Raw genomic sequence first — 54,883 nt, forward strand, 5'->3', positions numbered from 1 at the left:
ATACCGACGAGCGGTCGGAGATGACCACCACCAGCCCGGAGCGGCTGTGGGCGGTGATCACCGGCATCGGCGGGGAGAACGGGTGGTACTCCACCCCGCTGCTGTGGGCGGTGCGCGGGTGGATGGACAAGGTCGCCGGCGGCGTGGGGCTCGCGCGCGGGCGTCGCAGCCGGTCACGGGTCGCCCCCGGGGATGTCATCGACTTCTGGCGGGTGGAGACGGTCGAGGAGGGACGGATGCTGCGGCTGCGCGCCGAGATGAAGGTGCCCGGCCAGGCGTGGCTGGAACTGCGTGTCACTCCTGCTGACGAGGGATCCCGCTACGACCAGCGCGCGGTCTTCTTCCCCCGTGGGCTCGCGGGGCGCCTGTACTGGCTCGCGGTGCTCCCGTTCCACGGGTTCGTCTTCCGTGGCATGGCCAACCGCATCACCGCGACCGCCGAAGCCGAGTCGAGCGCGGGTGGCCGGCGGGGGAAGGGCTCTGCCGGTACGGCGCGGAACAGCGCGGTGCGGGTGACCGCCTCCTAGGCGGGTGCCGTCGGCGCCGCAGCGGGCGTCGCGTGCGCTGCCGCGCGGTGGGCGAGGGCCGCGATGGTGGCCACGACGTCGGCGGCGTCGGTCGCCGTCGCGTGCGCGCGCCCGGCGACCAGGCCGGCGACGAAGGCGCTCACCGGCGCCGCCGACGGCGACACCCCGGCGGCGATGTCGCGGGCGAGGTCGAGGACGAGGGAGACGGGCACGTCGTCGGGCACGAGGTCGAACCTCTCACGCAGCATCCTCGCCCAGTCATCGAGGGCGTCGGGGGAGGCGGGACGAACGGTCACGGCAGGACCTCCTCGGCGGTTCGACGGCTCGTGGGCGAGCCACGGGGGAGATCCTGCCACGTGTCGCCTCCTGTGTCGCGGGGTTGCGCCGGTGGCAGGATGAAGGGGTGACCCGCATCCGTCCGTTCCGTCCCGGCGACGAGCCGGCGCTCGCCGACGTATGCCTGCTCACGGCGGATGCCGGTGCCGACGCGACCGGCGTGCTCGCCGACGACGACCTCTGGGCGGAGGTGTTCGTGCTGCCCTATGCCGCGCGGCATCCCGACCTCGCCTTCGTGGTGGAGAGCGACCACAGCCGCGTCGTGGGGTACACCGTGGCCGTGCCCGACACCCGCGCCTTCGAGGACTGGTTCGCCACCGAATGGTGGCCGCGGCATGCCGACCGCTGGCCCGAGCCGGAGGTCGAGCTCACCCGGCAGGACGGCATCCTCCGCTACGCATACGGGCGCCGCGCGGGCGCCGAGCCCTACGGCGATGCGCATCCGGCGCACCTGCACATCGACCTGCTCCCCGAGGTGCAGGGGCAGGGGTGGGGCCGCCGGCTGATCGACACCGTGAGCGATGCCCTGCGTGAGCGGGGCGTGTCGGGGCTGCACCTCGTCTCTTCCGCCGACAACGCCGGCGCCCTGGCGTTCTACGACCGTCTCGGCTTCACGCGGCTGCCCTCCCACGACGGGGTGCAGGCGTTCGCCCGCACCCTCTGACGCCGAGAGCACCGCACGCCCATGACGACGATCCGGCCGATGACCGCAGAGGACTGGCCGCGGGTCGAGGCGATCTTCGCCGCCGGAATCGCCGGCGGTGAGGCCACCTTCGAAACCCGGCCGCCGACGTGGGAGCGCTTCGACACGGGAAAGGTGCCGGACGCCCGGCTCGTCGCGGTGGATGAAGCCGGCACCGTGGTCGGCTGGGCGGCGGCCTCGCCGGTGTCGGCCCGCGAGGCGTATCGCGGTGTCATCGAGCACTCGGTCTACATCGACCCCGCCCATCGGGGCGAGGGGATCGGGCGGGCGCTGCTGGCGGCGTTCATCGAGGCCGCGGAGGATGCCGGCTACTGGACCATCCAGGCCAGCGTCTTCCCCGAGAACACCGCGAGCCTGCGCCTGCACGAACAGGCGGGGTTCCGCGTCGTCGGACGACGCGAGCGGATCGCGCGCAGCGGTGTCGGCCCGCACGCCGGCCGGTGGCGCGACACCCTGCTCATCGAACGCCGCTCCACCCGCAACGGCGGCCAGCCCGACGCCTGACCCGCGGCCCGCCGCGTGGGCGCCGCGCCGCTCGGCGGCCGCGTCTCCTGGCGCCGATCCACGGCACCGGCCAGGCCGTAGCGGACCGGGCGATGGGGAGAACTCCCCATCGCGGCATGGGTGGGGCGGTGGTCCACTGGAGGCCAGGAGGAATGCGATGACCGCCGCCACTGCGCCGAACACCGACGGGTGGGATGCGGCGACCGCATGGACCGCACTGCACCGCGCGGAGACCTCCCCGCACGACCTCGCGGCGATCGCCGCGGCGTACCCCGCGTACGCGGAGCAGATCGCCCGGCATCCGCAGGCGTACCCCGCCCTCGTCGCGTGGGCCGGCCACGTCGCCGCCGCGGGCGGGAGCGCCCGGCCCGCCGCCGGGCGGGCGCGCGCGGGCATCATCACCGACCTTCCGGTCGGCGGACGCCGTCCCTCCGGAGCGCACCCCCTGGCCGTGTCCGCCGATGCCCGGGCGTGGCGGGAGGCGGTGGCCGCGGCCGAGGCGGCGTCGCCGCCGGCTGCGACGCCGGGCGCGCGTGCGGTCGACATCGCCGCACGCGTGAAGTGGGACCCCGATCTCGACACGCCCGCGCGGGGCATCCGCGCACCCGGCGCGGCGGCGCACGCGCCGGACGAGGTTGCACCGCGGCACCCGGCCGTCGCCACCGAGACCGCGTCCGTCGCCGCCGAAGCTGTGCCGGGCGCGCCCTCCACCCCGCCCCCCGGAGTACTCACAGCGGACGTGGCGCCGCCGGCGAGTCCCGCGACCGCGGATGCCCCCGCTGAGCCCTGGTGGGCGGCCGTCGGCGAGTCCGAGCCGCCGGTGAACGACAAGGCGCTGCTGGCCCTCGTCTTCGGCTTCGTCCTCGCGCCGATCGGCATCGTCTTCGGGCACCTCGCGCGCCGCGAGCTGCGCCGCACCGACGCCCGCGGTCGCGGGTACGCCGTCGCCGGCCTCGTGGTCGGCTACACCCTCACGGCTGTGGCGATCCTCGCCGCCGCCGCGGTGCTGATCACCGGGCTGCTGCTGCGCTGAGCGCCTGCGGCCGGTCAGGCAGCGGCGTCGAGGTGCCCGGCATCGAGGCGCACGACGCGGTCGACCAGTCCGGCGGGCACGGCCACGTGCGAGATGAGCACGACGGCCTGGTCGGGGCCGACCGCCTGCAGCAGGTCGGTGAGGAGCGCGTCGGATGCCGCGGGGTCCACGCCTGCGGTCGGCTCGTCGAGCACCAGCACCGGGAACCCCCGCAGCAGCGCGCGGGCCAGGGCGATGCGCTGCGCCTGCCCGCCCGACACCAGCGCGCCTCGCTCGCCGACCCGGGCGTCAAGGCCCCCGCGCTCGGCGAGCCACGGGCCCAGGCCGACGCGGTCGAGCACGGCCACGAGCTCCTTGTCGGTGGCGGTGTCGCGGGCGAACAGCAGGTTCTGGCGGATGTCCTCGTCGAACAGCATCGGCTGCTGCTCGCAGAGGCCGACGGTGAGCCGCACGTCGTCGGGGGACGACTCCCGCACCGAGCGCCCGCCGATCTCGTACGTGCCGGTGCACTCCAGGAACCGCACCAGCACGTGTGCGAGCGTCGTCTTCCCCGCCCCGCTGGAGCCGATGACCAGCAGCCGTTCGCCCGCGTGCACGTCGAGGTCGACCCCGGCCAGCGACGCGGTGTCCGCTCCCGGCCAGGTGGCCCAGACGCCGCGCAGGCGCAGCCCCTCGCCGAGCGCGGGGGCCTCTCCGGTGGCGGGTGCGGGGTGCTGGACGAGGCCCGCCGGGATCGTGTCGGGAACCGACTCGGCGATGCGCTCCGCCGACGCGCGCACCTGGCGCCACGAGGCGGCGGCCAGCGGCACCGCGCCGAACACCTCGAACACCGCCATCGGCACGAGCACCGCGACGGCGAGGGCGGGGCCGCCCAGCGTCGCGGCGTCGGGGGCGGTGACCACCACGGCGAGGATCGACGCGGCACCGGCCAGCAGCGACACGATGGCCGTGGTCGCCGCCTGGGCGCCGGCCCGGCGGACGACCGCACGGCGCACGGCGCTGTCGGCGTCGGCGATGCGGCTCCGGCTGGCGGCTTCGGCGCCGTAGGCCAGCAGCACATCGAGGCTGCCGAGGTGGTCGGTCACCGCGTCGGCGAGCCGCGCGCGCAGCGGAGCGATGGCCCGCTCGGCACGGCCGCCCGCCACCCACCCCCAGGCGGTCGCGACGACGGCCGCGACCGCGAGGCATCCCAGCAGCGTCAGCGCCGCCGGCCCCGAGACGAAGGCCACGAAGACGACCGCCGACAGGGCCACGGTCACCGAGGCCACCAGCGGCTCCACCACCCGCAGCGGAAGGTTCTGCAGCTCGTCGACGTCATCGACGAGCGCCCCGAGCACGGACCCTCGCCGGGTGCGGGTGAGACCGTCGGGCGCGAGCGGGATGAGCCGGCGCACCAGGGCGGTGCGCGTGGAGGCGAGCTGGCGCAGCGCCGCATCGTGCGAGGTGAGCCGCTCGAGGTAGCGGAAGGTCGCGCGGGACAGCGCGAACGCGCGCACCCCGACGACGGCGGCGGTGAGGTACATCACGGCGGGCTGCTCGCTGGCGCGCACGATCAGCCACGCGCTGACGGCCAGCAATGCCACGGCCGACGCCTCGTGGGCGAAACCGGTGGCGGCAGCGCGCCAGAAGCGGCGGGCCGGCGGCATGGCGCCGCGCAGCACGTCGGCGGTCGTCGCCCCTGATCCGCGCGGCGTGCCGTGGGCGGACGCCGTGCTCGGGGTCGGCGTGGTCGTCGCAGCGCTCATGCCGCCACCTCCGCAGGCTGAAGCCGCACGATGCGGTCGGCGTACGCCTCGGCGGTCGTCCGGTGCGAGATCAGCAGCACGGTGGCGCCGCCGTCTGCCAGCGTGCGAAGGCTCTGCCACAGCAGGTCTTCGGTGACGGGGTCGAGCGCGGCGCTCGGCTCGTCGAGGGCGAGCACGGTCGCGGTGCCGCGGAGATGGCGGTAGATCGCCCGGGCAACGGCGATGCGCTGCGCCTGACCTCCGGAGAGGCCCGCGCCCTGCACGCCGAGCTCATACGACGGGTCGATGTCGCCGGCGCACGCCAGCTGCAGCGCCCGCACGATGACAGCGGCGTCCGGGGCGGCATCGCCGAGCGCGACGTTGTCGGCCACGGTGCCGGCGATGAGGCCGGGGTGCTGCCCTGCCCATCCCAGCCAGCGGTCGGGGGTCAGCTGCGCCAACGGGATGCCGCCGACGCGGGCGTCGCCATCGAAGGCGGCAGCTCGGCGCAGCGCCGCGAACACACTCGACTTGCCCGCGCCGCTCGGTCCGGCCACCAGCACGAGTTCACCGGCATCCGCCTCGAGATCCACGGGGGGCAGCGCGCGGTCGCCGTAGCGCACACGCAGCCCCCGCAGCACGAGGGGACCCGCGATCGCTCCGGCCGGAACGGCAGACGTGCCTGCCGGCGCCGCGTCGGCGTGACGCTCGGCGCGCGCGGCGCGGGCCTCGTCGAGCACCGCGAACACGTCTTCGGTGGCCGAAACGCCCTCGGCGGCGGCGTGGAACTGCACGCCCACCTGACGCAGGGGGAGGTAGGCCTCCGGTGCCAGGAGCAGCACGAACAGGCCGACCAGCAGCGTCAGGTCGCCGTCGAGCAGTCGGAAGCCGATCGAGACGGCGATGATCGCCACCGACAGGCTCGCCAGCAGCTCCAGCGCGAACCCCGACAGGAACGACACCCGCAGCACCCGCATGGTCTCATCGCGATAGCGCTCGGTGACCCGCTGGATCGACGCGACCGCGCGGTGCTGCCGGCCGAAGACCGTGAGGGTCGACAGGCCCCGCACGGTGTCGGCGAAGCGCGCGGCGAGCCGCCCGAGGGTGCGCCACTGCTTGTCCTGCACGGAGCGGGTCGCCAGTCCGATCAGCACCATGAACAGCGGGATCAGCGGAAGGGTGAGCACGACGGTGAGGCCCGAGATCCAGTCCATCCACCACATCACGAGGATGATCGTCGGCGTCGCGACCGCGGTCTGCACCAACTGGGGCAGGTAGCGCGCGAAGTACGCGTCGAGGGCGTCGAGGCCGCGGCCCGCCGTCACCGCGAGGCGTGCGGAGTTGTGCACCGCCAGCCACCCCGGCCCGAGCTCGTCGACGGCTTCGAAGAGGTGCGCGCGCAGCTGCGCCTGCACCCGCGCCGAGGCGCGCGCCGCCACCGTCTCGCGCAGCCAGACAAGAACGGCGCGCAGGGCGACGACACCGGCGAGGATGAGGAGGATGCCGGAGAGCTCGTCCCACCGCATCCCGTCGATCGCGCCGACGATGGCGCGGGTCAGCAGCCAGGCGAAGGCGATGATCACGGCCGTCTGGGCGAGGCCGATCAGTCCGATCGCGACGAAGAAGACGCGTGAAGCGCCGGCGTACCGCAGCAGCCGCGGGTCCAGGGGACGTCCGGCCGGCCGCGGTGGTGCGTCCGCTTCCTGCGAAGCCATGTCCTCGATCCTCCCATGCGGCCCGGCGCCGCGGTCGGCGCCGCCGGTGAAAAACGACCGCCCCGGCCCGGCGCGCGAATCGCGCGGCCGACGACCGGGGCGGTCGGGTTCAGTGGACGGTCGCCGCCGCCTTCTCGATCTCGACGCGGGTGACGCGCTTGCGGAACACCCAGTACGTCCAGCCCTGGTACAGCAGCACCAGCGGCAGGAAGATCACCGCGGCCCACGTCATGATGGTGAGCGTGTAGTCGGTGCTCGAGGCGTTCTCGATCGTGAGGCTGAACGCCGGGTCGATCGTCGAGGGCATGACGTTCGGGAAGAGCGCCAGCCACAGGGTCAGCACGGCGAAGACCACCGTGCCGGCGCCGAAGCCGAACGCCCAGCCCTCGCGGTCGCGCAGGTTCGCCACCGCCGAGGCGATGAGCAGCACGGCGGCGATCACGGCGCAGGCGATCGACAGCATCAGCAGGGGCGAGCCTGCAGCGGCGGCGTTGAACACCGTCCAGATCAGGAACGCCGCCGCGACGACGACCGTCAGCACGCCGGACTTGATGGCCAGGGCGCGGGCGTCGCTGCGCACGCGGCCGTCGGTCTTCAGCGCCACGAAGTACACGCCGTGGGTGAAGAACAGCAGCAGCGTGGTGAGGCCGCCCAGCAGTCCGTAGGGGTTCAGCAGCGTCAGGAGCGACCCGACGAACTCGTGATCGGCATCCAGCGGCACACCCTGCACGATGTTGGCCACCGCGACGCCCCAGAGGAACGCGGGCACGGCGGAGCCGATGACGATCATGCGGTCGAAGTTGCGCTTCCACCGCAGGCTGTCGCGCTGGTGGCGATACTCGAACGACACGCCGCGGGCGATGAGGGCCAGCAGGATCAGCAGCAGCGCCAGGTAGAACCCGCTGAACAGCGTGGCGTACCACTCCGGGAAGGCGGCGAACAGGCAGGCGCCCGCGACGATGACCCAGGTCTCGTTGAGGTCCCAGACGGGCCCGATCGTGTTGATGACCTGACGGCGCGAGACGTCGTCCTTGCCGAGGAAGGGCAGCGACATGCCCACGCCGAAGTCGAAGCCGTCGAGCACGAAGTAGCCGACGAACAGCACACCGACGATGAAGAACCAGATGTAGGCGAGATCCATGACGTGCTCCTAGTAGACCGTCGTCGGGGTGTCTTCGACGGAGGTCGGCTGGTCATCCTCGGCACCGGGCTCGGGCAGCGGGGCAGGGCCCTTCTGCGCGGCCTTGAGGATGAGTCCGAACTCGACCACCGCGAGGGCGGCGTAGATGAGCGTGAAGGCGACGAGCGAGATCAGCACCGTCCAGCCGGGCACGTTGGGCGAGACCCCGTCCTCGGTGAGCATGAGGCTGAACACGATCCAGGGCTGGCGACCCATCTCCGTGAACACCCAGCCGACGAGGCTGCCCAGCAGCGGCAGCGGAGCCGACCAGATCGCGACCTTCCACATCCAGGGCGCGACGGGGCGCGTGGCCTTCTTGCGGGTGACCCAGAGGCCGACGACCGAGATGAGCGCCGCGATGCCGCCGAGGGCGATCATCCAGCGGAACGACCAGTAGGTGACCCAGATGATGGGCATGTAGTCGATGCCGGCGCCGAACTGCTCGGTGTACAGCGCCTGCAGGTCGTTGAGGCCCTCGACGCAGCCGTCCAGCGAGTGCGTCGACAGCAGCGACAGCAGGTACGGCACGCGCAGCGACCAGATCTCCTGAGATCCGTCGGGGGTGCCGATGGAGAACAGCGAGAACGAGGCGTCCGCGCCGCAGGCGGTGTTCCAGATGGCCTCGGCGGCCGCCATCTTCATCGGCTGGGTCTCGACCATGACCAGGCTCAGCTGGTCACCGGTGAGCGCGACCGCGGCGAACGAGCCGATCATGAACCACATGCCGAAGCGCAGCGACTTGCGCATGGTGACCAGGTTCTGCCCGCGGGCGAGGTGCCAGGCGCTGACGGCGATGACGACGGCGGCGGCGAACATCCACGCGGAGAAGATCGTGTGCGGGAACGCGGCGAGCACGACCGGGTTGGTCAGCACCGCCCAGAAGTCCACGAGCTCGGCCCGCCCGCCGTCGGCGGCCATCTCGTAGCCCACGGGGTTCTGCATGAACGCGTTGGCGGCGAGGATGAAGTAGGCCGACAGGGTGGAGCCGACGACGACCATCCACATCGAGAACAGGTGCACGGCGCGCGGCAGCTTGTTCCACCCGAAGATCCACAACCCGATGAAGGTGGCTTCGAAGAAGAAGGCCATGAGGCCCTCGAAGGCCAGCGGCGCGCCGAAGATGTCGCCGACGAAGCGGGAGTAGGCGGACCAGTTCATGCCGAACTGGAACTCCTGCACGATGCCGGTGACGACGCCCATCGCGAAGTTGATGAGGAAGATCTTCCCGAACAGCTGCGTCAGGTGCAGCCACTCCACCTTGCCGGTGCGGTGCCAGACCGTCTGGAAGATGGCGACCACGAGCGCGAGTCCGAGCGTCAGAGGCACGAACAGGTAGTGGTACAGAGTCGTCAGGCCGAACTGCCATCGGGCGAGCAGCAGCGGGTCGAGCAGATCCATCGGGATCCTTCCTCGGGTGGGGGTTCCTAACGGTTGAAGGTAGTGAGCCGCGCGGGCGCATTCCGGGGCAGGCGGCCGTGAATAAGGATACCTGTGGTCAGACCACGGGCGCAATGCTACGACCTTACCCTGTGAGAAGGGCTGTGAGTTGCCCGGGACGGGCTCTGCCCAGCGCGGTGTGGGCACCGCTGGGCACCGTGACCGCTTCGGTGATCAGGGCGCCGTCGCCGGGCGCGACAGACCACCGCCGGCGGCCGCGGCCGGCGGTGTGAAGAGGGGGTTCAGCCGCGCGCGGACAGCTGCACGATGCACTCGCGCGGGTCGCACGAGGAGCGCATGCCGTCAACGGTGAGCGGGCCGCCGGCTGCGGCGACGACGCCCTGCATGAGGCCGAGGTGCACCGAGCAGAGCACCTGCCGGTGGGCGGACTGCACCTCGGCGTGTGCGCACGGGCTGAGGTCGATCGTCAGGTCGGACTCGTCGACGATCGGCTCGAAGCCCGCGTCGGCGAGGTTCTCCACGAGGGCGTCGACCTGGTGCAGGGCCTCCGTGGTGAGTTCCGGCGGCAGCTCGCTGGGGAGCACCCGCCGCATGAGATCGCCGCGCTTCGCGGCCTCGCGCACCTTGCGCTGCTGCACCGGGCTCCAGGTCTCTGCGCCGTCGGCGGCGCTGTACAGCACCCGTGGCCGGCCCCTCGTCGTGCGGTGCTCGGTCTCCGACACGACGTAGCCGTCGTCGATCAGGCGCTGCAGGTGCTCACGCACCGTGTTGGGGTGCAGCTTGGTGGCCTCGACCAGCTCCGCGATGGTGCGCTGAGGACGCTCCTGGATGAGGTGGAGGATCTCCACCCGGGAGTAGCTCGAGATCGCGCTGTAGCCGGCGGGTCGTGTGGTCACACCACTATTATTCATGGTTTTTCACGGTGGTCACACCACACCGTCGATCAGGCTTCTGCCGGGGGTGCGGCAACCCGTCGCGCTCCCACGTCCCGATCCGCGTGGCGCGCGGGCAGGGAGTCCGCCAGAGTGGGGGGATGATCGGCATCGTCTTCAATCCCACGCGCGTGGAGCGCTCCGCACTCGAAGAGGCGCTCGCCGCGCGGAAGCAGCCGGTCGAGGTGGAGTGGTACGCGACGACGGTCGAGGATGCCGGGCAGGGGATGGCCCGTCAGGCACTCGCGGATGGATGCGGGCTGGTCGTGGCGGTGGGCGGCGACGGGACGATCCGCGACGTGGCCGCGACGCTGGCCGGCACGGAGGTGCCGCTGGGGATCGTGCCGCAGGGCACCGGCAACCTGCTGGCCCGCAACCTCGGCATCCCTCTGGGCGACGTGGCTGGCGCCCTCGCGCGTGCGATCGACGGGGACGAGTCGCCGATCGACATCGGGCGCATCGAACTGCACGACCGCGGGGAGGAGTTCATCTTCCTCGTGATGGCAGGCTTCGGCATCGACGCGCAGATGCTCGCCGAGACCGACGAGTCTGCCAAGGAGCGCGCGGGCTGGCTGGCCTACGTCGGGGCTCTCGGACGGGCGATGGCCGCCACCGACGTCGTCGACGCCACGGTCGTCTTCGATGCCGACCCGCCGGTGACCGAGCCCACCCACACCGTGCTGATCGGCAACTGCGGAACCGTGCAGGGAGGACTGCGCATCCTTCCCGACGCCGAACCCGATGACGGTCTGCTGGACGTCGTGCTCATCGGTGGCGAGGGCCCGGAAGGGCTGCAGTGGCTCGACGCCCTGAAGTCCGTGGTCTGGGACAACGGCATCCGCCGCGCCGTCACCCGCGACGACACCGCCGTGGACACGGCCACGACACGCCACCGCCAGGCGGTGTCGGTGCGGGTCACCCTCCCCGAGCCGCTGCCGTTCGAGATCGACGGCGAAGAGGTGGGCGCCACGGCCGACATCCTCGCGATCATCCAGCCCGGAGCGCTGCTCGTGCGCCGCTGACCGGGCACAGGGCGATTCCCGGCACACCGGCGCGCACACCTACGCTGGAGCGCGTGACCGAATCTGTCTCCATCGCGGAGTTCTGGCGCCTCCGCCGCGCCGAGCTGCCGCACCTCCCCGAAGAGCCGACCGAGGCGTGGGCCTTCGGAGCGACCCCCGCGCACGCCGACGGCCTGCTGGCCCTCGTGCTTGCCGGGGTGAAGACCGGCACGGCCTCGTCCATGTGGGATTACGAGGCCACGGGGGACCGGATGCCCGAGGTGGGGGACGTCAGCGTCATCCTCGACGGCGCCGGGGCGCCGCGAGCGGTCATCGAGACCACCGACCTGCGGGTCGTGCCGTTCGATCAGGTGGATTCGGAGCATGCGCTCGCCGAGGGTGAGGGCGACCGCACCCTGGCGCACTGGCGCGCGGTGCACGAGCGGTTCTGGCGCGAGCACTCCGAGAACCCGCGCGGCTACGAGCCGGACATGCCGGTGCTCTGCGAGCGGTTCCGCCTGGTGTACCCGCGCTGACCGCCGCGGCCGGGTGCGAGCCGCAGGCCGCGAGACGTCACTGCTCGTCAGCGGGTTGCTGGCGCCTACGGGTACGACAGGTACCCAGTGTCAGGGTCGACCCCGGCGAGGAAGTCCTCGATGGCGGCCACGTGCCTCTCGTGGCTCACCGGCGCGACTCCGCCGAATGCGCTGAAGCCGTAACCGGCGTTGGGGCCCGAAACCCAGTCGTAGTGATGCGAGCCATCGCGGTCGCGCCTGCGCACGGCGAACGTCTCGCCCTGTACGACGATGTCGGCCACTCTCGTATAGGTGTCCTCATCGGGCAGCGCCGAGGTGGGCACGTAGATCCAGCCTTCGCCCGCCGCGCCGTCGTCGCTCGCCATGCGCCGAACCTACCGCGGGGCGACGTGGGTCTTTACGCGTGCGCCCCGGTCGTCGGCTGCCAGCCCAGCGCCGGCGCCACGTGCTTCGCGAACGACTCGACGACGCGCAGGTTGAACGCGACCCCGAGCTGGCTCGGGATGGTCAGCATGAGGGTGTCGGCGCTGGCGATGGCGGCATCCTGCTGCAGCTGCTCGACGAGCACGTCAGGGGATGCGGCGTAGGTCTTGCCGAACGTCGAGCGGATGCCGTCGATGTAGCCGACGCCCTCGCCCTCGGACGCGTGCCCGAAGTACAGCTCATCCTCGGCGGTGGTGATGGGGAAGATCGAGCGGCTGACCGAGACGCGCGGCTCACCGGGGTGACCCGCCTCGCGCCACGCGGCGCGGAACGCGTCGATCTGCTCGGCCTGCAGCACGTCGAAGGGAACGCCGCGGTCTTCGGTGAGCAGCGTCGACGACATGAGGTTCACGCCCATCGTGCCCGCCCAGGCGGCGCTGTCGCGGTTGCCGGCACCCCACCACACGCGCGAGCGCAGGCCGGGGGAGTGCGGCTCGACGCGCTGCATGCCGGTGCCGCCGCCGAACGGGCTCTCGGGGTCTCGCTGGGCGAGTCCTTCGCCGTCGATCGCGCGCAGGAACAGGTCGAAGTGCGCGCGGGCGATGTCGGCGCCGCGGGGATCCTGCGATCCCGTGTAGCCGAACGTCTCGTAGCCCCGCACGACGGTCTCCGGTGACCCGCGGCTGACGCCGAGGGCAAGCCGTCCGTCGCTGATGAGGTCGACCGCCGCGGCCTCTTCGGCCAGGTGCAGCGGGTTCTCGTACCGCATGTCGATGACACCGGTGCCGACCTCGATGCGCTTCGTGGTGGCGGCGATCGCCGACAGCAGGGGCATCGGCGACGCCTGCTGCCGGGCGAAGTGGTGCACGCGGAAGTAGGCGCCGTTGACACCCAGATCGTCCATGCCCTGCGCGAGGTCGATCGCCTGGCGCAGGGAGTCTCCGGCGGTGAGCTCGCGGCCGCCGCCGAGGGGTCCGTAGTGGCCGAACGAGAGCGTTCCGAAGCGTTGCATACCCGGTGCAACGGACGCCGCGCGGCATCCATTCCGCTCGATGCGCCGAGGCGTGCCGCGGGTGTCAGGAGCGGGCGGATGCGGCCGCTCGCCGCCGCGCCTGTACGAGCGTGGCGATCACGCGCCAGCCCACGAGGAACAGCAGCAGCGTGAGCGTGGCGACGATGATGAAGGGCAGTGCGGTGCCCTGGCCGCTGGCCGCGCGCAGCAGCATGCCGCCGGCGACGGTGATCGCCCAGACCCCCAGGCCGGTGCGCACGGGTGCGGCGGGCCGGCGCCAGGCGAGGGTCACCAGCCACCCCACGGCGAGGGCCGCCAGGAACGGCCACGCGGTCGTCGCCAGGCCGATGCCGAAGGGCGCGGAGTCGTGGCTCGCCCGACCCACCGCGGCGAACAGCGTGACGAGCACGACGTCGAGGGCGAACGCGGTGAGGGCGGAGCGGATCATGCCTCCATTCTCCGCCCGGGCCGTGGGCTCAGCCGTCGCAGACGGCGGCCTCCGCGGGCTCAGCAGGGTCCGCGGGCGCGGCCTCCGCCGCGAGGGCCAGCACGATCTGGCGCCACCGCAACAGGAACGCCGGCTCGTCGAGGCGTCGCCGGCGCATCCAGGTGGTGACTTCCTCGTTGCACTTGCTGGCGTTGCACGACCGGCACGCGGGCACCACGTTGTCGAGCGTGTAGCGGCCGCCGCGGGAGATCGGCAGCACGCAGTCGCGCTGCAGTGCGGCGCCGTCGCCGCCGCAGTAGGCGCACGCCGCCCACGCCTCGAGGATGGCGCACCACTGCAGGTCGGTCAGGTCGCTCCCCGACGCCGCGACGCGCTTCACGCGGCGACGCTGCGCCCGGGCGCGACGGGTCTGACGGACGGCCATGCCGCCCAGGCTATCGGCCCGGCGACGGCGGATGCCGCGGGCGCGCGGACCCTGCCCGCGGCGACTCCCCGGCCGCTACCGTGGAGCGATGACGAACCAGGCCCAGCGTGCTCAGACCCTGTCCGACCTGCATGCCGCCCCGGAGATCCTCCGCGTGGTGAACGTGTGGGACGTCGTCTCGGCGAAGGCGATCATCGACCTGCCCGAGACCCGCGCCCTCGCCACGGCGGGGCATTCCATCGCGGCGACGTTCGGCTACGCCGACGGGGAGAACATCCCGCGCGACCTCATGCTCGACATGGTCGGCCGCATCGTCGCGGTCGCGGGCGACCTGCCCGTGTCGGCAGACCTGGATGCCGGCTTCGGCGACCCCGGCGAGACGACCCGCCGGGCGATCGGCGTCGGCGTGGTGGGTGCGAACGTCGAAGACCGTCTGAAGCCGCTGGCGGAGTCCGTCGCCGCCGTCGAAGCGATCGTCGCGGCCGGGCAGGCAGAGGGCGTGCCGTTCGCCCTCAACGCCCGCACCGACGCGTTCGTGCGCGCCGGCGACCGCCCCGTGCAGGACTCGGTCGCCGACGCGATCGAGCGCGGCCGCGCCTACCTCGACGCCGGCGCGGATGTCGTGTTCGTGCCGGGTGTGCTCGATGCCGACATCACGCGGCAGCTGGTGGCCGGCATCGGCGAGCGCAAGGTGAGCGTGATCGGGCTTCCCGGCGCGCTGTCGGCCGCCGAGTACGAGGCGCTCGGCGTCGCCCGCATCTCGTACGGCCCGATGACCCAGCGGGTCGCATTGACGGCGCTGCAGGACGTGGCGAAGAGCCTCTACGCCGACGGCGTCCTCCCGGCATCCACCCGCGCCCTCAACTGACGCCCCGAACGGGGGACCTGCCGCCGCCCGCATAGGATCGAAGGCGACGCCCTGTGCGGCGTCGCAGGGAGGTCGCAGTGGGCGACGCGCAGGGCGCATGGGTGCTGGTCGACGGCGAGAACATCGACGCGACCCTCGGTGGATCGATCCTGGGGCGCCGACCGCAGCCCGATGAGCGGCCGCGCTGGGACCGCATCCTCTCGTTCGTGGAGCGCACCTGGCGGCAGCCGACACGCGGCCTGTTCTTCCTCAACGCCACGACCAACCTGCCGATGACCTTCGTGCAGGCGCTGAAGGCGCTGGGCTACGAGCCGGTGCCCCTGTCGGGTCCGTCCGACGCGAAGATCGTCGACATCGCCATCCAGCGCACGCTGCAGGCGCTGCGCGACCGCGATGACGACGTCATGCTCGTCAGCCACGACGGCGACTTCGTCGACGACCTCGGTGCGCTCGCCGACGGTCGGCGTCTCGGCATCCTCGGGTTCACCGAGTTCCGCAACACCGCGTTCGCGGCCATCCCGGGCCTCGAGGTGTTCGACCTTGAGTTCGACGCCCGGGCGTTCGACGCACCGCTGCCGCGCATCCGCGTGATCCCGATCGAGGAGTTCGACCCCGCGCAGTTCCTGCGCTGACCCGTCGGCGGACGATCGGGGGCAGCGCGCGCGCCCGCGATTCCATGCAGGCTCGGTGTTGTCAACCCTGCCGCATGTCCGCGCCGCCTCGCGAAGACTGGAACCACCCATCCGGGAGGAGCCAGCGTGACATGTCAGCCGATCGAGTCGTATGCACCGATCGGCGACGGCCGCACGGTGGCGCTCGTGGGGGCCGACGGCAGCATCGACTGGATGCCGCTTCCCGAGCTCACCTCGGACGCGGTCTTCGCGAAGATCCTCGATGACGCGACGGGCGGCTCGTTCCAGCTCGCCCCTGCTGCGGAATTCACGATGCGCCGCCGGTACGTCCCGCGCACGAACGTGCTGGAGACGACCTTCACCACGGCCGACGGCGTCGTGAAGATGACCGATGCGCTGGTGTCGGGCATCGCCGGCCGCCTGCCATGGGCAGAGCTCGCGCGCCGGGTCACGGGCGTCTCCGGCCGGGTCGAGATGGCGTGGAGGGTGCACCCCGGCACCTCGCTGCAGACCGCCTCGCCCTGGATCGAGCCGTCCGCGCACGGCGCCGTCGTCCGCTGCGGCAAGACCGCCATCGGCGTCGTCGGCTTCGACCACGGCCCCGCCGACCCCGAACCCGACGGGCCGACCGGTCCGATGCTCGCCGGCCGTTTCACCACGGCGCCCGACTCGCGGCACCTCGTGGTGATGGCCGCCACCCACGACGAGCCGCTGCACTTCCCCGATCCGCACAACGTCGACGTCGGCATCGACCGCACCATCGGCAACTGGCGTGCGTGGTCGCGCGCGTTCTCGTACGAGGGGCCGTGGGCCACCCACGTGCAGCGCAGCGCCCTGGCGCTGAAGCTGCTCATCTACAGCCCCACCGGCGCGATCGCCGCGGCCGCGACGACGTCGCTGCCGGAGAGCGCCCGCGGCGGCAAGAACTGGGACTACCGGTTCGCCTGGGTGCGCGACCTCGCCTACACCGCCCACGCGCTGGTGCGCTTCGGGCTGCGCGAAGAGACCCACGCCGCCCTGTCCTGGATGCTGCGCACCATCCGCGACCACGGACCCGACGTGCACGTGATGTACACCCTCGACGGCGGGCTCGCCCCTGCTCCCACCACCGCGGACGTGCCGGGGTGGCGCGGCATCGGCCCCGTGGTCACCGGCAACCCCGCCCGCGAACAGCTGCAGCTCGGGGTCTACGGTGACCTCATCGCGATCTGCCGCACCTACGTCGAAGCGGGCAACGTGCTCGACGTCGACACCTCACGCCTGCTCGCCGGAGTGGCGGATCGCACGTGCGACCTGTGGCGCAACCCCGACTCCGGCATGTGGGAGCTCCCCGAGCTGCGCCACCACACCTCGTCGAAGATGGGCTGCTGGAAGGCCCTGGAGGATGCCGTCTGGCTCGCCGAGACCGGCGTCATCCCGGGCAGCGCCGAGCGTTGGCGCACCGAGCGCGAGCGCATCCGCGAGTGGATCGACGACAACTGCTGGTCGGAGGACCTCGGCGCGTACGTCTGGTACGCCGGATCCGATGACCTCGACGCATCGGTGCTGCTGCACGCTCCGAGCGGATTCGACCGGGGGGAGCGCATGTCGCGCACGATCGACGCGCTCACCGGACAGCTGGGCGCCGGTGCCCTGATGTACCGCTACACGGGAGTGGACCAGGAGGAGAAGACCTTCGTCGCCTGCGCATTCTGGCGTGCCCACGCTCTGGCGTGCGTGGGGCGGCACGACGAGGCGCTCGAGGCGATGGACGCCCTCGTCGCAGCGGCGAACGACGTCGGGATCTACGCCGAGATGATCGACGAGCACGACGGGTCGGCGTGGGGCAACACTCCGCAGGCCCTCAGCCACCTGGCGTTCATCAGCGCGGCCCTCACGATCAGAGAAATCGTCCCGGAGCACAAGCTCCGCGGCCGTTGACCATCACCAGAGAGGAGAACACCATGTCACGCGACCAGTACACCTTCACCGACCCGGCGAAGCTCTACGCAGACATCGAGCCGCAGAACCAGGAGATGTCGGAGCCGGGCCTGGACGCCGAGCTCAAGGACAAGGCCGACCTCGGCGAGGACAGCTACCGCGGCTCCGGCCGTCTGAGCGGCCGCAAGGCGCTCATCACCGGCGGCGACTCCGGTATCGGCGCCGCCACCGCGATCGCGTTCGCGCGCGAAGGTGCCGACGTCGCCCTGTCGTACCTGCCGGAGGAGGAGCAGGACGCCCAGCGCATCGCCGGCATCCTGCGCGAAGCCGGGGTCACGGCGCTGACGCTGCCGGGCGACCTCAAGGACCCGGCGTACTGCCGTGACCTCGTCGCCCAGACGGTCGAGGGGCTCGGCGGCCTCGACATCCTCGTCAACAACGCCGGCAAGCAGATCTACAACGAGGATCTGACGACGCTGACCGACGAGCAGTTCGACCACACCTTCAAGACCAACGTCTATGCGATGTTCTGGATCACCAAGGCGGCGCTGCCGCACCTGAAGCCCGGATCGACGATCATCAACACGACGTCGATCCAGGCATATTCTCCGTCCGGCATCCTGGTGGACTACGCCTCGACGAAGGCCACCATCAATGCGTTCACCAAGGGACTCGCCGAGCAGCTGGCGCCCAAGGGCATCCGCGTCAACGCCGTGGCCCCCGGCCCGATCTGGACGCCGCTGCAGCCGACCGACGGCCAGCCGCCGGAGAAGCTCGAGGAGTTCGGCGAGCAGACGCCGCTCGGACGCATGGGACAGCCCGCCGAGCTCGCGCCGGCGTACGTCTTCCTCGCGTCGGCGGAGTCGAGCTACGTGCTGGGCGAGACGCTCAACGTCAACGGCGGGATGCCGACTCCCTGAGTCCGCCTGCAACGACGAAAGCCCGTCCGGTCACCCGGGCGGGCTTTCGCTCTCTCCTGCGCGAGAGGATCAGCGCTTCGGCGTGCGATTCTCCGCGCTCACCATCCACGAGAGCTGTTCGAGCCGCTCCAGCACTGCGTGCAGCAGGTCGGCACTCGTGGGGTCTTCCTCGTCGACGTCATCGTGCACGTCGCGGCACGTGCCGCAGACGCCGTCGAGTCGCTCGGTCATCAGGTCGATCACCTCGGTGGTGGCGATCTCGCCCTGCGGGAACTCCGGCAGGGTGGTGGTGGCGGCCACGAGATCGCTGCGCCCGTCGGGCAGGGCGTGCAGCGCGCGCATGCGCTCGGCGACGTCGTCGCTGAATCCGCGGGCGGCTTCGATGATCTCGTCGAGCTGCAGGTGGGTGTCACGGAAGTTCGTGCCGACGACGTTCCAATGGGCCTGCTTGCCCTGCAGCGACAGCTCGATGAGGTCCACCAGCACGCGCTGCAGGTTCTCGCTCAGCGCGGCCGAGGCGGTGAAGCCCTTCTCGGCGTTCTCCTCCTTGGTGAGCTTGGCGCCTTCTCCGCCGCGGGCGCTGCGGCGCCGGTTGGTCTTCGCGGTCGACGCCGCGGCATCCTTCGTCGAGGTGCTCTTCTGGGTGGCCGACTTCGCCATTGTGGGGCTCCTGTTCGATCGGGGTGTCATCGACGGTACGACCGGGCGCCGGCCGGCGGCATGCCCTTGCCCTCGCACGCGTCCAGTGCTACTCGCGGGGGCGTGCGCCCCGGGTCGGGGACGAACGCTACGCTCGCGGGATGACGCAGCAGCCGCGACTTCCGGAGGACTCGACGCTGCGTCGCACCTACCGCTACCTGCGGCTGAGCATCGCGGGCAGCGTCGTCGCGATCGCGGTCGCCGTGGTGCTGCAGACCGCGCAGGGGGGCGTGCGGGAATCGATCAGCGCCTACTACTACACCCCCGCCCGCGACGTGTTCGTCGGCGCGCTCATCGCCGCATCCCTCGGCCTGCTCGCCCTGTCGGGGCGTGGTGCGCAGCGCGCGCTGCTGGATGCGGCGGCGCTGCTGGCGCCACTGGTCGCGCTGGTGCCGACGCCGACCCTGGCGTCGGGGTGCGCATCGCCGTGTGTGCCGGCAGAGGTGCACCCCGCCGTCGACATCGGGGTGGCGACCTACCTCATCGTCGGCGCGCTGGCGGTGCTCGTCGCGGTGGTGGTCGGGACGCGCCCGGGGGCGGGGCGGGCGGCGCTCTCGCGCACGTGGCCATCGATCGTCGTCGCGGTGGGCGTGCTCGCCGGCGTGTGGGCCTGGTGGGGGCTGGCCCGTGCCGCGTTCCTCTCGTTCGGGCACGTCGTCGCCGCGACCGGGTTCTTCGCGCTGCTCGCGGTGGTCGCCCTGCTCGACGCACGGCGCACCGACTGGGCCCCGGAGCCCGCGCCGCCGAGGGGCGTGCGCATCGCGTTCGCGGTGATCGCGGTGGTGCTGATCGTCGATCTCGTGGCGGTGCTCGGCTACGTCGCCGTCGAGGGAGACGCCGCGATGCGCACCCCGGTCGTGTTCGTCGGCGAGTTCGTCGCGCTCGCCCTGTTCGGGACGTACTGGGTGCTCCAGACGGTGCGCACCTGGGCGAGTGCCGACCCGTCCCTGATCAGCGCTTCTCCGCTCCGCCGCTGAGCCGGCCGTGGAACGCCGCGGTCGCCTCGTTCATCCCGACGAACTCGACCTGCGTGTCGCGCTGGGCGTACTTGGTGACGATCGCGTCGAGGGCGGCGACGGTCGATGCATCCCACACGTGGGAGCGGCTGAGGTCGATCACGACCCGGGCGGGATCGTGGGCGTAGTCGAACTGGGTCGTGAGGTCGTTGCTCGAGGCGAAGAACAGTGCCCCGTCGACGGTGTACCGGGCGACCTCGCCGTCGGCGGTGCCCGTGAGGGAGCGGGTGACGGTGGTGAAGTGCGCGACGCGCCGGGCGAACGCGATCATGGCGGCCAGCACGCCGGCCACCACGCCCAGGGCGAGGTTCTGCGTCCACACCGTCACGACCACGGTGACGAGCATGATGATCGTCTCGCTCGGCGGCATCCGCTTGAGCGTCGCCGGGCGGATGCTGTGCCACTCGAACGTGGACACCGACACCAGGATCATCACGGCGACCAGCGCCGCCATCGGGATGATCGCCACGACATCGCCCAGGGCCACGACGAGGACCAGCAGGAAGACGCCGGCCAGGAACGTCGAGATGCGGGTGCGTGCGCCGGAGGCCTTCACGTTGATCATCGTCTGGCCGATCATGGCGCAGCCGCCCATGCCGCCGAACAGCCCCGATGCGAGGTTGGCCACCCCCAGCCCCCAGGCCTCGCGGGTCTTGCCGGAGGGGGTGTCGGTGATGTCGTCGACCAGCTTGGCCGTCATGAGCGACTCGAGCAGGCCGACCGTCGCCATCGCGAGCGCGTAGGGCGCGATGATGCGCAGCGTCTCCCACTCCAGCGGCACGTCGGGCAGGAACAGCGACGGCAGGCTGTGGGGCAGCTCGCCCTGGTCGCCCACGGTGGGCACGGCGATCCCGAACACCACGACCACGGCGGTGAGCACCACGATCGCGATGAGCGGTGCCGGCACGGCCTTGGTCACGCGGGGCCAGAGGGAGAGGATCGCCAGGCCCGCCGCGACGAGCACGTACACCGTCCAGGGAACGTCGATGAGCTGCGGCATCTGGGCCAGGAACACCAGGATCGCGAGCGCGTTGACGAAGCCGACCATGACGCTGCGCGGAATGAACCGCATGAGCTTCGCCACCCCCAGCGCGGCCATGACCACCTGGATGACGCCCGCCAGCAGCACGGTCGCCACGAGATAGTCGATGCCGTGCTCGCGGGCGACCGGGGCGACCACGAGGGCGACGGCTCCGGTGGCCGCGGTGATCATCGCGGGGCGGCCCCCGGTGAAGGCGATGACGACCGCCATCACGAAGGAGGAGAACAGCCCGACGCGGGGATCCACCCCGGCGATGAGGGAGAAGGCGATGGCTTCCGGGATGAGCGCGATGGCGACGACCATGCCCGCCAGCGCCTCCCGCGTCAGCAGGCGCGGACTGCGCAGCGCCTGCAGCACGGTCGGCTCGATACGGCGGCGCGCCGAACGATCGGGCGCGGGTGCGGCGACGGACACAGGACTCCTGAGGCGTGACGGCGTCGAGGACGCGCCGCGCTCGGGACGCGCGGCGGCGAGACGATTCTACGACCGCGGCGCTTCACGTCCGCCGAGGGTCACGCCAGTGCGGCATCCACCGCCTGGGCCAGCACTGAGGCGACGGGCCACGCGCCGTCGGCGGTGTTGCCGATGACGGTGACGGTGGTGTCCGACTCCGGCAGGTGCGCCGACCAGAACGACACACCGGTGTCGTACCCCTCGGCGATGAGCGCGTCGCCCGTGGCGTGCAGCCAGATGCCGAGGCCGGCGCGCTTGTCCTCGTCTTCGACGTCGTGGCGCGGCCGGGTCATCTCGGCGTAGGTCTGCGGCGAGACGATGCGTCCCTCGCGCAGGGCGCGCCAGAAGGTGTGCACGTCGGCGGTGGTCGTGAACGCCCCGCCGTCTCCGTTTCCGAGCACCGGCAGGTGCAGGGTGTTGGCCCGGTCGTCCTCGGCGTAGACGTAGCCGACCGCGGTGTCGGCGGGCAGCTCGTCCAGACGCAGGAAGTCGGTGCGCGTGAGGCCGGCCGGCTCGAAGACCAGGCGCCGCACGGCGTCGTGGTAGCTCTCGCCGGTGACGCGCTCGATGACGATCGCGAGCACGACGTACCCGCCGTTGCAGTAGGCGAACCGCTCACCGGGGGTGAACGTCTGCGGGAGCTCGGCGAGGATCGGGAGGAACGCCTCGGCGGTGGTGAGCGTGTGGACCGGGACGCTGAGGACGTAGTCGTCGACCTCGCCCTCGGCATCCTCGTCGAGGTAGTCGCCGATGCCGGAGGTGTGGCCGAGGAGGTGCTCGATGGTGACGGCGTCGTCGATCAGCGGAAGGTCGTCGCCCAGGATGCTGCGCACGGGCTGGTCCAGGGCCAGATCCCCGGATTCGATGAGACGCCAGATCGCGAGGGCGGTGAAGATCTTGCTGCCGCTGGCGATGGCGAACCGGGTGTCGGGTGTGGTCGGCACGCCGAATGCCCGGTGGGCGAGGCCGTAGGCGCGCTCGAAGGTGCGGGTGTCGGCGACGTCGACGGTGACGACACCGGAGAACGACTCGTCGGCGGCAGCGGCGTCGAGGGCGTCGGGGTCGATGGCGAGTGGCATGGGGTGCTCCTTTCGGGTCCATCCACGCTAGGCGATGCCGTGCGCGCGCCGCCAGCCGCGGCCTCGGCCTTGGACGGGCCCTCGGCCTTGGCCGGGCCCTCGGCCTTGGCGCTCTAGGCTCGATGCCGTGATCCTGCGCACCTTCGACGACGGCGCCGTGCTGCGCGCCGCCCGCCCCGGCGACGCGTCCGGCATCCTGGCCCGCATCCACGACCTCGCCGTCTACGAGCGCGAACCGGATGCCGTCGAGAACACGGAGTCCGCCCTGCGGGAGGCGCTGTTCGGGCCCGAGCCGCGGGTGTTCGCGCACGTGGTCGAGCGCGACGGCGAGATCGCCGGTATCGCGATCTGGTTCCTCACGTACTCCACCTGGACCGGCCGGCACGGGATCTGGCTCGAGGACCTGTATGTGGCTGAGGAGCACCGTGGCCGCGGTTACGGGCTGGGGCTCATCGCCCAGCTGGCGGCGGTGTGCACCGAGCGCGGATATTCCCGCCTGGAGTGGACCGTGCTGGATTGGAACGAGCCGTCGGTCGCGTTCTACCGCTCGCTCGGCGCCGAGCCGCTCGCGGAGTGGACGAGTCAGCGCCTCACCGGGGATGCGCTCGCCGCGCTGAGCCGCCGCGCGCGGGCCTAACAGACGCTCCACCGCCGGGCAACCCCTTCATCGCGGGTCGCGGCGCGGGACACGATGGCACCAGACAGTCATCAGACCCGTGCGAAGGAAGGTATGCCCCATGGCTCGCATCACCGAGAGCATCGACGTCGACGTGCCCGTGTCCGTCGCCTACAACCAGTGGACGCAGTTCGAGTCCTTTCCCCAGTTCCTCGACTTCGTCGACTCCATCACGCAGACGGACGACGAGACGACGCACTGGAAGGTGACGATGGCGGGCGTCGAGCGGGAGTTCACCGCGAAGATCACCGAGCAGCACCCCGACGAGCGCGTCGCATGGAACAGCATCACCGGTGACGTGAACCACGCCGGAGTCGTGACCTTCCACCGCCTCGACGACACGAAGAGCCGCGTCACCGTGCAGCTCGATTGGGAGCCCGAGGGTTTCGCCGAGAAGGTGGGCGCTGCGATCGGCTGGGATGACCACGCCGTGAAGAAGGACCTCAAGGAGTTCAAGAAGTTCATCGAGGCGCGTGGCACGGAGACGGGAGCCTGGCGCGGCGACGTCAGCTGACGCTCCTCATACGCTCCGAGACCCCGTCGCGCCGCTCTGCGGGCCAGCGGGGTTTCGTTCGTACGCCGTCCCCGAGTCGTTCGCGTTGTTCGCATCCTGCGCCGAGCGCGTCCGTTCTTCGTCATCCGCGTCCGCGTCCGCGTCCGCGTCTCACCGTCGTTGCCTTCTCTATTTCTCATGTGAGTTCCGGTTCACACGTCTTCGTGGGAGGCGTGCGGCCGCCCCGTGGCCCGCGCGCTGAAGCGCCGCGCGCGGAATCAATCGGCGGGCCGTGTGAGCGGGAACTCACATGACGAACAGGGGAGGGTGCCGGACTGTCGCGAGGCGCTGCGGCGGGCAGCCATCGGCCAGCGGCGGGCCGTGTGAGCGGGAACTCACATGACGAAGAGAGAGGATGCTGAAATTTCGAGAGTCGCCACGCCGGCGACCCCGCAGCCACGCCGCAACCACGCCGCAGCCACGCCGGCGACCCCGCTGTCGACGGCGACCCCGCTGTCGACGGCTCCGTAAGCTGGAGGACGTGCCCGCCGTCCTCAACGTCTCCGCCTATCTCTTCACGCGGCTCGAGGACCCCGCGGCGCTGCGGCCGGTCCTGCGCGAGCGGGCACTCGCCGCAGGGCTGAAGGGCACCATCCTGCTGGCAGAGGAGGGGATCAACCTCTTCCTCGCGGGCGAGGCCGACGGGGTGCGCGGCTTCGTCGACGACCTTCGTGCGGACACGAGACTCGCCGCGCTCACGACCAAGGAGAGCTGGTCGGCGGGTCAGCCCTTCGGCAAGATGCTCGTCAAGGTCAAGCGCGAGATCATCCGCATGGATCGTCCCACCATCCGTCCCGAGGCGGGGCGCGCGCCCGCCGTCGCGCCGGCGACGCTGCGGCGCTGGCTCGATCAGGGGCACGACGACGACGGCCGCGAGGTCGTGCTGCTGGACACCCGCAATGCGTTCGAGGTCGGTTACGGCACGTTCCGCGGTGCCGTGGACTGGGGCATCGAGCGGTTCACGCAGTTTCCGGATGCCGCAGCCTCGCATCGCGACGATCTGGCGGGCAAGACGGTGGTGAGCTTCTGCACCGGTGGCATCCGCTGCGAGAAGGCGGCCATCCACCTGCGCGAGGAGGGCGTCGACGCGTTCCAGCTCGAGGGCGGCATCCTCGGCTACTTCGAGCACGTCGGCGGCGACCACTGGGCGGGGGAGTGCTTCGTCTTCGACGGGCGCGAAGCCCTCTCGCCCGACCTCGCTCCCCGCGGGTAGCGTCGCGGTATGACCGCGCGCATCGTCGTCCTCACGGGCGCGGGAATCTCGGCGGAGTCGGGGCTCGCCACCTTCCGCGCAGCCGATGGGCTGTGGGAGGAGCACCGCATCGAGGACGTCGCGACCCCGGAGGGGTTCGCCCGCAATCCGGCTCTCGTCCACGCCTTCTACGACCAGCGGCGCCGCGCGGCGCGGGCGGCAGAGCCCAACGCGGCCCATCGTGCGCTCGCCGACCTGGAACGCGGCCTCGACGGTGAGGTGCTGATCGTCACGCAGAACGTCGACGACCTGCACGAGCGGGCGGGTTCGCGCAACGTCATCCACATCCACGGACAACTGGACAGCGCCCTGTGCACGACCTGCGGGCAGCGGACGCCATGGGCCGACGACCTCGCCGACGAACCACCGTGCCCCGCGTGCGGACACCGCACCCTGCGGCCCGACGTCGTCTGGTTCGGCGAGCAGGTGCACCACCTCGACGAGATCTACGACGCCGTCGGCCAGTGCGAGGAGTTCTGGGTCATCGGCACGTCGGGAAACGTCTCACCGGCATCCACCCTGCACGCCCTCGCCGGCGTCGTGGGGGCGAAGACGGCGCTGCTGAATCTCGAGACCCACGAGGACACGTCGCTGTTCGACGAGGTCGTGCTCGGCCCGGCGTCCGTCGTCGTGCCGGCGTACGTGCAGCGTCGCCTGTCTGGCGAGCGGCCCGCGTAGAACCGCCCTGACGGGTCATCACGCGCCGACGCTACTGCTCTCGCTCAGCGCGCTGCGGCGAAGGCGCAGGGTGGCGAGCTGGAACGGCTGCAGGTGCAGCGCGATCGTGCCGTCGGACACGGTGCCGAGCACCGTCGCCGCGACCGGGCGCTCGAGCAGGTCGACCTGCTCGACGCCCGCCCACGCGAACCCCGGTCGCAGCGTCGCCCGGCGCTGCGACCCCAGCGCTTCGTACAGCCGCACCACGACATCGCCGGAGCCGTCGTCGGCGAGCTTGACCGCCTCCACGACCACCCCGCGGTCATCGACCGTCAGCGCCGGCTCGATGGGGCGCGCACCGGTCAGCTGCACCGGCGGCAGGTTCAGCCGGAACCCGTCGGCGACGGCATCGGCGACGTCGGCGCCCGGCCGCAGCGACACCGTGAACTCGTGCCTGCCCTGGTCGGCTCCCGGGTCGGGGAACAGCGGGGCCCGCACGAGCGTCACGCGGGCGACCGTGTGCGCACCGCCCGCAGCGCCGTCGCCGCGCCGCACGTCGTGACCGTAGCTGGCGTCGTTGGCGATGCTCACGCCGTAGCCTCCTTCGACCACGCGGATCCAGCGGTGTGCGACGGTCTCGAACTTCGCGGCATCCCACGTCGTGTTGGCGTGCACCGGGCGCGACACGTGACCGAACTGGATCTCGGACTCGGTGCGCTCGGCGCGCAGCTGCAGCGGGAAGGCGAGCTTGAGCATCTTCTGCCGCTCGTGCCAGTCCAGGCGCACGGTGATGTCCAGCGCCCCGCTGGCGGCGTCGACGCGGAACTCCTGCTCCACCCGTGACGCCCCGAAGCGACGGATGACGACGACGCCCGCTCCATCGGCGGTGGTCGACACCGATTCCGCGTCCCGCAGGTCTGTGCCGAGGGCGGCATCCTCCGCGTCGATGTTCCAGGCATCCCAGTCTCGGGGCGTGTCCCGGAACAGCTGCAGCACGCCGGCCGGACGAGACGGGTCTACAAGGTGCCGGTCGGCGACGAGGTCGTGCCCGCCCACCACGGCGCCGCGGGCATCGAGAAGCCAGCGCGCGCGGGGATGCTCCAGCACCCAGCCGTCGTCCGTCGCCCGCACGGATGCCGGAGCCGCCTCGGCTGCGGCGGCGGCACCCAGTGCGGGGGCGTCGCTCAGCACCACCGGCGCGGCGTTGGCCGCGAGCGGGAGAGTCCCCTCCCCGGCCAGCGTCGCAAGCGCCGTGTCGATGATCTCGGCGAGCTCGGCGGCGACCGCGGCGTAGGTCTGCTCGGCTTCCTGGTGCACCCACGCGATCGACGTGCCCGGCAGGATGTCGTGGAACTGCTGCAGCAGCACGGTGCGCCAGAGGCGGCGCAGCCGCTCGGCGGGATAGGCGGCGCCGGTGCGCACGGTGGCGAGAGTCGCCCACAGCTCCGCCGCCCGCAGCAGGTGCTCGCTGCGCCGGTTGCCGCGCTTGGTGCGCGCCTGCGCGCTGTAGCTGCCGCGGTGATACTCCAGATACAGCTCGCCCGACCACACCGGCGGGTCGGGGTACTCGGCCTCGGCCTCGCGGAAGAACGTCTCCGGTGCGGCCATGCGCACGCGCGGCGAGCCCTCGAGGTCGGCGGTGCGGCGGGCCGCGGCGACCATCTCGCGCGTCGGGCCGCCGCCGCCGTCGCCCCAGCCGAACGGCACGAGGGAATGGTCGGTGTGCGCCTTCTCGGCGAACTGCCGCTCCGCGCGGGCGAGGTCCGCGGCCGACAGGTCGGAGTTGTAGGTGTCCACCGGCGGGAAATGGGTGAACACGCGCGTGCCGTCGATGCCCTCCCACAGGAAGGTGTGGTGCGGCATCCGGTTGGTCTCGTTCCACGAGATCTTCTGGGTGAGGAACCAGCGCGACCCCGCCTGCGCGATGATCTGCGGCAGGGCGGCGGAGTACCCGAAGGAGTCGGGGAGCCACACTTCGAGAGGCTCGACGCCGAACTTCTCCAGGAAGAAGCGCTTGCCCTCGATGAACTGCCGGGCCAGCGCCTCGGAACCGGGCATGTTCGTGTCCGATTCCACCCACATCCCGCCCACGGGCACGAAGCGTCCGGCCCGCACCGCCTCGGCGAGCCGTGAGAACAGGGCGGGCTGGTGCTCCTCGAGCCACGCGTACTGCTGCGCCGACGACGCGGCGAAGACGAACTCCTCGTCGCGCTCGATGAGGTCCAGCACGTTCGCGAACGTGCGCGCGACCTTGCGCGCGGTCTCGCGCACCGGCCAGAGCCACGCCGAGTCGATGTGGGCGTGGCCGACGGCGGTGATGCGGTGCGAGGATGCCGCCGCCGGCGAGTCCAGCACGTCGCGCAGCGCGGCGCGCGCCTCGGCGGCGGTGCCGGCGACATCGTCGGGGTCGAGGGCGTCGACGGCGCGGCCCAGGGCCGCGATCACGCGCGCGTGCCGGGTGCGCGCAGGGTCGAGCTCGTCGACGAGTCCCCGCAGCGCGACGACGTCCTGGGTGAGCTCCCACACCTCGCGGTCGTGCAGGCCCAGGTCCAGCCGGGTGAGCCGGTACAGCGGCTCACCGCCGGCGGTGGCGGGATCGCCCAGCGGGGTCGGCTCGAAGGTGAACGTGCCGGCCACGCTCGGGTTTGCGGCGGCCTCGATGTACAGGTCGATCTGGTCGGCCTCGATCGGCACCGCTGCGTTGCGGGGCTCGATCGCCTTCACGATGCTGCCGTCGGGGCGGTAGACCAGCGCTTCGGCCTGGAACCCGGGTGCCGACGCGTCGAAGCCGAGGTCGGCGACGAGCTCGACCAGGGTGCCCGCCTGCTCGCGCCAGCCCGCAGGCACCGTGCCGGTGACGTGGAACCACACCGTGCCCCACGGACGCCCCCAGGCCTGCCCCACCTCGAACGGCCCGTACTCGGCGGCCAGCGCGTCGGCGAAAGGCACCGGCTCGCCGGGCACCTCCCACGCCGTGATCGTCAGCGGTGCAGTCGCCCGGTACAGCGCGCCGGCGAGCCGGTCCCGGCTGAGCCGGTCGATGCGCTGAAGGGCGAGGCGGTCGTTGCGGTGCATGACGGGGAGCTTCCGATCTGAGTGGACGGGGGAGGGTCAGCCCTTGACCGCGCCGGCCAGGGCGAACGAGCCGCCCAGGCCGCGCGTGACGAGCAGGTACAACCCGAGCACGGGGAGGGAGTAGACGAGCGAATAGGCTGCCAGGCGACCGTACGCCACCGTGCCGTACTGACCGAAGAACGCGTAGATCGACACCGCCGCCGGCTGCCAGTCCGGCGAGTACAGCAGCACGAACGGCACGAAGAAGTTGCCCCACGCCTGCAGGAAGACGAAGACGAACACCACGCTGATCGCCGGGCGCATCAGCGGCACGACGATGCGGCGCAGCGCCGTCATGGCGCTCGCGCCGTCGACCCATGCGGCCTCCTCGAGGCTGATGGGCACCGAGTCCATGAAGTTCTTCGTCATCCACAGCGCCATCGGCAGCGAACTCGCGGCGAGGAAGAGGGCGACGGCCCACGGCTGGTTGATGAGGCGCAGCTGCACGAACAGGCTGTAGACCGGCACCATGATCGCCGTGATCGGCAGGCAGCTGGCGAAGAGCACCCCGTAGAGGAAGGGGCCGTTGAAGCGGGAGCGGTAGCGCGACAGCGGGTACGCGGCGAGGATCGCGACGACCACGGTGATCGCCGCGGCGGCGGTGGACAGCAGCAGACTGCTCAGCAACGGCATCAGGGTGAGCTGCGGCGTGAGCACGTCGGCGAAGTTCTGCAGCGTGGGCTCGGCCGGGATCTTCACCTGATACGACGCCTGCGCGTCGAAGGCGGCCAGCACGACCCATGCCAGGGGCAGCAGGAAGACCACGCCGATGACGGCGAGCACGAGGTCGGCCCAGAGCTTGGTCGAGCGCCGGGTGGGCGCGGCGACGCTGGCGACGCGCGCGCTCATGGGCGCTCCCCGCCGCCGCGCAGCGACACGACGTAGCCGATGGAGAAGACCGCGCCCAGCACGAGCATGACGACGGCGATCGCGTTGCCGTAGCCGATGTCCCCGAACTGGAACGCCTCGGTGTAGGCGAGCACGGGGAGGGTGCTGGACAGGCTGCCGGGACCGCCCTTGGTCATCACCCAGATGAGGGTGAACACCGACAGCGTCTGCAGGGTGGTCAGCATGAGGTTGGTGAAGATCGTCGGGCGGATCATCGGCAGGGTGATCAGTCGCAGCCGCTGCCAGGCACCGGCGCCGTCGATCATCGACGACTCGATCACCTCCAGCGGCACGTCGTCCAGCGCCGCGCGGTAGATCATCATCGAGAACGCCGTGCCCCGCCAGGTGTTGGCGACGATGATGGCCACGAGGGGGAAGGCGTAGAGCCAGTTCGGCCCGGCGATGCCGATGCCGGCCAGCAGCGCGTTGAGGGTGCCGTCCGCGGAGAGGAAGGCGTAGCCGATGAACGCCGCGACGATCTCCGGCAGCACCCAGGCGGTCACCACGAGCACGCCGACCGCGCCGGTCACCGCGCGGTTGCCCACACGGAACAGCACCGCCAGCAGCAGTCCCAGCACGTTCTGGCCGATGATCGCCGATCCCACCACGAACGCCACCGTGATACCGATCGACAGCGGGAGGACGGGGTCGGCGAACAGGCGCACGTAGTTGTCGAAGCCGATGAACTGCGGGTTGGCCGCCCGCGCTCCGCTGAGCGCCCGGTCGGTCAGCGACCCGTAGAGGGCCCACACGATCGGACCGGCGAGGAACACCAGGAGCAGCCCCCCGGCCGGCACCAGCGGCAACGCTCTGGCGGGCGTCGCCCCTCTGCTGATGCGGCTCCTGCGCTTGGCGCGCGTTCCTTCCGCCGGTCCGATCGTGGTCGTCGTCATCGCGTCACTGAGCGATGACCTTCTCGTCGCCCACGATGCGACGCACCGCGTCGTCGTAGGCGGCCGCGGCCTCCGCGGCAGTCTGCTGGCCGGTGATGACGGCCTCGGTCGCCTCCTGCACAGCGACGGAGATCTGCGGGTAATCGCTGTTGGCGGGGCGGAAGTGCGTCACCGACACCGCCTCCGACACGTCCCCGACGAACGGGTTCGCCTCGAGGTAGGTCGGGTCCGAAGCCACGTCCGTGCGCACCGCGATCTGTGCGTTGTTGATGGCGTACCAGAGCGAGTTCTCCTGGTTGAGCACCGTCTGCAGGAACTCGACGGCGAGGTCGGGCACATCGGTCTCGGCGGATGTCGCGAGGGTCCAGCCGCCCGACATGCTCACGCCGCCGGGGTCCTGGCCGTCCTGCGTGGGGAACAGCGCCACCTGCATCACGTCGCCGTACTCGGGCCACGGGTAGGCGCCGCCCTCTTCCCAGAACGACGGGGTGTAGGAGCCCTCCACGGTGGCGCCGAGGCCGTCCTGCGGGAACATCTCGCCGAACACCGCCTGCCAGACGTTCGGGTCCAGCGCGCGGTCGGGGGAGACGGCGTAGCCCTCGGAGTAGAGGGTCTCGAGGAAGGTCAGCGCGTCGACGAAGCCCTGCGACTCGACGATCCACTTGCCCTCGGCGTCGTCGTAGAGCCCGGTGCCGTCACCCGTGCCGTAGAGCAGCTCGTAGAAGCCCTGCATCACGGTGCCCTCGCCCGTGCCCGTGCCGGCGTACATGTTGAACGGCACGACGTCGGGCTGGCTGGCCTTGATCTTCGCCGCCGCGTCGAGGATGTCGTCCCACGTCTCCGGCTGCCAGGGGACCTCGATGCCGGCGGCATCCATCACGTTCGTGTTGTACCAGATGACGCGGGTGTCGGTGCCCAGGGGCAGCGCGTAGATGCTGCCGTCCTCGCCCTGGCCGGCGGTCTTGGCCGCCTCGTCGAACATGCCCCAGTCGTCCCAATCGGCGAGGTACTCGTCGAGGTTGAGCAGGTAGCCGGCCTCGACGTCGCTGCGCACGTTGAAGGTGTCCTCGTAGAAGACGTCGGGAGCGGTGTCGGGGGAACCCAGCGACAGCTGCAGGCGCGTCTTGTACTCGTCGTCGGTGGCGGTGATCGGCTGCAGGTCGATCGTGACGCCCTCGTTCTCGGCCTCGAACTGCTCCTTGGCCTGGGTGAGCAGGGTGTCGAGGGCGGTGAACGAATCGGTCTTGGAGTAGACGACCGTGACGGTGTTCTCGTCGCTCTCGGCCCCGCCGGCGGAGCACCCGCCGAGCGTGACGGTCAGAGCGAGAACGCCGACGGTGGCGATGACGGTGGATGTGGCCCTCATGGTGCTGCTCCTTTGCTTCACCCGGATACGGGCACCGGACGGGGCGGGTTCACACCTGACCGGGAGATTAAGTCAATCGGATGGACTTAAAGGCTGTCCAGCATCGTCGGTATCAATTCAGCAACAATGACGTCGGCCTCGGCGTGAGCGCCTCATCAAGGACGAGACACGCCGCGCCGATCGCGCCCACGTCGTCGCCGAGCGCCGTGCCGGACACGCGCACGTCATGCAGGCCCCGGGCGACGCGCAGCTCGTCGAGCGCCGCGGGGATGCCGGTGGCGTACCAGGGCGCCAGTCGCCGCCACGCCGGCCCGCCGAGCACGACGCGATCGACGTCGAGCAGGTTGCACACCACCGACAGTGCGCGGGCCACGTGATCGGCGGCCCGCCGCAGCAGCGCGTCGGCGGCGGCGTCGGTGGCGGCGCGGGCGACCAGTTCGGTCAGCGCGAGGTCGATCGTGAACGGATCGGCTGCGGTGCGCCCGGCGGGAAGGATGCCGAGCGACTCCGCTTCGGCGACCAGGGCCGCCGGCGTGCAGCTGACCGCGACGCAGCCGCGCAGCCCGCACGCGCACGGCACGCCGTCCGGATCGGCGACGATGTGGCCGATCTCGCCGGCGTTGCCCGACCCGCCGCGCACGATGTCGTCGGAGACCATCAGACCGACGCCCAGACCGGTGCCGAGGTACAGGAAGGCAAAGCTGCGGGCGGTGGCGGCGGACACCCACCGCTCGCCGACCGCGGCGGCGGTGACGTCCTTGTCGAGCACGACGGGGAAGCCGGTCGCCGCGGCCACGGCATCGCGCAGGGGCACGCGGTGCCAGCCGCCGAGGTTGGGCGGATCGACGACCACGCCCCGCTCGGCGTCGATCGGACCGGGCGCGGCGATGCCCACTCCCACGATGCGGGAGCGATCGACCCCGGAGTCGGCGATCAGGCGCTCGAGCTCGGCGGTGATCAGCCGCTCGGTGCGCTCGGGGTCGTTCGCGTCGGGGGTGGGGCGGTGGCGCGCGGCGACAACCTCCCCATCGATGCCGAGCAGCACGAAGCTGATGATCGACGGATCCAGATGCACTCCGACGGCGAAGCGGCTCCCCGGTGCGAGACGCAGCGTCGTGCGGGGCTTCCCGGGGCCGGGGGTGACCGAGGTCCGCCCGGCTTCTGCGACGATGCCGGCATCCAGGAGGCGCTGCGTGATGTTCGACACCGTCTGAGCGGACAGGCCGGTGAGGGCGGCGAGCTCCACCCGGCTGAGACCGCCGGAGCGGCGGATCTGGTCGAGGATCACCGACTGGTTGAACCCGCCCACGCTCGGCTGATTGGCGCCGCGAGGAGTCATGTGCGCACCTGCTTCGTCGGGGTCGTCCCTCGAGCGTAGTGCCCGGTGAGCGACGGCTTGGTATCCTGGTGACGGTGCGTCCGGGCTCTCCGACGCACGACACGGTGCATCTACCTGCTGGAAAGGCAAGGCGGCACATCTCCCTCCGCCGTCGAACCGAGGTCTTCACCATGTCCGTTTCCGTCGCTCCCGACGATCGCCCCGTCATCGCCCACACCGGGCCGTGGTACTTCCCGATCGCCTTCCTCGCACGTTTGCCGTTCGCCATGATGGTCGTCGGTGTGCTGACGCTCGTCGTCTCGGTCACGGGGTCGGTGGCCCTCGGCGGGCTCACCTCCGCCGCGGTCGGCATCGGCACCGTCCTCGCCGGCCCCATCGTCGGTGACCTCGTCGACCGGCACGGCCAGCGGCGCGTGCTGGTGCCGCTCGGCCTGGCCAACAGCGCGCTGTTGGCATCCTTTCCGTTCGTTGTGTCGGCGCTGCCGCCGACCTGGCTGCTGCTGCTGGCGGCGCTGCTCATCGGGACGTCCGCGCCGCAGGCGGCGGCGATGTCGCGCAGCAGGCTGATGGCGATCATTCGCGAGCGCCTGGCCGCCCCCCGCCGCGCGCGCGCGTTCTCGCGCACGATGGCCTACGAGTCGGCCGCCGACGAGACCGCGTTCGTGATCGGCCCGGTGGTCGTCGGAGTTCTCGCGTCCTTCATCGCCCCCTGGGCGCCCATCGCGGGGGCCGCGGCGCTGAGCTTCGTCTTCGTGACCGCGTTCGCGCTGCATCCCACCGCCCGTGCCGGCGTCGGTCCCGATGACGGTCCCGCCGAGATCGCGCCCGCTCGCGCGCTGCTGCGCCTGCCGGTCGTCGTGCTCGTGGCCGCCACGTTCGCCGTCGGCGCCTTCTTCGGCGCCACCCTGACCTCGCTGACGTCGTTCATGGCGGAGCAGGGTGACGTCGACTCCGCGGCGCTGCTCTACGGCGTCATGGGCATCGGCTCGGCGGTGCTTGCTCTCGCGGTCGCCGCGCTGCCGCCCCGGTTCGCGCTGCGGTGGCGCTGGATGCTGTTCGCGGGCGTGCTCGTGGCGGCCACCGCGGCCTTCACGCTGAGCACGACGGTCAGCGCGGTCACCGTGGCGCTCGTGATCATGGGCCTGGGCGTCGGACCGACGTTGGTGACGCTGTTCAGCCTCGCGGGGGCGCGGGCTCCGCTCGGACGCACCGCGACGATCATGACGGTGCTCGGATCGTCGGTCGCGCTCGCGCAGTCGCTCGCCTCGGCCGTGACGGGGGCGATCGCCGAGGAGTTCGGCGCCGCCGCGGCGATGGTCCTGCCGCTCGTGGCGGCGGCCCTCGTGCTGGTGCTGGCCGTGGCGAACCTCGCGGTCGAGCGCGGGATGCGCCGCACGGCGGTGCCTGAGCGGCATCCGCTCACGCCGTCGCTCGCGCCCACGCCCGACCTCGGCTGAGCGGGGCGCGTCCCGCTGGTCGGCTCGGCCCGCACGGTCCCCCCCGCCGCCCGAGCCCCGGTCAGGCGGCCGGAGCGGGGAAGGGGCGCTCCCTCAGCAGGGTCGCGAGGTGCGCCGCATGACGGGCGAGGGTCTCGGTGGTCGTCGCCACCGTCTCCGGCGTCTCATCGAGGTCTTTGTAGTCGGTGGTGTGCATGGCCTCGCCGTTCCAGTAGACGCCGCCCTGCGACGGGATCGTGAAGCCGACGTCGTTCAGCCCCTGGAAGGCGTCGGCGATGACGGCGTGCGCTCCGTCCTCGTTGCCGACGACGGCCACGACCGCCACCTTTCCCGCCAGGAGCGGCCGGCCCTCGTCGTCGGTCTCCGAGATCTCGGCATCCAGCCGCTCGATCACCCGCTGGGCGACGCTGGACATGTGCCCGACCCAGGTGGGCGTGGCGAAGACGACGATGTCGGATGCCAGCACGCGCTCGCGGATCGCCGGCCATGCGTCGCCGTCGCCCATGTCGGCCTCGACGCCGGGCTTGACGTCGTGGTCGACGACGCGGACGTTCTCGCCCTGCACGCCGTGGCGGGCGAGGGCGTCGAGCACCTGCTGGGCCAGCAGGTCGGTGCTGGATTCGGCGGGGGAGGGCTTGAGGGTGCAGTTGAGCACGAGGGCGCGGAGCATGGGGGGTCCTTTCGTTCGTCCGTTCCACGCTAGGAACCCGCCCCGCCCCCGTCCCAGGGGTTGACAGCACTCACTCGTCGGCGCGAGGGCTCACTCGCGCCAGGCGATGCCCGCGGCGGCGATGCGGCGAGCCGCCTCCTCCGCCGGGACGTGCTCTCCCACGGTCGACCCCCGCTGGAGCGCCACGGGGGAGTGCACGATGGTGTCGGGATACACCTGCACCAGGTTGTACCCCTGCGCGGCATCCTGCCCCCGCGTCGACCCGACCGCCGTCGTGAGGTCCTGCCCGTACGCGCTCGACGATGCGACGGCCACCGGGATGCCGGCGAAGGTCCCGAACGACGGGTGGTGCACGTGCCCCGAGAGGATCGCGCGCACATCCGATCCGCGCAGCACGTCCGCCAGCGCGGCCTGCCCCCTCAGCTCGACGGTCACGGCGAGATCGAGCACCGTCGGCAGCGGCGGATGGTGCATGACGAGCAGGCTCCCCTCCGGCGCCGGCCGCGACAGCTCGTCGCGCAGCCACGCCTCCTGCACCGGGCCGATCTCGCCCCAGTGCTCCCCGGGAACCGTCGAATCGAGCACCAGCACACGCAGCCCGCCGAACCAGCGGACGAAGCACACCGGGGATGCCGGGTCTGCGGCGTCGTCCAGCGGCAGCTCCGCCCGCATCGCGGCGCGGTCGTCGTGGTTGCCCGGCGCCCACACCACGGCGGCGCCGAGGCGCTCGGCCACGGGCTCGACGAGGGCACGCAGCCGCCGGTACGCCGACCGGTCACCGCGATCCACCAGGTCGCCTGCGAGCAGCAGCGCGTCGGGTCGCAGGCCGCTCTCCTCGAGGCCGGCGAGGATCGCGGCGAGGTGGCCGTCGGCGTCGGCGGCGCCGTACAGCGGGGATGGCTCGCCGGGCAGGTGGCTGTCGGCCAGGTGCACGAACACGGCCGACGGCCGGGGGTGCTCGGTGCGGATCATCGGTGTTTCCTCCGGGGGGAGTCTCGGGCAGTCTCGCGGCGCGTCAGGCGGGTGTCGCCGCGGTCGTGCCGGGGACGAGGGGACCGGCGTACGAGCGGCGGATCACGCCGTCTCCGTCGGCGTCGAGCAGGTGGGTCATGGCCTCGATCGTGCCGCGCGCGATGTCCTCGACCGGGATGCGCACCGTGGTCAGCCCGAGCAGGTCCGCTCCGGGGAGGATGCCGTCGCACCCCGTGACGCTGAGGTCGCCGGGGACGTCGATGCCTGCGGCGCGCGCGGCGCGGAGCACGGCGAGCTGACGGTAGTCCGACGGGCACAGCACGGCGGTGATGCGGCGGGCGGATGCCAGCGCGAGCGCCGTATCGACGCCCTCGGTCGGACGCGCCCCCACGGGCACCACTGTCACCTCGACGCCGGCGGATTCCAGGTGCTCCCGCATCGCGCGGGCACGCACGTGCTCGGGGAACGAGGCTGCAGGGTCGGTGTCGAGCACGGCGACGCGGCGGTGTCCGAGCGCCTGGACGTGCGCGGCGAGCAGCGTGCCGTGCGCCTGTTCGTCGTAGGCGATGGAGTGCAGGCGCTCGCCGGTGGCGTCGCGGCCGGCCCGGATGATCGGCACCTGGTCGGCGAAGGGCTCGAGCTGGGCATTCGTCACGCCGCCAGTGGCGACGATGAGGCCCGCGACCCGCATTCCGAGCAGCCGGTGCAGCGCGGTGACCTGCTGGGTGCCCCCGCGGTCGGCGCCGATCGTGATGGTGACCAGGTCGAGGTCGCGCCGATCCGCTTCGTCCTGCAGCCGTGAGAAGAGCAGGCCGTAGGCCGGGTTGCTCGCGTCGCGGAGCATGAGGCCGACCGTGCCGGTGCGGCCGGCGGCGAGCTCGGCGGCCATCGTGTTGGGGACGTATCCCAGCCGCTCGCTGATCTCGAGGATGCGCGCGCGGGTCTCGGCGGCGAAGCGCCCCTCGCCCTTCAACGCCCGGGTGGCGGTGGCCCGCGACACTCCCGCCGCCGCGGCGACGTCGCTGACGGTCACGCGCAGCGGCGCGCGGTCGGGCATGTCGCTCATCGGGCGGTTCCCCTGCCGGTCCGCGGCGCACGCCGGCGCCGCGGCGATCCGGCGCGGGATCCGCGACCGTACACGAAGTACATAACCAGTCCCATGATGATCATGAGCAGCACGGTGTAGACGAAGGTGATCGGCATCGCGTCGAGGTTGTTCTCGCCGCGGGTGCTCTCCTGGATCGCCACGCCGAGCGGCTTGTAGAGCGGGTGGTAGAGGAAGATCGCCGCGTCGTAGTCGTCGAGCAGGCTGTTGAAGTTGAGTGCGGTGATGGCGGCGGCCGTGGGCAGCACGAGCGGGATGATGACCCGGCGGAACGCCGTCAGCGACTTGGCGCCGAGGATGCGTGAGGCGTCCTCGAGCGAATCGGGCACGGACGCGAACGCCGCCTTCAGCAGGCGCAGGGTGAACGGGATCTTGATGACGATGTACGCCACCAGCAGCAGCGCCGGCGTGCCGGTGAGCACGGCGTTGCCCACCCAGGCGTTCGGCTTGTCGAAGGTCATGACCAGCCCGAGCGCGATGAGCACCGTGGGCAGGATCCACGGGATGTGCAGCACGTACTCGATGAGCGACGTGAGCGGGTTGCGGTAGCGCTGCAGCACGCGGGCGACGAAGAGGAGCCCCACCACCACGATGATCGCCGCGACGGCGCTGTAGACCACGCTGACGATGAACGGCCGGATCGCGCCCGGGGTGGTGAACACCGTGATGTAGTTCTGCAGCGTGAAGCTGTCGAGCGTGATGCTGCCGGCGAGGATGCTGCGGGCATCCACGAAGGAGAACAGCACGATCAGCACGACCGGGATGAGGTAGATCAGCCACACGAGGTAGGCCAGCACGTGCACGGCGGCGTTGGCGACGGGGTTCGGGATCGGCTGCTTCTGGATCGGCGTGGCGACCTTGGCGACCGAGAAGTACACGCCGGACTTCTCGGCGCGGTTCATGATCGCCAGCAGCACGATCGTCGCCAGTCCCAGCACGATCGCCAGAAGTGCGGCGATGTCCCGGGTGACGGGGCTGCGCGACAGGTCGACGATGAGGGGCGCGACGGTCTGGAAGTCCGGGCCGCCCAGCACGAGGGGAGCGGTCAGCGCACCCAGGCCGATGAGGAAGGTCAGCACCGTCACCGCGAACAGCATCGGCCGCATCACCGGCAGCACGATGCGCCGCAGGATCGTCCATGTCGACGCGCCCATCAGCTTCGCGGCCTCGATCGAGGCGAAGTCGATCTTGGCGAGCGACGACGACAGGAACAGCATGTGGTTCGTCGTGGTGGCGAAGGTCATCACGAACACGACGGCGAAGTAGCCCGAGAACCAGTCGCGGTCCAGATCCGGCCAGATGTTCAGCGCCAGGTTCGTCACGAACCCGAACCGGCCGTAGATGAAGTTGTAGCCGGCGGCCAGCACGATGCCGCCGTAGATGAGGGTGGTCGCATAGCCGAGCCACAGCAGCCGCGAGCCGCGGATGCGGAAGTACTGGGTCACCAGCACGATGAAGACGCCGACGATGTTCACCGTGATCGACAGGGTCACCGCCAGCAGGAAGCTGTTGCCGAGGGTGCGCATCGCGCGCTCGCTGCCGACTAGCTTCTCCACCGCGCGCACGCTGAACTGCCCGTCCGGGAAGAACGTCGTGCCCAGCAGGGTCAGGTTCGGCAGCACCAGGAACGCGGCGGCGAACCACAGCACCCCGACACCGGTGACCCACACCATGGGCGAGCGCAGCATGGCGCGGGCCTGGCCGGCCCCGCGGCGCCGGCGGCGAGCGCCGGTCGCCGGCACGGGCGCGGCCGCTGCGGGCAGTTCGTCGGCCTCCGGGGGCGGGGGAGCGGACAGCGCCATCTCAACCCTCCGGGTACTGGAGGACCCACCGCGGGTCGATCCCCAGCGTCACCGGCGTTCCCGGCTCCCACCGCTTCGCAGCGGCGGAGCCGGCCACGCTCACACGCAGCGTCGCGTCGTCCACCGCGATGGTGTAGACGCTGTGGCTGCCGTGATACGTGCGCCCTCCGACGATCCCGTCGACGGTGAGAACGCCGTCGGTGGCCCCCCACACCGGTGGCCCCACCGTGACGGCGACCTTCTCGGGGCGCACGTAGCTTTCCGCGTTCTCGTCGAGAACGGGCAGATCGGATGCCGCGCCGCTCGCCGCGGCGCTCTCGCGCAGCCGCGCCAGCACGGCGGGCGTGAGGCGGTTGCTCTCGCCGATGAACCGGCAGACGAACGACGTCGCGCTGCGGTCGTAGATCTCCTCGGGAGTGCCGACCTGCTGGAGGGCCCCCGCATCGAGCACCGCGATGCGGTCGCTGAGGGTCAGCGCCTCCTCCTGGTCGTGGGTGACGTACACCGTCGTCACGCCCACCTCGTGCTGCAGCTGCTTGAGCTGCTCGCGCAGCTGCACGCGCAGCTTGGCATCGAGGTTGGACAGCGGTTCGTCCAGCAGCAGGATCTTGGGGGCCAGCACCAGTGCGCGCGCGATCGCCACACGCTGCTGCTGGCCGCCGGAGAGCTCCGCGACGTTCTTGTCGAGCTGTGCCGCGGCCAGGCCGGTGCGCTCGGCGATCTCGTCGACGAGGCGCCGCTGCTCGGCCTTCGAGGTCTTTCGCACCGCCAGACCGAAGGCGATGTTCTCGCGCACGTTCATGCTCGGGAACAGGGCGTAGTTCTGGAACACCATGCCCACGCCGCGCTTCTCGCTCGCGACGTTCGTGACGTCTCGGTCGCCGATGAGGATGCGGCCCGAGGAGGGCTGGATAAAACCGGCCAGCGAGCGCAGCGCGGTGGTCTTGCCGCACCCCGAGGGGCCCAGGAGGGTGAAGAACTCACCCTCCTGGATCTCGAGGTTCAGCCCGCGCACGGCGCGGTGGTCGCCGAAGGTGACGTCGACGTCGTCGAAGCGGATCACTGCCTGTGCCTGTCGCCTTCTCAGCCGATGTACTCGAGCGTGACCTTCTCGACCCAGTCGCCGAGGTGCTCGCTGACGAAGCCGAAGTCGATGTCCTGGCGCGGGATCTCCGCCAGCTGTGCCACCACGTCGGGGTTCGCCTGCTCGACCGCACCCTCGTTCACGGGCATCGCGTTGAACTCGGCGGCGAAGGCGCCCTGCACCTCGGCGCTGCCGAACCAGTCGATGAACTCCTGCGCGCGCTGCTCGTTGGCGGAGCCGTTGATGACGGCGATCTGCTCGGTGACGTACGGCACGCCGTACTCGGGGACGACCAGGCCGGTGCTGGTGCCGTACTCCTCGTCGCGGGCGGCGATGCCGCTGGAGGGCAGCACGCCGAAGTCGACCTCGTCGCGGGTGATGCGCGCGTACAGGTCGGTGCCTTCGACCACCGGAGATCCGTTGCCGTAGTAAGACTCCACGATCTCCCAGCCCTCGTCGCTGACACCGAGGTCGCCGTCCTCGTCGAGGTGGCGGCTGAGGATGCCGGCGAGCACGAGCTGCGGGGTCGCCTGGCCGAGCGCCGGGTTGACCTCGTACCGGCCCTGGTAGGCCTCGTCGGTCGCGAGCTCCTCGATGTCGGCGGGCGCGTCCGAGACGCTGTTCTCGTCGTACACCGTGACGATCGCCTGCTGGACGAGCGGCCAGTACGCGCCGTCGGCGGGGTCACCGGCGTCGGCGGGAACCTCGCCGCTCCAGCTGGGCTCGTAGGCGGCGATGGCCTCCTCGGCCTTCAGCTGCTCGAAGAACATGTTGTTCAGGCCGAACACGACGTCTCCGACCGGGTTGTTCTTCTCGGCGATGATGCGGTTGGTGAGGTCGGCGCCGCCGAGCCCCACGATCTCGATGTCGAAGCCCGCCTCCTCCGCCTGTGCCTGCAGCCACTCGCCGCGGCCGTCGGAGTTGGAGTTCGTGTAGACGATGAGGGTCGCGTCGGACGCCCCGGCGCCGGCATCGCCGGTGTCGGACTCGGTGTCGCCGCCCGCGCAGCCGGTGAGCAGCAACGCGGTCGCCGCCGTCGCTCCCAGGATCGCCAGGCTCTTCTTCCGTGCTGCGAACATGCTGTGCCTCTCGCTCGTCGTTGAGGTGGGACCCCCACGGGGACGATACTCCACCTTTTTGTAATATTCCAACAACGTGCGACCCTATCCGTGGGTGCGGTCGCGCGTTCGCACCCACCGTAGGTCGTGGACATGAACGCGCGGGGTGCCAGAGGTGAATTGTCGCGACGCCGGAGAATGCGAGATCGGCCCGGACATGTCAACCCCGGCTCGCGGACGGTCACGCCGGAGGAGGCTGGTGACGTGCACCGGCATGTCCTCCCAGGGCCCGGTGGCACACAGTGAGGATCCCGTGGCCACCGACCTGCTGCTGATCTCCGACACCCACGTGCCCGGGCGCGCCCGTCGGCTCCCCGAAGAGGTGCTGCGGGCCGCGGATGCCGCGGACCTCGTGATCCACGCGGGGGACTGGGTCACGGCATCCGTGCTCGACGAGCTGCAGCAGCATGCACCCGTGCGGGGCGTCTGGGGCAACAACGACGGCCCGGATCTGCGCAGGAGGCTCCCCGAGGTCGCGCGCGCCGACATCGACGGCGTGCGCCTGGCCGTCGTGCACGAGACCGGTGCGGCGCGCGGGCGGGAGGCGCGGATGGATGCCGCGTTCCCCGACACCGACGTGCTGGTGTTCGGTCACAGCCATATCCCGTGGGACACCGTGACGCCGGGCGGGATGCGCCTGCTCAACCCCGGCTCACCCACCGACCGGCGCCGGCAGCCGCACCGCACGATGATGACGGTGCGCGTCGACGGCGGCGCGCTCCACGAGCTGCGCCTGATCGCGCTCTGAGCGGACACGCCTCGCCCGCGTGCCACGCCGCGCGCGGAATGGCAACCCCGGCGCGGCGGCCGGCGCCCGTTGCCAGACTGATTCCTCCGATTCCGACCAGGAGGCGTGAATGAAAGCGATGACCTACCGCGGGCCGTACAAGGTGCGCGTGGAAGAGAAGCCGGACCCCACCATCCAGCACCCGAACGACGCGATCGTGCGCGTCGAGCTGGCCGCGATCTGCGGCTCGGACCTGCACCTGTACCACGGCATGCTGCCCGACACCCGGGTCGGCCACACCTTCGGGCACGAGTTCATCGGCCGCGTCGAGCAGGTCGGGCCGTCGGTGCAGAACCTCAAGGTCGGCGACCGTGTGATGGTCCCCTTCAACATCTTCTGCGGCAGCTGCTTCTTCTGCGCGCGCGGGCTTTTCTCCAACTGCCACAACGTCAACGCCAACGCCACCGCCGTCGGGGGCATCTACGGCTACTCCCACACCGCCGGCGGGTACGACGGCGGGCAGGCTGAGCTCGTGCGCGTGCCGTTCGCCGACGTCGGCCCTGCCGTGATCCCCGATGGCGTGAACCCCGAAGACGCACTGCTGCTGACCGATGCCTTCTCGACCGGCTACTTCGGCGCCCAGCTGGCGGACATCGTCGAGGGCGACACCGCGGTGGTCTTCGGCGCCGGCCCCATCGGACTGGCCGCCGCCCGCTCGTGCTGGCTGATGGGGGCAGGCCGCGTCATCGTGGTCGACTACCTCGACTACCGGCTGCGCAAGGCGGAGGAGTTCGCCTTCGCCGAGACGATCAACTTCGGCCAGGTCAACGACATCGTGCTCGAGCTCAAGAAGCAGACCGGCGGGCTCGGGGCGGACGTCGTGATCGACGCCGTCGGCGCCGAAGCCGACGGCCATGTCCTGCAGCACGTGACCTCGGCCAAGCTGAAGCTCCAGGGCGGCTCGCCGGTCGCTCTCAACTGGGCGATCGATTCGGTGCGCAAGGCCGGCACGATCTCGGTGATGGGCGCCTATGGCCCCCTGTTCAGCGCCGTGAAGTTCGGCGACGCCATGAACAAGGGCGTGACGATGCGCATGAACCAGGCGCCGGTCAAGCGCCAGTGGCCACGCCTGCTCGAGCACATCGCCGCCGGCCACATCACGCCGAGCGAGATGATCACCCACCGCATCCCGCTGGAGCACATCGCCGAGGGATACCACATCTTCTCGTCGAAGCTCGACGACATCATCAAGCCCGTCATCACGGTGGCCTGAGCGCCGTTTCGAAGGAGACCGACATGCCGTACACCGCCGACAAGCCCGGTTCCACGCCCGACCCCGACGTGCTGCGCGCGCGCATCCCCGGGTGGGGATCCGATCTCGACCCCGCCGACCGTCCCGCGTTCCCGCGGGAGCAGCCCGACATCGTCACCGGCGCCCACTGGGAGCTGCCCGAGCAGCAGCCCGGCGGCGCGGGGCGCGAGCGCTCCATCGAGCACGAGCGGCTGACGCCCGTGTTCGGCACCGCACAGCCGCTGCACGGCGCCTCCGGCGCCATCCGCCGGTTCGCCTACGACCGCTTCAGCGAGGGCCAGACCGCCCACTGGCTGCTGCTGGTGCTCGGCGACCGCGTGGACGCCGTCACCGCCCATGCCGCATCGCTGTTCAGCACGCGCCCCGACGACCCGATCACCGAGTCCGGCGTCGCCGGCGAGGTCGCCCATCGACCCATCGCGTCGCGGTTCGGGCGGGGACGCATCGACCTCAAGCACGCCTGGCTCGACCCGATCCTCGTGGTCGGTCCGTGGGTGCTGGCCTCGGTGCTGGCCGTCAAGCTCGTTCGGGCAGTCTTCCTGCCCGCTGCGAAGCGCGGGAAGAAGTGACCCCCGCCGCGCGATACCACTGGGCGCAGAAGATCACGATCACGACGGCCTCGACCCACGCGCCTGCGTAGTACATCAGCTGCGCACCCGCCCGCACGTCCGCCACGGCGAGACCTGCGGGCGGGTTCGCGTAGAGGAACTTGGCGAGGATGCCGTGCGAGGCGATCGTCGCGACCAGCACCGCAGCGGTGAGCACGCGGCCGGGCGGATGGGGGCGGGGATCGGGCCCGATGACGGATGCGTAGAAGAGGGCCCCTGCGGCGACGAGGTGGGCGTGCACCAGCACATGGACCAGCGGCTGGTCGCGCATCGCGTCGAAGATCGGGGTGAGGTAGAGCACCCACAACCCGCCCGCGCTCAGCGCGGCGGCGACCACGGGGTGCGCGAGCACCCGGGCGGGGGCGCTGCGCAGCAGCCGCGACAGCCGCCGCGCCGGCGTGACGTCGAGGGTGCGCAGCGCGAGGGTCACCGGGGCTGCCAACACCAGCAGCAGTGGCGCGACCATGCCGCCCACCAGGTGCGCCCACATGTGCGCGACGAATCGGTCGTGCGCCGCGGCGGCGAGGGGACCCGCCGCCCCGGCCGCTCCGGCGGCCACCCCGCGCACCACAGGGCCGTGCGCCACACCGGCCATGGGCGGCCCCGTCGCTGCGAGAGCACCACGCCGGCGAGGTAGCAGGCGACCGCCGTGACGGCGATCGCCACCACCACGGCATCCAGGCCGAGCCCCACGCCGCCGTGGGCGTGCGCGGCATCCGTCATGGCCGGCATCGGCTCACCGGGGCGCGCGCTCGACCTGCACGGCCGCACCGGCGCGGGTGAGCCAGACGAGCACGCCCCCGGCGAGGATCATCGCCATCGCGGTGAGGTTCCACGCGAGGTCGTAGACGAAGACGTCCGAAACGTAGCGGATCTGGTGGATGCCGAACACCTTGTGCTGCACCGTGCCGTCGTAGAGCTGGAAAGCGCCCGCTCCCAGCAGCACGCCGCCCGCCCACCGGCGCCAGTTCAGCGCGTCGTGACGGCGCAAGTCGGCGAGGAGGAAGAGCCCGGCGATCGTGGCGAACCAGCTGATGGCGTGGAAGACGCCGTCGGAGACGAGCCCGATCGCCGGGGTCGACAGGTCGTAGAAGTGGTGCCAGTGCAGCAGCTGATGGAACACGGCCTCATCGATGAACGCGATGAGGCCGACGCCGAACAGCACGCCGGACCAGAGGTTCTGCGCGGGCCGTGCCGCTCGCACCGCCGCCGCCGTCATCCTCCGGAGGGGTTGTCCACCGGCTTGTCGTCGTCGTCGGTGGTGTCGGGGATCGTGGTCTCGTCGGGGGAGCCTCCCGAAGCGGTGTCGGCTTCGAGGTCGCCGTCGGGGGTTCCCTGGGTGTTGTGCGCGTCGCTCATGATCGTCTCCGGTCGTCGTGGATAGTAGGCGGCCAGTAAACCACCGAGGGCACGAGGGCGGGGCGGGCATTGCGCCGGGCGCCGGGATGTGTCAGGGGCGCCGCGCGTCGGGGCGATCGAGGGGAACGCGGGCGACCACGGCACCGGCGACCGCGGCACCCAGGCCGCCGACGGCCATATCCCCGATCGTGTCCTGGTAGGTCACGAAGATCTCGTCGGTGATGAACGCGTAGCCGACCCACTCGATCATCTCCCACACCGCGCTGGCGGCCAGGCCCAGCGCGGGAACCAGCACGAGGGGCGTGCGTGCGAGCGATCCGGCGGCGCTCGGGTCGGCGACGACGCGGGCGCGGACCAGGATCAGGTAGGCCAGTGCGGCGAGCACCGCGGTGCACGCGAAATGCAGGATGAGATCCCAGTTGTCGACCGTGCGGTACAGGTCGATGACGTTGCTCCAGGCCGCCACGAGCACGGTGAACGACGAGATGATGTCGAACGATGCCCTGGCACCGATGACGCGCGGCACCATCAGGGCCGGAAGAGCAAGGGCGAGGATGCCGGCGTCGGTCGCGGTGCTCCAGATCGACACGGCGATCACGCTCAGCACGCCGATCACCCGCAGGGCATCGGCCAGCAGCTCCAGGGGGCCGGACGGCCGTCGCAGGAAGTTCTCTTTCATGTGGCGCCCTCCGATCGCGGCATCCGCACCACCGCCTGCACCGGCAGGTGGTCCGACGGCCAGCCGCCGTCGATCCGCTGCGGGTTGATCGCCGCCCGCCGCACCTCCACGTCGGGGGTGACGGCGATCCAGTCGATGCGACCGCGCCCGGACCGCGGCGCGCGGTACCCACCGTACGTGCCCCACTCCGGAGTGAGGCGCTGCGTGGCGGCGCGCCAGCCGTCCACGAGGTCGTCGGCCGCCAGCAGCGCGGCGACGGCGGCCGAATCCGGGCCGGCGTTGAGATCGCCCATGACGACGGCGGGCAGCGCGAGCCCACCCACCTGCCGGCGGATCTCCTCGGCACCGCGCAGACGCGCCTGCGCGGAGAAGACGTCGAGGTGGGTGTTGAACGCCGCGAAGACCGCGCCGGTCGAGAGGTCGCGCAGCGTCGCGCGCACGAGCACGCGCGGGATGACGTTTCCCCACGACGTGGATCCGGGCCGGTCGGGCTCATCCGACAGCGCGGTCTGGCGCCAGTCGACCAGCTGCAGCCGTTCGGTGTCGAAGAACAGGGGGCATGCCTCACCGCGCGGCCCCGGTTGCCGGCCGTGTCCGACGCGCCGGTAGCCCGGGCCCAGCGCGGCGCCGATCGCCTGGGCCTGGTCGGGGAGGGCCTCCTGCACCCCGAGCAGTGTGGGGCGCTCGCCCTGCAGCAGGGCCGCCACCCGGTCGCGGCGCCGGCGCCAGTCGTCGGCGGGCCGGGCCAGAAGGCGCGGCATCCGACGTCGCACGTTGAAGGTCATCACGTGCAGGTCGGGTGCCTCCGTGGCGCCGATGAGCGGCGCCGTCACAGGGTGCGCACCTCGGGGCGGACAGCGCCCGGTCGGTCGAGAAGGCGGTGGTAGAGGATCTTCTGCCAGCGCACCGGGGGGAAATCCGCCGGCCAGTGCACCAGCACCGAACGGAAGCCGCGCCGCACGCGGCGACCGAAGCCGGAGCCGGCGCGGAAGGGCCGCATCGACACACCCATGCGGGCGTCGCGGAGGTACCGGATGCGATGGCGTTCGCCGAGGTGGAAGGCGAGATCGAAGTCGTCGTGCACCTCGGGATCGTCGCGGTGCACCCGGTCGCGCACGGCGCGCCACGCGGAGGCGCGCATCGCGAGGTTGGAGCCGAAGAGCGGCAGGTGGCCGAGGGCGGGCACCGCGACGGCGAGGTAGGCGCTGAGGTAGAGCACCGCCAGCGGGGCGCGCAGGGCGCGCGGGCCGTCGACGAAGCGTGCGCCACCGGTGTACGCGGCCACGTCGGGCCGTGCGGCGAGGGCGCCGGACATCGCTTCCACCCAGTGGTGACCGGGGCGGGAATCGGCGTCGAGGCGCAGGATGAGATCGCCCGTCGCGGCGTCGTAACCGGTCGCGGCGGTGGGAGGGATGCCGGGGACGTCGCAGCGCACTACGCGGGCGCCGGCTGCGCGGGCCACCGCCGCGGAGTCGTCGGTCGAGGCATTGTCGACCACGACGATCTCGTCGGGCAGGCGCGTCTGCAGCGACAGCGCCCGCAGGCACCCCCGCAGCTGCTCGGCGTCGTCCTTCACCGGGATCACCACCGACACGGTCGGGGTCGTCGGGGTGGCGGCGGTCACATCATCTCCTCGGCGCGGTGGGCTCCACGCTACCGAGGTCCCCGGCCGACCCCGGCGGGTTGACGCGGTGCGCCCGCTGGGTTATCGACCGGCACGATCGGCGCAGGGGCCCTGCCGTGCCGGCATCCGCCGCGTTATCGTGGCCGGCGTGCACCGCATCTTCACCATGAGCGTCGCGTCGGTCTACCCGCTGTATCTGAACAAACTCGAGCGCAAGGGGCGCACGCGCGACGAGCTCGACCAGGTGATCACCTGGCTGACAGGCTTCGACGACGCCGAGCTGCGGCGGCAGCTGCAGAGCGGGGCCACGTTCTCGGACTTCTTCGCGGACGCCCGGCTCCATCCGCAGGCGGCGGCCATCACCGGAACGGTCTGCGGTGTGCGGGTGGAGGAGATCGAGGATCCCCTGATGCAGAGGATCCGCTACCTCGACAAGCTCGTCGACGAGCTGGCTCAGGGCCGGCCCCTGGCGCGGGTGCTGCGCGAGGGCTGACCGCGGGCGGATGCCGCGGGCGCGCGAAACGGCGAACCGGCCGCGCCCGCCCACGAGGGCGCGACGCGGCCGGCGAGGGGGAGGGGTCAGGACCGGGAGGTGCTGCCATCGGTGGTGTCGTCGCGGTCGCTGTCCGGAGCGGTGCGGTCGGACTTGCGGTCGCCGCCGGAGTCGCGGTCGCTGCCGGAGTCGCGGTCGCGCTCGCGGTCGGACTGGCGGTCGCTGTCGGACGGGCGGTCGCTGTCGGAGCGGCTATCGGTGTCGGCGTCGCCCTCCTCGGGGGTCGTGCCCTCGTCCTGTGTGCCGTCGTTCGGCTGGGCGCCGTCCTCCTGCGGGCCGTGGTGGCCGTGCCGCGGCATGTCGCCGAAGTCGCGGTCACTCCGGTCGCCCCACGGTGCGCGGGGGCCGTCCTGCTCGGTTCCGTCCTCCTGCCAGATGTCGGGGCCGCCGTCCGGCCAGATCTCCGCGTTCTGGGAATTGCCGGCGCGGGCGGGCTCGACCGCGTCGGACACGGCCCAGCCGGCGCCGAAACCCACACCCAGCAGCGCGATGCCGGCGACGGTCGCGCCCGCCGCCTTCACCCAGGTGCGCTGGAGGAACGGCGTCTGGGGCTCCGCGGCGGCGGGTGCGGCATGCGGGGCGGCCGGTGCGGGCGGGGCGGTCGTCGGCTCCTGCGCAGCCGGGGCCGGTGCGGGGGTGGGGATGGTGTCCTTCTCGTTGTCGGGGGTGATGTTCTCAGGCATGACCTCACTGTCGCGCGCGCGTTCCAAGACCAGTCCAAGAGTCGCCCGGTTGCGGCAACTCCATAGGTTTCTGATCCCCCGGTCTCAGGTGCGCCGGTGAAGGCGCCCGGCGGTGGGGAGTTCCAGCACGAAGACGCTGCCCCGCGGGGACGTGCTCTCCAGCCGCACCTCCCCGCCGAAGCGCACGGCGATGTCGCGCACGAGCGCGAGGCCCAGACCGAACCCGCGCGAGCGACCCTCGCCCGGCGCCGGCGCCGGCGCCGTCGACCGCGCGAACCGGTCGAAGAGGCGGTCGGGGTCCACGCCGGTGACCCCGCTGCCCTCGTCGGCCACGGCGATCCGCACGCGTCGCCCGTCCGCGGCGGCGCGCACCGTGACGGTGCCGCCCGCCGGCGAGTGCCGCACCGCATTGTCGAGCAGGGCGATGAGAGCGCGGCTCAGGGCGGCCCGCGTCGCCGTGACCGCCGGTGCGTCCCGCGCGTCGACGACGATGCGGATGCCGCGCTCCGCGGCCCTCGGGCCGATGACGGCCGTGGCATCGGCGGCGGCCTCGGCGACCGTCGTCACCGCCGTGCGGTCGTCGCGCCCCACCCCGGCCGTCTCTGCGGTGATCAGCAGATCGGTGAGGGCGGTGTCCATCGCGTCGGCATCCCGGCGCAGCTCGGCCAGTGCCCCCGAGACATCCCCGCCCTGCGCGGCACGGTGCTGGGCGAGCTGGATGCGGCTGCTGAGAGTGGTCAGCGGGGTGCGCAGCTCGTGGCCGGCGTCGGCGACGAAGGTGCGCTGCACCCGCAGCGCCTCGGCGAGGGGTGCCGCCGCACGCCGGGCGGCGTACCCAGCGAGAACGGCCAGCGCGAGCGCGCCGAGGATGCCGAGGACGACGGTGACGGGAACGATGAGGTCCAGCTCGATCACCCGAGAGCGCCGCCCGCCGCCCGGGGGCGGAGGGCGCCGATCGGGCCGCGACGCCGTGATCATCACCGCGACGGTCGCGGTCGTGACGATCGCGACGACCGCAGCGGCGGCGACACCCACCCACACCCCCGCGCGCACGGCGGCGCGGTTCACCCGGCGCTGGTCGGCAGCCGCCGCCGCGTCGGCGCGGCCGCTCATCGCGGCATCCCCGCCCGGTAGCCGCGCGCCCGGACGGTCTCGATGATCTCGGGGGTGGACTTGCGCCGCACGTAGTGCACGTACGTGTCGACCGTCGTCGCCGACCCGCCCGGAAAGACGGCGGCGATGATCTCGTCGCGGGTGAACACGTGCTCCGGGCTCGAGGTGAGCAGCTCCAGCAGATCGGACTCCGCCGCGGTGAGCGCGATGCGGGCGCCCCCCGGCGCGTACAGCGCCTGCGAGGCCGGGGTGAACACCCAGTCCCCGAGCTCCCGGCGGTCGCCCGGGCCGCGACCGCGCCGCAGCGCCCGCAGCCGGGCGCGCAGCTCCGCGAAGTCGAAGGGCTTCACCAGGTAGTCGTCGGCGCCGGCATCCAGCCCGCTCACCCGGTCGTCGACCGTCCCCAGCGCGGTGAGCATGAGCACGGGCGTGGCGATGCGCGCGGTGCGGATCGCCTCCAGCATCTGCACGCCCGACCGGCCGGGGAGACGCCGGTCGATGACCATCACCTCGTACCGGTTGCCCAGCGCCAGCCTCAGCCCCTCCTCGCCGGTGGTGGCGTGGTCGATGTCGTACTCGTCCGAGAGCACCTCGATCACCATCGCCGCGGTCTCGGTCTCGTCTTCGACGTACAGCAGACGGGGATGCGGCGTGCGCGGGACCCGGGTGTCGGGCGGGGGCGGCGGCCGGTCGGGCATGGGGTCAGGCTAGGAGAGGGCGAGCACGCGGGAAAGGCCCAAAACCGTTGATGCGTGCGGCGCGAGTGAGCATACTTTGCGGATGGACTTCGACGTGGCAGACCTGCTCCGTGTGGAGACCGCCGGTTGGCAGTCGCTGTGCGACGGCACCGGCGGGGATTTCTACGGATCTCTGATGACCGACGACGGCCTTATGGTGCTCGCCGACGGATCCGTGCTCGATCGCGACGGCGTCGTCGCCTCGCTCGCCGACGCGCCGGCATGGTCGGCCTACGAGATCACGCACGAGCGGATGGTCGACGTCGGCAGCGACGTGGTCGCGTTCGTGTACCGGGCCCGCGCGTTCCGCGCGTCGGGCGGGCCGCCGTTCGACGCCCTCATGTCCAGCGTCTACAGGTGGCGGGGCGGACGCTGGCGGCTCGCGCTGTACCAGCAGACCCCCGTTCCCGACGAGGAGAGCGCCGAACTCTGACGCCGCACTCTGCGACACGGTGGGGGGATTGTCAACCGGTTCCCTGCCGCCGTGGGACGGGGTGGGATGGCCTTCCGACGGTTCGACGAAAGGACCCTGATGGCCGACACGACCGAGCTGCAGAAGCTCAACGAGCTGCTGAAGAAGTTCCGCTTCGCGATGGTGACCACCCGTGCCGCGGACGGAACCCTCACCGCCCACCCCCTCACCGTGCAGGAGCACGAGACCGACGGCGACCTGTGGTTCGTCGTCTCCCGCAACGCGACGGCCGCTCAGCACGTGCAGCACGACCCGCACGTGGGGGTGTCGTTCAGCTCCAACGACGCGTGGCTCTCGCTGGCGGGTTCGGCGCAGATCGTCGACGACACGGCCAAGCTGAAGGAGGAGTGGAACTCCGGGCTCGAGGCCTGGTTCCCGGAGGGACCCGAGGACCCCGACATCGTGCTGCTGAAGATCAACGCCGAGAGCGGCGAGTACTGGGACAGCCCGGGCGGCCGCGTGGCCAGTGTGCTGGCCTTCGTCAAGCACAAGGTCACCGGCGAGCGCCTCGAGGGCGATAACGAGACGTTCGATCTCTGACATGGCGGATGCCGCAGAGGCGGGCGCGCCGCGGACCATCGTCATCACCGGGGCCAGCGATGGAATCGGCGCCGCCGCGGCGCGTCAGCTGCAGGCCGCAGGTGAGCACGTCGTGGTGGTCGGGCGCAACCCGGAGAAGACGCGCAGGGTCGCCGAGGAGATCGGGGCGCCGTGGCACCTCGCCGACTACGCCCAGCTCGGTCAGGTGCGCGATCTCGCCGCCGCGCTGCGCGACTCCTACCCGCGCATCGACGTGCTCGCCAACAACGCCGGCGGCATCTTCGGTGAGCGGGTCGTCACCGAGGACGGCTTCGAGCTGACGTTCCAGGTGAACCACCTGGGCGGATTCCTGCTGACGAATCTGCTGCGGGACCGTCTCGTCGACAGCGGGGCGTCCGTCATCCAGACCTCCAGCGTCGCGGCGCAGCGCTTCGCGCGCTTCGACATCGATGATCTGCAGGGGAAGCGCCGCTACACCGCGGGGGCTGCCTACGGCAACGCCAAGCTCGCGAACGTGCTGTTCACGAAGGAGTTGCACCGCCGGTTCTCGCGGGACGGCCTGCGCGCCGTGGCCTTCCACCCCGGAGCCGTGGCGACGAGCTTCGCCGGAGCATCCGAGGGGCCGTGGCGGTTCATGTACACGAACCCGGTGACGAAGCGGCTGCTCACCACACCGGAGCAGGGTGGGTCGCGGCTGACGTTCCTCGCCGCGGGGACGCCCGGCATCGACTGGCGGCCGGGGGGCTATTACTCCGGCAACAAGCCGGCGCGCACGAACCCGCTCGCCGCCGACCCGGCACTGGCCCGCATGCTGTGGGAGCGCAGCGCGGAGATGGTCGGGCTCTGACCCGCCGCCGGGGGCTCGATCCGCGGGGGTTCGGGGACCTTTCCGCGCCCCGCCCCCCGGTGCCGGTGGTCCGGGCGTTCGGGGACCTTTACGCGCCCCGAACCGGGCGAATCCGGGGTTCGGGGACTTTTTCGCGCCCCGAACCACCGGCATCCGGGGTTCGGGGACCTTTTCGCGACCCAAACCACCGGCATCCGGGTTCGGGGTGCGGGCGGCGCGCGGGGACGCGCGACGTTTACGCGCCCCGAGCCACGGGAGTCGGCGTTCGGCGACCTTCACGCGACCCAAACCGGGTGAATCGGGGCTTCGGCGACCTTTACGCGCCCCAAACGACAGGCATCCGGGGTTCGGGGACCGTTACGCGACCCACACCGGGTGAATCGCAGGTTCGGGACTTTTTCGCGCCCCAAACCACAGGCATCGGGGCTTCGGCGACCTTTACGCGCCCCAAACCACCGGCATCCGGGGCTTGGGGACCTTTACGCGACCCAAACCCACAGGCATGCGGGGTTCCGGGACCTTACGCGAGCCGCAGCGTCCACCCCACCGAGCACACGTCGATCGCCAGCGGCGGCGGGTCGGCGAACTTCGGGATCTGCACCTCCGCCCAGACGTCGGGGGCAAGGCCGACGCGCGGGAACGCGGTACCGGCGTGCTCCACGTCGGCATCCGCCACATAGGCGATGACGTCCAGCGCGTCGAGCTTGGTGACCGGCATATTGACCACGAGCGTCACGGCGTAGGGGCCGCCGGCGGTATCGCGGGTCGGGATGGTCATCGTGTCATCCTCGTCACCTCACGTCGGGCTCGCCAGCCCTGATGCCTCGGCGACCTGTCGCTTTAGGCTGACGCGCATGTCAGCGATGAACCTCGTACGCTCCGCCGCCGGAGCCGCCCTGCTCGTCAACGCCGTCCCGCACGGTGTCGCCGCCGTGCAGGGCACGCCCTTTCCGTCGCCGTTCTCCGATCCGCCGGGGGTGGGCCTGTCCTCACCGGCGGTGAACGTCGCCTGGAGCGGTGCGAATCTCGTCGCCGGGCGACTGCTGCTGGACCGCACCGAGGGCACGGCCGGCGAGCGTGTCGTCGCCGCGCTCGCCGCAGCCGGAACGGCGCTGGTGCTGGCGTCGTACTTCGGCCGGGTTCTGCGACCCCGCCGCCGCCGGTAGTCGGCGCGGCGGGCCGCAGCACGCGGGCTGCTCAGCCGATGGCATCCTCGCGCTTGGGCAGCACCCAACCGGGGCGCACGAAGTGGCAGGTGTAGCCGTTCGGGATGCGCAGCAGGTAATCCTGGTGCTCGGGCTCGGCCTCCCAGAAGGGTCCGGCGGGCTCGATGGTGGTGACGACCTTGTTCGGCCAGATGCCGGAGGCGTCCACATCGGCGATGGTCTCGCGTGCCACCCGCTCCTGCTCGGGGGTGACCGGGAAGATCGCCGAGCGGTAGCTCGTGCCGACGTCGTTGCCCTGACGGTTGAGGGTCGACGGGTCGTGGATCTGGAAGAAGAAGGCCAGGATGTCGCGATACGTCGTCTGGGTGGGGTCGAAGATGATCTCCACCGCCTCGGCGTGGCCGGGGTGGTTGCGATAGGTGGGGTGGTCGTTCTGGCCGCCGGTGTATCCGACGCGGGTGGAGACCACGCCCGGCTGGCGGCGGATCAGGTCTTCGACGCCCCAGAAGCACCCGCCGGCGAGCACGGCGGTTTCGGTGCCGGGGGTACGGGTGATGGCTCCGGTGTCGGTGGGTCCGCTGGTCATGATGCGTGCTCCTCGTGAGTGTCGGTCTGCAGTCTTTCAGGCCCGAGGGCCCGGATGGGTGACGCCGCCGGCTGCGGCGTCATAGACCGCAACGGATGCCGGTGCCGTTTTGGTCCCGCGAACCTGGGAGCGGCCCGTGAATCGGTCACGGACCGGAGGCGGGGCGGATGCCGGAGGCGGGCGGTGCCGCCGCGGCTCGCGGCAGGTCCTGGTCGAACGACACCCGGGAGACGAGCTCGCGGCGGCTCGCCACGCCCACCTTCGCGAAGATCGACTTCAAGTGGTCCTGCACCGTGTAGGGCGACACCCCCATCGTCCCCGCGATCGCGCGGGTGTCCCCGCCCCGCAGCACCAGCCGAAGCACCTCGTTCTCGCGCGCCGTCAGCCCGTAGGCGGCGCCGACCAG

Annotated in this window: 60 protein-coding genes (2 of these 60 cut by a window edge); 24 read left to right on the forward strand and 36 right to left on the reverse strand. The window is 71.6% G+C overall.

Features of this window, described 5'->3' with window-relative positions; translation table 11 throughout:
* Positions 1-527 carry the 3' portion of an SDR family oxidoreductase gene (locus QNO26_RS03375; protein WP_257526021.1) on the forward strand. It extends 1,075 nt beyond the left edge of the window, so 527 of the gene's 1,602 nt are visible here — the last part of the coding sequence; its start codon lies beyond the left edge, outside the window; the stop codon is at positions 525-527.
* Here the strand turns inward: QNO26_RS03375 and QNO26_RS03380 are convergent.
* Positions 524-823 carry a DUF6457 domain-containing protein gene (locus tag QNO26_RS03380; RefSeq protein ID WP_257526020.1) on the reverse strand — a complete coding sequence of 100 codons (300 nt, stop codon included), beginning with the start codon at positions 821-823 and terminating at the stop codon, positions 524-526. The two genes, QNO26_RS03375 and QNO26_RS03380, sit on opposite strands and share 4 nt — an antisense overlap.
* A 107-nt stretch (positions 824-930) precedes the next feature.
* Here QNO26_RS03380 and QNO26_RS03385 point away from each other — a divergent pair, with 107 nt between their 5' ends.
* The 3 genes from QNO26_RS03385 to QNO26_RS03395 all read left to right on the forward strand — a co-directional run bounded on the left by QNO26_RS03385 (position 931) and on the right by QNO26_RS03395 (position 3,103).
* Entirely contained in the window at positions 931-1,527 is a 597-nt protein-coding gene (locus QNO26_RS03385) for a GNAT family N-acetyltransferase (protein WP_257526019.1), read from the forward strand.
* Positions 1,528-1,566: 39 nt separating this feature from the next.
* Complete coding sequence (locus QNO26_RS03390) at positions 1,567-2,070, forward strand: GNAT family N-acetyltransferase (RefSeq protein ID WP_374679337.1); 504 nt, start codon at positions 1,567-1,569, stop codon at positions 2,068-2,070.
* A 157-nt stretch (positions 2,071-2,227) separates the two neighbouring features.
* Positions 2,228-3,103: a DUF4190 domain-containing protein gene (locus QNO26_RS03395; protein WP_257526017.1), complete on the forward strand. Its 876-nt coding sequence runs from the start codon at positions 2,228-2,230 to the stop codon at positions 3,101-3,103.
* A gap of 14 nt (positions 3,104-3,117) precedes the next feature.
* Here the strand turns inward: QNO26_RS03395 and cydC are convergent, their stop codons facing one another.
* The 5 genes from cydC to QNO26_RS03420 form a co-directional block, all read right to left on the reverse strand.
* A complete protein-coding gene (cydC, locus tag QNO26_RS03400) occupies positions 3,118-4,749 on the reverse strand; it encodes a thiol reductant ABC exporter subunit CydC (RefSeq protein ID WP_257526032.1) in 1,632 nt (543 codons plus the stop codon).
* Between the two features lie 95 nt (positions 4,750-4,844).
* A complete protein-coding gene (gene cydD / locus QNO26_RS03405; RefSeq protein WP_257526016.1) occupies positions 4,845-6,542 on the reverse strand; it encodes a thiol reductant ABC exporter subunit CydD in 1,698 nt (565 codons plus the stop codon).
* Between the two features lie 109 nt (positions 6,543-6,651).
* Positions 6,652-7,683: a cytochrome d ubiquinol oxidase subunit II gene (gene cydB, locus QNO26_RS03410; protein ID WP_257526014.1), complete on the reverse strand. Its 1,032-nt coding sequence runs from the start codon at positions 7,681-7,683 to the stop codon at positions 6,652-6,654.
* Positions 7,684-7,692: 9 nt separating this feature from the next.
* Positions 7,693-9,120, reverse strand: a complete 1,428-nt coding sequence (locus tag QNO26_RS03415; protein WP_257526013.1) for a cytochrome ubiquinol oxidase subunit I — start codon at positions 9,118-9,120, stop codon at positions 7,693-7,695.
* Positions 9,121-9,401: 281 nt separating this feature from the next.
* The gene (locus QNO26_RS03420) at positions 9,402-10,016 is read right to left on the reverse strand and encodes a helix-turn-helix transcriptional regulator (RefSeq protein WP_257526012.1); all 615 of its coding nucleotides are present in this window, start codon (positions 10,014-10,016) and stop codon (positions 9,402-9,404) included.
* 137 nt (positions 10,017-10,153) lie between these two features.
* On the opposite strand from QNO26_RS03420, the gene QNO26_RS03425 reads away from it, so the two are divergent.
* Together QNO26_RS03425 and QNO26_RS03430 are read left to right on the forward strand one after the other, a co-directional pair.
* On the forward strand, positions 10,154-11,074 hold the full coding sequence (locus QNO26_RS03425; protein WP_257526011.1) for a diacylglycerol/lipid kinase family protein: 921 nt from the start codon (positions 10,154-10,156) through the stop codon (positions 11,072-11,074).
* A 53-nt stretch (positions 11,075-11,127) separates the two neighbouring features.
* Positions 11,128-11,589 (forward strand): ASCH domain-containing protein, encoded by a 462-nt coding sequence (locus tag QNO26_RS03430; protein ID WP_257526010.1) that lies wholly within the window; start codon positions 11,128-11,130, stop codon positions 11,587-11,589.
* A gap of 65 nt (positions 11,590-11,654) precedes the next feature.
* Here the strand turns inward: QNO26_RS03430 and QNO26_RS03435 are convergent, their stop codons facing one another.
* The 4 genes from QNO26_RS03435 to QNO26_RS03450 form a co-directional block, all read right to left on the reverse strand.
* Complete coding sequence (locus tag QNO26_RS03435) at positions 11,655-11,954, reverse strand: hypothetical protein (RefSeq protein ID WP_257526009.1); 300 nt, start codon at positions 11,952-11,954, stop codon at positions 11,655-11,657.
* A 32-nt stretch (positions 11,955-11,986) separates the two neighbouring features.
* Positions 11,987-13,024 carry an LLM class flavin-dependent oxidoreductase gene (locus QNO26_RS03440; protein WP_257526008.1) on the reverse strand — a complete coding sequence of 346 codons (1,038 nt, stop codon included), beginning with the start codon at positions 13,022-13,024 and terminating at the stop codon, positions 11,987-11,989.
* A 64-nt stretch (positions 13,025-13,088) separates the two neighbouring features.
* Positions 13,089-13,472 carry a DUF3054 domain-containing protein gene (locus QNO26_RS03445; RefSeq protein ID WP_257526007.1) on the reverse strand — a complete coding sequence of 128 codons (384 nt, stop codon included), beginning with the start codon at positions 13,470-13,472 and terminating at the stop codon, positions 13,089-13,091.
* Between the two features lie 28 nt (positions 13,473-13,500).
* Positions 13,501-13,896 (reverse strand): HNH endonuclease, encoded by a 396-nt coding sequence (locus QNO26_RS03450; RefSeq protein WP_257526006.1) that lies wholly within the window; start codon positions 13,894-13,896, stop codon positions 13,501-13,503.
* Between the two features lie 88 nt (positions 13,897-13,984).
* Between QNO26_RS03450 and QNO26_RS03455 the strand changes: the two genes are divergently transcribed.
* From QNO26_RS03455 to QNO26_RS03470, 4 genes are all read left to right on the forward strand, one after another.
* A complete protein-coding gene (locus QNO26_RS03455) occupies positions 13,985-14,764 on the forward strand; it encodes an isocitrate lyase/PEP mutase family protein (protein WP_257526005.1) in 780 nt (259 codons plus the stop codon).
* 77 nt (positions 14,765-14,841) lie between these two features.
* Positions 14,842-15,396, forward strand: a complete 555-nt coding sequence (locus tag QNO26_RS03460; RefSeq protein ID WP_257526004.1) for an NYN domain-containing protein — start codon at positions 14,842-14,844, stop codon at positions 15,394-15,396.
* A 126-nt stretch (positions 15,397-15,522) separates the two neighbouring features.
* Positions 15,523-17,316, forward strand: a complete 1,794-nt coding sequence (locus QNO26_RS03465; protein WP_257526003.1) for a glycoside hydrolase family 15 protein — start codon at positions 15,523-15,525, stop codon at positions 17,314-17,316.
* Between the two features lie 23 nt (positions 17,317-17,339).
* Positions 17,340-18,236 carry an SDR family oxidoreductase gene (locus QNO26_RS03470; RefSeq protein ID WP_257526002.1) on the forward strand — a complete coding sequence of 299 codons (897 nt, stop codon included), beginning with the start codon at positions 17,340-17,342 and terminating at the stop codon, positions 18,234-18,236.
* 69 nt (positions 18,237-18,305) lie between these two features.
* On the opposite strand, the gene QNO26_RS03475 is transcribed toward QNO26_RS03470, so the two are convergent.
* A complete protein-coding gene (locus tag QNO26_RS03475) occupies positions 18,306-18,896 on the reverse strand; it encodes a Dps family protein (protein ID WP_257526001.1) in 591 nt (196 codons plus the stop codon).
* A gap of 140 nt (positions 18,897-19,036) precedes the next feature.
* Between QNO26_RS03475 and QNO26_RS03480 the strand changes: the two genes are divergently transcribed.
* Positions 19,037-19,912 (forward strand): hypothetical protein, encoded by an 876-nt coding sequence (locus QNO26_RS03480; protein WP_257526000.1) that lies wholly within the window; start codon positions 19,037-19,039, stop codon positions 19,910-19,912.
* Here QNO26_RS03480 and QNO26_RS03485 read toward each other — a convergent pair.
* Both QNO26_RS03485 and QNO26_RS03490 read right to left on the reverse strand, forming a co-directional pair.
* Positions 19,887-21,407 carry a SulP family inorganic anion transporter gene (locus tag QNO26_RS03485; RefSeq protein WP_257525999.1) on the reverse strand — a complete coding sequence of 507 codons (1,521 nt, stop codon included), beginning with the start codon at positions 21,405-21,407 and terminating at the stop codon, positions 19,887-19,889. The genes QNO26_RS03480 and QNO26_RS03485 overlap by 26 nt on opposite strands.
* A 98-nt stretch (positions 21,408-21,505) precedes the next feature.
* The gene (locus QNO26_RS03490; protein ID WP_257525998.1) at positions 21,506-22,525 is read right to left on the reverse strand and encodes a serine hydrolase domain-containing protein; all 1,020 of its coding nucleotides are present in this window, start codon (positions 22,523-22,525) and stop codon (positions 21,506-21,508) included.
* 127 nt (positions 22,526-22,652) lie between these two features.
* Between QNO26_RS03490 and QNO26_RS03495 the strand changes: the two genes are divergently transcribed.
* The 4 genes from QNO26_RS03495 to QNO26_RS03510 all read left to right on the forward strand — a co-directional run bounded on the left by QNO26_RS03495 (position 22,653) and on the right by QNO26_RS03510 (position 25,684).
* Entirely contained in the window at positions 22,653-23,162 is a 510-nt protein-coding gene (locus QNO26_RS03495) for a GNAT family N-acetyltransferase (RefSeq protein ID WP_374679336.1), read from the forward strand.
* A 100-nt stretch (positions 23,163-23,262) separates the two neighbouring features.
* Positions 23,263-23,715: an SRPBCC family protein gene (locus tag QNO26_RS03500; RefSeq protein ID WP_257525997.1), complete on the forward strand. Its 453-nt coding sequence runs from the start codon at positions 23,263-23,265 to the stop codon at positions 23,713-23,715.
* Between the two features lie 520 nt (positions 23,716-24,235).
* Complete coding sequence (locus tag QNO26_RS03505) at positions 24,236-24,967, forward strand: sulfurtransferase (RefSeq protein ID WP_257525996.1); 732 nt, start codon at positions 24,236-24,238, stop codon at positions 24,965-24,967.
* 9 nt (positions 24,968-24,976) lie between these two features.
* A complete protein-coding gene (locus QNO26_RS03510; RefSeq protein WP_257525994.1) occupies positions 24,977-25,684 on the forward strand; it encodes an NAD-dependent deacylase in 708 nt (235 codons plus the stop codon).
* An 18-nt stretch (positions 25,685-25,702) separates the two neighbouring features.
* Here QNO26_RS03510 and QNO26_RS03515 read toward each other — a convergent pair whose 3' ends face one another.
* The 5 genes from QNO26_RS03515 to QNO26_RS03535 all read right to left on the reverse strand — a co-directional run bounded on the left by QNO26_RS03515 (position 25,703) and on the right by QNO26_RS03535 (position 33,263).
* Entirely contained in the window at positions 25,703-28,738 is a 3,036-nt protein-coding gene (locus QNO26_RS03515) for an alpha-mannosidase (RefSeq protein ID WP_285181736.1), read from the reverse strand.
* A gap of 36 nt (positions 28,739-28,774) precedes the next feature.
* Positions 28,775-29,626 (reverse strand): carbohydrate ABC transporter permease, encoded by an 852-nt coding sequence (locus tag QNO26_RS03520; RefSeq protein WP_257525984.1) that lies wholly within the window; start codon positions 29,624-29,626, stop codon positions 28,775-28,777.
* A complete protein-coding gene (locus QNO26_RS03525) occupies positions 29,623-30,558 on the reverse strand; it encodes a carbohydrate ABC transporter permease (protein ID WP_257525983.1) in 936 nt (311 codons plus the stop codon). Before QNO26_RS03525 ends, QNO26_RS03520 begins: the two co-directional genes overlap by 4 nt.
* Before the next feature lie 4 nt (positions 30,559-30,562).
* Positions 30,563-31,924, reverse strand: coding sequence for an extracellular solute-binding protein (locus QNO26_RS03530; protein ID WP_257525982.1), 1,362 nt, complete (start codon positions 31,922-31,924; stop codon positions 30,563-30,565).
* Positions 31,925-32,036: 112 nt separating this feature from the next.
* Positions 32,037-33,263, reverse strand: coding sequence for an ROK family transcriptional regulator (locus QNO26_RS03535; protein WP_257525981.1), 1,227 nt, complete (start codon positions 33,261-33,263; stop codon positions 32,037-32,039).
* A gap of 170 nt (positions 33,264-33,433) precedes the next feature.
* Between QNO26_RS03535 and QNO26_RS03540 the strand changes: the two genes are divergently transcribed.
* Positions 33,434-34,720: an MFS transporter gene (locus QNO26_RS03540; protein ID WP_257525980.1), complete on the forward strand. Its 1,287-nt coding sequence runs from the start codon at positions 33,434-33,436 to the stop codon at positions 34,718-34,720.
* Between the two features lie 61 nt (positions 34,721-34,781).
* Here the strand turns inward: QNO26_RS03540 and QNO26_RS03545 are convergent, their stop codons facing one another.
* From QNO26_RS03545 to QNO26_RS03570, 6 genes are all read right to left on the reverse strand, one after another.
* Entirely contained in the window at positions 34,782-35,390 is a 609-nt protein-coding gene (locus QNO26_RS03545; protein WP_257525978.1) for a flavodoxin family protein, read from the reverse strand.
* A gap of 90 nt (positions 35,391-35,480) precedes the next feature.
* On the reverse strand, positions 35,481-36,362 hold the full coding sequence (locus QNO26_RS03550) for a metallophosphoesterase (RefSeq protein ID WP_257525977.1): 882 nt from the start codon (positions 36,360-36,362) through the stop codon (positions 35,481-35,483).
* Positions 36,363-36,405: 43 nt separating this feature from the next.
* A complete protein-coding gene (locus QNO26_RS03555; RefSeq protein WP_257525976.1) occupies positions 36,406-37,428 on the reverse strand; it encodes a LacI family DNA-binding transcriptional regulator in 1,023 nt (340 codons plus the stop codon).
* On the reverse strand, positions 37,425-39,269 hold the full coding sequence (locus QNO26_RS03560; protein ID WP_306816499.1) for an ABC transporter permease: 1,845 nt from the start codon (positions 39,267-39,269) through the stop codon (positions 37,425-37,427). Before QNO26_RS03560 ends, QNO26_RS03555 begins: the two co-directional genes overlap by 4 nt.
* Before the next feature lies 1 nt (position 39,270).
* Entirely contained in the window at positions 39,271-40,332 is a 1,062-nt protein-coding gene (locus QNO26_RS03565) for an ABC transporter ATP-binding protein (RefSeq protein WP_257525975.1), read from the reverse strand.
* Positions 40,333-40,352: 20 nt separating this feature from the next.
* A complete protein-coding gene (locus QNO26_RS03570; protein WP_257525974.1) occupies positions 40,353-41,432 on the reverse strand; it encodes an extracellular solute-binding protein in 1,080 nt (359 codons plus the stop codon).
* A gap of 292 nt (positions 41,433-41,724) precedes the next feature.
* On the opposite strand from QNO26_RS03570, the gene QNO26_RS03575 reads away from it, so the two are divergent.
* The 3 genes from QNO26_RS03575 (at position 41,725) to QNO26_RS03585 (ending at position 44,079) form a co-directional block, all read left to right on the forward strand.
* Complete coding sequence (locus tag QNO26_RS03575) at positions 41,725-42,219, forward strand: metallophosphoesterase family protein (protein WP_257525973.1); 495 nt, start codon at positions 41,725-41,727, stop codon at positions 42,217-42,219.
* Between the two features lie 109 nt (positions 42,220-42,328).
* Positions 42,329-43,471, forward strand: coding sequence for a zinc-dependent alcohol dehydrogenase (locus tag QNO26_RS03580; RefSeq protein WP_257525972.1), 1,143 nt, complete (start codon positions 42,329-42,331; stop codon positions 43,469-43,471).
* Positions 43,472-43,494: 23 nt separating this feature from the next.
* The gene (locus QNO26_RS03585) at positions 43,495-44,079 is read left to right on the forward strand and encodes a hypothetical protein (RefSeq protein ID WP_257525971.1); all 585 of its coding nucleotides are present in this window, start codon (positions 43,495-43,497) and stop codon (positions 44,077-44,079) included.
* Here QNO26_RS03585 and QNO26_RS03590 read toward each other — a convergent pair.
* From QNO26_RS03590 to QNO26_RS03615, 6 genes are all read right to left on the reverse strand, one after another.
* The gene (locus QNO26_RS03590) at positions 44,027-44,713 is read right to left on the reverse strand and encodes a cytochrome c oxidase assembly protein (protein WP_257525970.1); all 687 of its coding nucleotides are present in this window, start codon (positions 44,711-44,713) and stop codon (positions 44,027-44,029) included. The two genes, QNO26_RS03585 and QNO26_RS03590, sit on opposite strands and share 53 nt — an antisense overlap.
* Before the next feature lie 141 nt (positions 44,714-44,854).
* A complete protein-coding gene (locus tag QNO26_RS03595) occupies positions 44,855-45,337 on the reverse strand; it encodes a DUF2243 domain-containing protein (RefSeq protein ID WP_257525969.1) in 483 nt (160 codons plus the stop codon).
* Entirely contained in the window at positions 45,334-45,477 is a 144-nt protein-coding gene (locus tag QNO26_RS03600; protein ID WP_257525968.1) for a hypothetical protein, read from the reverse strand. Before QNO26_RS03600 ends, QNO26_RS03595 begins: the two co-directional genes overlap by 4 nt.
* Positions 45,478-45,568: 91 nt before the next feature.
* The gene (locus tag QNO26_RS03605) at positions 45,569-46,156 is read right to left on the reverse strand and encodes a DUF2238 domain-containing protein (protein WP_257525967.1); all 588 of its coding nucleotides are present in this window, start codon (positions 46,154-46,156) and stop codon (positions 45,569-45,571) included.
* Positions 46,153-46,989, reverse strand: a complete 837-nt coding sequence (locus tag QNO26_RS03610; protein ID WP_257525966.1) for an endonuclease/exonuclease/phosphatase family protein — start codon at positions 46,987-46,989, stop codon at positions 46,153-46,155. The genes QNO26_RS03605 and QNO26_RS03610 overlap by 4 nt, the downstream gene beginning before the upstream one ends.
* Positions 46,986-47,780 (reverse strand): glycosyltransferase family A protein, encoded by a 795-nt coding sequence (locus QNO26_RS03615; protein ID WP_257525965.1) that lies wholly within the window; start codon positions 47,778-47,780, stop codon positions 46,986-46,988. The genes QNO26_RS03610 and QNO26_RS03615 overlap by 4 nt, the downstream gene beginning before the upstream one ends.
* A gap of 148 nt (positions 47,781-47,928) precedes the next feature.
* Between QNO26_RS03615 and QNO26_RS03620 the strand changes: the two genes are divergently transcribed.
* Positions 47,929-48,273, forward strand: a complete 345-nt coding sequence (locus QNO26_RS03620) for a DUF2200 domain-containing protein (RefSeq protein ID WP_257525964.1) — start codon at positions 47,929-47,931, stop codon at positions 48,271-48,273.
* Between the two features lie 86 nt (positions 48,274-48,359).
* On the opposite strand, the gene QNO26_RS03625 is transcribed toward QNO26_RS03620, so the two are convergent.
* The 3 genes from QNO26_RS03625 to QNO26_RS03635 all read right to left on the reverse strand — a co-directional run bounded on the left by QNO26_RS03625 (position 48,360) and on the right by QNO26_RS03635 (position 50,827).
* Positions 48,360-49,016, reverse strand: coding sequence for a hypothetical protein (locus tag QNO26_RS03625; protein WP_257525963.1), 657 nt, complete (start codon positions 49,014-49,016; stop codon positions 48,360-48,362).
* Between the two features lie 84 nt (positions 49,017-49,100).
* Entirely contained in the window at positions 49,101-50,129 is a 1,029-nt protein-coding gene (locus QNO26_RS03630) for a sensor histidine kinase (RefSeq protein WP_257525962.1), read from the reverse strand.
* Positions 50,126-50,827 (reverse strand): response regulator transcription factor, encoded by a 702-nt coding sequence (locus QNO26_RS03635; protein ID WP_257525961.1) that lies wholly within the window; start codon positions 50,825-50,827, stop codon positions 50,126-50,128. The genes QNO26_RS03630 and QNO26_RS03635 overlap by 4 nt, the downstream gene beginning before the upstream one ends.
* Before the next feature lie 82 nt (positions 50,828-50,909).
* On the opposite strand from QNO26_RS03635, the gene QNO26_RS03640 reads away from it, so the two are divergent.
* The 3 genes from QNO26_RS03640 to QNO26_RS03650 all read left to right on the forward strand — a co-directional run bounded on the left by QNO26_RS03640 (position 50,910) and on the right by QNO26_RS03650 (position 52,725).
* A complete protein-coding gene (locus QNO26_RS03640) occupies positions 50,910-51,299 on the forward strand; it encodes a nuclear transport factor 2 family protein (RefSeq protein ID WP_257525960.1) in 390 nt (129 codons plus the stop codon).
* 99 nt (positions 51,300-51,398) lie between these two features.
* Positions 51,399-51,878, forward strand: coding sequence for a pyridoxamine 5'-phosphate oxidase family protein (locus QNO26_RS03645; protein WP_257525959.1), 480 nt, complete (start codon positions 51,399-51,401; stop codon positions 51,876-51,878).
* A gap of 1 nt (position 51,879) precedes the next feature.
* Complete coding sequence (locus tag QNO26_RS03650) at positions 51,880-52,725, forward strand: SDR family NAD(P)-dependent oxidoreductase (protein WP_257525958.1); 846 nt, start codon at positions 51,880-51,882, stop codon at positions 52,723-52,725.
* Between the two features lie 520 nt (positions 52,726-53,245).
* On the opposite strand, the gene QNO26_RS03655 is transcribed toward QNO26_RS03650, so the two are convergent.
* Positions 53,246-53,503 (reverse strand): hypothetical protein, encoded by a 258-nt coding sequence (locus tag QNO26_RS03655; RefSeq protein ID WP_257525957.1) that lies wholly within the window; start codon positions 53,501-53,503, stop codon positions 53,246-53,248.
* Positions 53,504-53,579: 76 nt separating this feature from the next.
* On the opposite strand from QNO26_RS03655, the gene QNO26_RS03660 reads away from it, so the two are divergent.
* Positions 53,580-53,891, forward strand: coding sequence for a hypothetical protein (locus QNO26_RS03660; protein ID WP_257525956.1), 312 nt, complete (start codon positions 53,580-53,582; stop codon positions 53,889-53,891).
* A gap of 31 nt (positions 53,892-53,922) precedes the next feature.
* Here the strand turns inward: QNO26_RS03660 and msrA are convergent, their stop codons facing one another.
* Positions 53,923-54,477, reverse strand: a complete 555-nt coding sequence (msrA, locus tag QNO26_RS03665; RefSeq protein WP_257525955.1) for a peptide-methionine (S)-S-oxide reductase MsrA — start codon at positions 54,475-54,477, stop codon at positions 53,923-53,925.
* A gap of 145 nt (positions 54,478-54,622) precedes the next feature.
* Positions 54,623-54,883, reverse strand: the end of a protein-coding gene (locus QNO26_RS03670) for a helix-turn-helix transcriptional regulator (RefSeq protein ID WP_257525954.1). 873 nt of this gene lie beyond the right edge of the window; the window shows 261 of its 1,134 coding nt (coding positions 874-1,134); the start codon falls outside the window, past its right edge; it ends in the stop codon at positions 54,623-54,625.

It is taken from the genome of Microbacterium sp. zg-Y1090, from assembly GCF_030246945.1.
In the GTDB taxonomy this organism is placed as follows: domain Bacteria; phylum Actinomycetota; class Actinomycetes; order Actinomycetales; family Microbacteriaceae; genus Microbacterium; species Microbacterium wangruii.

Bases quoted from the DNA above. Each gene is read 5' to 3' on its own strand.
- QNO26_RS03390 (WP_374679337.1), top strand. From the start codon at position 1,567: ATGACCGCAGAGGACTGGCCGCGGGTCGAGGCGATCTTCGCCGCCGGA.
- QNO26_RS03395 (WP_257526017.1), top strand. From the start codon at position 2,228: ATGACCGCCGCCACTGCGCCGAACACCGACGGGTGGGATGCGGCGACC.
- cydC (WP_257526032.1), bottom strand. From the start codon at position 4,749: ATGCCGCCGGCCCGCCGCTTCTGGCGCGCTGCCGCCACCGGTTTCGCC.
- cydD (WP_257526016.1), bottom strand. From the start codon at position 6,542: ATGGCTTCGCAGGAAGCGGACGCACCACCGCGGCCGGCCGGACGTCCC.
- cydB (WP_257526014.1), bottom strand. From the start codon at position 7,683: ATGGATCTCGCCTACATCTGGTTCTTCATCGTCGGTGTGCTGTTCGTC.
- QNO26_RS03415 (WP_257526013.1), bottom strand. From the start codon at position 9,120: ATGGATCTGCTCGACCCGCTGCTGCTCGCCCGATGGCAGTTCGGCCTG.
- QNO26_RS03425 (WP_257526011.1), top strand. From the start codon at position 10,154: ATGATCGGCATCGTCTTCAATCCCACGCGCGTGGAGCGCTCCGCACTC.
- QNO26_RS03435 (WP_257526009.1), bottom strand. From the start codon at position 11,954: ATGGCGAGCGACGACGGCGCGGCGGGCGAAGGCTGGATCTACGTGCCC.
- QNO26_RS03440 (WP_257526008.1), bottom strand. From the start codon at position 13,024: ATGCAACGCTTCGGAACGCTCTCGTTCGGCCACTACGGACCCCTCGGC.
- QNO26_RS03445 (WP_257526007.1), bottom strand. From the start codon at position 13,472: ATGATCCGCTCCGCCCTCACCGCGTTCGCCCTCGACGTCGTGCTCGTC.
- QNO26_RS03450 (WP_257526006.1), bottom strand. From the start codon at position 13,896: ATGGCCGTCCGTCAGACCCGTCGCGCCCGGGCGCAGCGTCGCCGCGTG.
- QNO26_RS03455 (WP_257526005.1), top strand. From the start codon at position 13,985: ATGACGAACCAGGCCCAGCGTGCTCAGACCCTGTCCGACCTGCATGCC.
- QNO26_RS03470 (WP_257526002.1), top strand. From the start codon at position 17,340: ATGTCACGCGACCAGTACACCTTCACCGACCCGGCGAAGCTCTACGCA.
- QNO26_RS03475 (WP_257526001.1), bottom strand. From the start codon at position 18,896: ATGGCGAAGTCGGCCACCCAGAAGAGCACCTCGACGAAGGATGCCGCG.
- QNO26_RS03480 (WP_257526000.1), top strand. From the start codon at position 19,037: ATGACGCAGCAGCCGCGACTTCCGGAGGACTCGACGCTGCGTCGCACC.
- QNO26_RS03490 (WP_257525998.1), bottom strand. From the start codon at position 22,525: ATGCCACTCGCCATCGACCCCGACGCCCTCGACGCCGCTGCCGCCGAC.
- QNO26_RS03500 (WP_257525997.1), top strand. From the start codon at position 23,263: ATGGCTCGCATCACCGAGAGCATCGACGTCGACGTGCCCGTGTCCGTC.
- QNO26_RS03510 (WP_257525994.1), top strand. From the start codon at position 24,977: ATGACCGCGCGCATCGTCGTCCTCACGGGCGCGGGAATCTCGGCGGAG.
- QNO26_RS03515 (WP_285181736.1), bottom strand. From the start codon at position 28,738: ATGCACCGCAACGACCGCCTCGCCCTTCAGCGCATCGACCGGCTCAGC.
- QNO26_RS03520 (WP_257525984.1), bottom strand. From the start codon at position 29,626: ATGAGCGCGCGCGTCGCCAGCGTCGCCGCGCCCACCCGGCGCTCGACC.
- QNO26_RS03525 (WP_257525983.1), bottom strand. From the start codon at position 30,558: ATGACGACGACCACGATCGGACCGGCGGAAGGAACGCGCGCCAAGCGC.
- QNO26_RS03530 (WP_257525982.1), bottom strand. From the start codon at position 31,924: ATGAGGGCCACATCCACCGTCATCGCCACCGTCGGCGTTCTCGCTCTG.
- QNO26_RS03535 (WP_257525981.1), bottom strand. From the start codon at position 33,263: ATGACTCCTCGCGGCGCCAATCAGCCGAGCGTGGGCGGGTTCAACCAG.
- QNO26_RS03540 (WP_257525980.1), top strand. From the start codon at position 33,434: ATGTCCGTTTCCGTCGCTCCCGACGATCGCCCCGTCATCGCCCACACC.
- QNO26_RS03545 (WP_257525978.1), bottom strand. From the start codon at position 35,390: ATGCTCCGCGCCCTCGTGCTCAACTGCACCCTCAAGCCCTCCCCCGCC.
- QNO26_RS03550 (WP_257525977.1), bottom strand. From the start codon at position 36,362: ATGATCCGCACCGAGCACCCCCGGCCGTCGGCCGTGTTCGTGCACCTG.
- QNO26_RS03555 (WP_257525976.1), bottom strand. From the start codon at position 37,428: ATGAGCGACATGCCCGACCGCGCGCCGCTGCGCGTGACCGTCAGCGAC.
- QNO26_RS03560 (WP_306816499.1), bottom strand. From the start codon at position 39,269: ATGGCGCTGTCCGCTCCCCCGCCCCCGGAGGCCGACGAACTGCCCGCA.
- QNO26_RS03570 (WP_257525974.1), bottom strand. From the start codon at position 41,432: ATGTTCGCAGCACGGAAGAAGAGCCTGGCGATCCTGGGAGCGACGGCG.
- QNO26_RS03580 (WP_257525972.1), top strand. From the start codon at position 42,329: ATGAAAGCGATGACCTACCGCGGGCCGTACAAGGTGCGCGTGGAAGAG.
- QNO26_RS03585 (WP_257525971.1), top strand. From the start codon at position 43,495: ATGCCGTACACCGCCGACAAGCCCGGTTCCACGCCCGACCCCGACGTG.
- QNO26_RS03590 (WP_257525970.1), bottom strand. From the start codon at position 44,713: ATGGCCGGTGTGGCGCACGGCCCTGTGGTGCGCGGGGTGGCCGCCGGA.
- QNO26_RS03595 (WP_257525969.1), bottom strand. From the start codon at position 45,337: ATGACGGCGGCGGCGGTGCGAGCGGCACGGCCCGCGCAGAACCTCTGG.
- QNO26_RS03600 (WP_257525968.1), bottom strand. From the start codon at position 45,477: ATGAGCGACGCGCACAACACCCAGGGAACCCCCGACGGCGACCTCGAA.
- QNO26_RS03605 (WP_257525967.1), bottom strand. From the start codon at position 46,156: ATGAAAGAGAACTTCCTGCGACGGCCGTCCGGCCCCCTGGAGCTGCTG.
- QNO26_RS03625 (WP_257525963.1), bottom strand. From the start codon at position 49,016: ATGCCTGAGAACATCACCCCCGACAACGAGAAGGACACCATCCCCACC.
- QNO26_RS03630 (WP_257525962.1), bottom strand. From the start codon at position 50,129: ATGAGCGGCCGCGCCGACGCGGCGGCGGCTGCCGACCAGCGCCGGGTG.
- QNO26_RS03635 (WP_257525961.1), bottom strand. From the start codon at position 50,827: ATGCCCGACCGGCCGCCGCCCCCGCCCGACACCCGGGTCCCGCGCACG.
- QNO26_RS03640 (WP_257525960.1), top strand. From the start codon at position 50,910: ATGGACTTCGACGTGGCAGACCTGCTCCGTGTGGAGACCGCCGGTTGG.
- QNO26_RS03645 (WP_257525959.1), top strand. From the start codon at position 51,399: ATGGCCGACACGACCGAGCTGCAGAAGCTCAACGAGCTGCTGAAGAAG.
- QNO26_RS03650 (WP_257525958.1), top strand. From the start codon at position 51,880: ATGGCGGATGCCGCAGAGGCGGGCGCGCCGCGGACCATCGTCATCACC.
- QNO26_RS03655 (WP_257525957.1), bottom strand. From the start codon at position 53,503: ATGACCATCCCGACCCGCGATACCGCCGGCGGCCCCTACGCCGTGACG.
- QNO26_RS03660 (WP_257525956.1), top strand. From the start codon at position 53,580: ATGTCAGCGATGAACCTCGTACGCTCCGCCGCCGGAGCCGCCCTGCTC.
- msrA (WP_257525955.1), bottom strand. From the start codon at position 54,477: ATGACCAGCGGACCCACCGACACCGGAGCCATCACCCGTACCCCCGGC.